Origin of the sequence: Desulfospira joergensenii DSM 10085 (genome assembly GCF_000420085.1) — a bacterium.
In the GTDB taxonomy this organism is placed as follows: Bacteria; Desulfobacterota; Desulfobacteria; order Desulfobacterales; family Desulfobacteraceae; genus Desulfospira; species Desulfospira joergensenii.
In genome coordinates, this window is record NZ_ATUG01000002.1 from 861,580 (window position 1) to 919,250 (window position 57,671).

General features: G+C 51.6%; 40 protein-coding genes. 22 read left to right on the forward strand and 18 right to left on the reverse strand.

Annotation, left to right across the window (positions count from 1 at the left end):
* Positions 1 to 180: 180 nt before the first annotated feature.
* Positions 181 to 516 carry a DUF134 domain-containing protein gene (locus F608_RS0116325; RefSeq protein ID WP_027362829.1) on the reverse strand — a complete coding sequence of 112 codons (336 nt, stop codon included), beginning with the start codon at positions 514 to 516 and terminating at the stop codon, positions 181 to 183.
* A 242-nt stretch (positions 517 to 758) separates the two neighbouring features.
* On the opposite strand from F608_RS0116325, the gene F608_RS0116330 reads away from it, so the two are divergent.
* Positions 759 to 1,355 (forward strand): DUF3750 domain-containing protein, encoded by a 597-nt coding sequence (locus tag F608_RS0116330; RefSeq protein WP_022666723.1) that lies wholly within the window; start codon positions 759 to 761, stop codon positions 1,353 to 1,355.
* Between the two features lie 87 nt (positions 1,356 to 1,442).
* Here F608_RS0116330 and F608_RS0116335 read toward each other — a convergent pair whose 3' ends face one another.
* Positions 1,443 to 2,405, reverse strand: coding sequence for a LysR family transcriptional regulator (locus F608_RS0116335; RefSeq protein ID WP_022666724.1), 963 nt, complete (start codon positions 2,403 to 2,405; stop codon positions 1,443 to 1,445).
* 120 nt (positions 2,406 to 2,525) lie between these two features.
* Between F608_RS0116335 and F608_RS0116340 the strand changes: the two genes are divergently transcribed.
* The 3 genes from F608_RS0116340 (at position 2,526) to F608_RS0116350 (ending at position 5,810) form a co-directional block, all read left to right on the forward strand.
* Complete coding sequence (locus F608_RS0116340; protein ID WP_022666725.1) at positions 2,526 to 3,863, forward strand: NAD(P)/FAD-dependent oxidoreductase; 1,338 nt, start codon at positions 2,526 to 2,528, stop codon at positions 3,861 to 3,863.
* Between the two features lie 87 nt (positions 3,864 to 3,950).
* Positions 3,951 to 4,085 (forward strand): hypothetical protein, encoded by a 135-nt coding sequence (locus F608_RS37165; protein ID WP_022666726.1) that lies wholly within the window; start codon positions 3,951 to 3,953, stop codon positions 4,083 to 4,085.
* 204 nt (positions 4,086 to 4,289) lie between these two features.
* Positions 4,290 to 5,810 (forward strand): MFS transporter, encoded by a 1,521-nt coding sequence (locus tag F608_RS0116350; protein WP_022666727.1) that lies wholly within the window; start codon positions 4,290 to 4,292, stop codon positions 5,808 to 5,810.
* 24 nt (positions 5,811 to 5,834) lie between these two features.
* On the opposite strand, the gene F608_RS0116355 is transcribed toward F608_RS0116350, so the two are convergent.
* The 4 genes from F608_RS0116355 to F608_RS34955 all read right to left on the reverse strand — a co-directional run bounded on the left by F608_RS0116355 (position 5,835) and on the right by F608_RS34955 (position 13,622).
* Positions 5,835 to 7,109: a glycosyltransferase gene (locus F608_RS0116355; RefSeq protein ID WP_022666728.1), complete on the reverse strand. Its 1,275-nt coding sequence runs from the start codon at positions 7,107 to 7,109 to the stop codon at positions 5,835 to 5,837.
* 75 nt (positions 7,110 to 7,184) lie between these two features.
* Positions 7,185 to 7,856, reverse strand: coding sequence for a response regulator (locus tag F608_RS0116360; protein ID WP_022666729.1), 672 nt, complete (start codon positions 7,854 to 7,856; stop codon positions 7,185 to 7,187).
* Positions 7,843 to 10,956, reverse strand: a complete 3,114-nt coding sequence (locus F608_RS34950) for a transporter substrate-binding domain-containing protein (protein WP_051148587.1) — start codon at positions 10,954 to 10,956, stop codon at positions 7,843 to 7,845. The genes F608_RS0116360 and F608_RS34950 overlap by 14 nt, the downstream gene beginning before the upstream one ends.
* 287 nt (positions 10,957 to 11,243) lie before the next feature.
* Positions 11,244 to 13,622 (reverse strand): methyl-accepting chemotaxis protein, encoded by a 2,379-nt coding sequence (locus tag F608_RS34955; RefSeq protein ID WP_022666731.1) that lies wholly within the window; start codon positions 13,620 to 13,622, stop codon positions 11,244 to 11,246.
* A gap of 502 nt (positions 13,623 to 14,124) precedes the next feature.
* Here F608_RS34955 and F608_RS34960 point away from each other — a divergent pair.
* The 9 genes from F608_RS34960 to F608_RS0116420 all read left to right on the forward strand — a co-directional run bounded on the left by F608_RS34960 (position 14,125) and on the right by F608_RS0116420 (position 30,904).
* Positions 14,125 to 15,666 carry a hybrid sensor histidine kinase/response regulator gene (locus F608_RS34960; protein ID WP_051148588.1) on the forward strand — a complete coding sequence of 514 codons (1,542 nt, stop codon included), beginning with the start codon at positions 14,125 to 14,127 and terminating at the stop codon, positions 15,664 to 15,666.
* Positions 15,663 to 18,203 (forward strand): sigma-54-dependent Fis family transcriptional regulator, encoded by a 2,541-nt coding sequence (locus tag F608_RS34965; protein ID WP_051148589.1) that lies wholly within the window; start codon positions 15,663 to 15,665, stop codon positions 18,201 to 18,203. Before F608_RS34960 ends, F608_RS34965 begins: the two co-directional genes overlap by 4 nt.
* Positions 18,204 to 18,496: 293 nt before the next feature.
* Positions 18,497 to 18,925 carry a response regulator gene (locus F608_RS0116390; RefSeq protein ID WP_022666734.1) on the forward strand — a complete coding sequence of 143 codons (429 nt, stop codon included), beginning with the start codon at positions 18,497 to 18,499 and terminating at the stop codon, positions 18,923 to 18,925.
* Positions 18,918 to 21,281: a (Fe-S)-binding protein gene (locus F608_RS34970; protein WP_022666735.1), complete on the forward strand. Its 2,364-nt coding sequence runs from the start codon at positions 18,918 to 18,920 to the stop codon at positions 21,279 to 21,281. The genes F608_RS0116390 and F608_RS34970 overlap by 8 nt, the downstream gene beginning before the upstream one ends.
* Position 21,282: 1 nt before the next feature.
* On the forward strand, positions 21,283 to 24,663 hold the full coding sequence (locus tag F608_RS0116400; protein WP_022666736.1) for an FAD-dependent oxidoreductase: 3,381 nt from the start codon (positions 21,283 to 21,285) through the stop codon (positions 24,661 to 24,663).
* A 49-nt stretch (positions 24,664 to 24,712) separates the two neighbouring features.
* The gene (locus F608_RS0116405) at positions 24,713 to 25,135 is read left to right on the forward strand and encodes a hydrogenase iron-sulfur subunit (RefSeq protein WP_022666737.1); all 423 of its coding nucleotides are present in this window, start codon (positions 24,713 to 24,715) and stop codon (positions 25,133 to 25,135) included.
* A gap of 16 nt (positions 25,136 to 25,151) precedes the next feature.
* Positions 25,152 to 26,306, forward strand: coding sequence for a Coenzyme F420 hydrogenase/dehydrogenase, beta subunit C-terminal domain (locus F608_RS0116410; RefSeq protein ID WP_022666738.1), 1,155 nt, complete (start codon positions 25,152 to 25,154; stop codon positions 26,304 to 26,306).
* 18 nt (positions 26,307 to 26,324) lie between these two features.
* Positions 26,325 to 29,735, forward strand: coding sequence for a response regulator (locus F608_RS0116415; protein ID WP_022666739.1), 3,411 nt, complete (start codon positions 26,325 to 26,327; stop codon positions 29,733 to 29,735).
* A 20-nt stretch (positions 29,736 to 29,755) separates the two neighbouring features.
* Positions 29,756 to 30,904 (forward strand): sensor histidine kinase, encoded by a 1,149-nt coding sequence (locus tag F608_RS0116420; protein ID WP_244154298.1) that lies wholly within the window; start codon positions 29,756 to 29,758, stop codon positions 30,902 to 30,904.
* On the opposite strand, the gene F608_RS32315 is transcribed toward F608_RS0116420, so the two are convergent.
* A complete protein-coding gene (locus F608_RS32315) occupies positions 30,879 to 33,185 on the reverse strand; it encodes a PAS domain S-box protein (RefSeq protein WP_022666740.1) in 2,307 nt (768 codons plus the stop codon). The two genes, F608_RS0116420 and F608_RS32315, sit on opposite strands and share 26 nt — an antisense overlap.
* Before the next feature lie 267 nt (positions 33,186 to 33,452).
* Between F608_RS32315 and F608_RS0116430 the strand changes: the two genes are divergently transcribed.
* Positions 33,453 to 34,094, forward strand: coding sequence for an outer membrane protein (locus F608_RS0116430; RefSeq protein WP_022666741.1), 642 nt, complete (start codon positions 33,453 to 33,455; stop codon positions 34,092 to 34,094).
* Positions 34,095 to 34,263: 169 nt separating this feature from the next.
* Here F608_RS0116430 and yjgA read toward each other — a convergent pair whose 3' ends face one another.
* Together yjgA and F608_RS36580 are read right to left on the reverse strand one after the other, a co-directional pair.
* Entirely contained in the window at positions 34,264 to 34,749 is a 486-nt protein-coding gene (yjgA, locus tag F608_RS0116435) for a ribosome biogenesis factor YjgA (protein WP_022666742.1), read from the reverse strand.
* 315 nt (positions 34,750 to 35,064) lie between these two features.
* Positions 35,065 to 35,253 (reverse strand): hypothetical protein, encoded by a 189-nt coding sequence (locus tag F608_RS36580; protein ID WP_022666744.1) that lies wholly within the window; start codon positions 35,251 to 35,253, stop codon positions 35,065 to 35,067.
* A gap of 594 nt (positions 35,254 to 35,847) precedes the next feature.
* Between F608_RS36580 and F608_RS0116450 the strand changes: the two genes are divergently transcribed.
* From F608_RS0116450 to F608_RS0116470, 5 genes are all read left to right on the forward strand, one after another.
* Positions 35,848 to 36,612, forward strand: a complete 765-nt coding sequence (locus F608_RS0116450) for an FRG domain-containing protein (protein WP_022666745.1) — start codon at positions 35,848 to 35,850, stop codon at positions 36,610 to 36,612.
* 101 nt (positions 36,613 to 36,713) lie between these two features.
* The gene (locus F608_RS0116455) at positions 36,714 to 38,003 is read left to right on the forward strand and encodes a hypothetical protein (RefSeq protein WP_022666746.1); all 1,290 of its coding nucleotides are present in this window, start codon (positions 36,714 to 36,716) and stop codon (positions 38,001 to 38,003) included.
* Positions 38,004 to 38,188: 185 nt separating this feature from the next.
* Complete coding sequence (locus F608_RS0116460) at positions 38,189 to 39,733, forward strand: IS1182 family transposase (protein WP_022666747.1); 1,545 nt, start codon at positions 38,189 to 38,191, stop codon at positions 39,731 to 39,733.
* Between the two features lie 210 nt (positions 39,734 to 39,943).
* Entirely contained in the window at positions 39,944 to 40,468 is a 525-nt protein-coding gene (locus F608_RS0116465) for a hypothetical protein (protein WP_022666748.1), read from the forward strand.
* A 493-nt stretch (positions 40,469 to 40,961) separates the two neighbouring features.
* Positions 40,962 to 41,378, forward strand: coding sequence for a GNAT family N-acetyltransferase (locus F608_RS0116470; RefSeq protein ID WP_022666749.1), 417 nt, complete (start codon positions 40,962 to 40,964; stop codon positions 41,376 to 41,378).
* Positions 41,379 to 41,799: 421 nt separating this feature from the next.
* Here the strand turns inward: F608_RS0116470 and F608_RS0116480 are convergent, their stop codons facing one another.
* Positions 41,800 to 42,711, reverse strand: coding sequence for a proline dehydrogenase family protein (locus tag F608_RS0116480; RefSeq protein ID WP_022666751.1), 912 nt, complete (start codon positions 42,709 to 42,711; stop codon positions 41,800 to 41,802).
* Positions 42,712 to 42,805: 94 nt separating this feature from the next.
* Entirely contained in the window at positions 42,806 to 43,630 is an 825-nt protein-coding gene (locus tag F608_RS0116485) for a methylenetetrahydrofolate reductase (RefSeq protein WP_022666752.1), read from the reverse strand.
* Between the two features lie 187 nt (positions 43,631 to 43,817).
* Between F608_RS0116485 and F608_RS0116490 the strand changes: the two genes are divergently transcribed.
* A complete protein-coding gene (locus F608_RS0116490) occupies positions 43,818 to 45,473 on the forward strand; it encodes an acyl-CoA synthetase (RefSeq protein ID WP_022666753.1) in 1,656 nt (551 codons plus the stop codon).
* Between the two features lie 96 nt (positions 45,474 to 45,569).
* On the opposite strand, the gene F608_RS0116495 is transcribed toward F608_RS0116490, so the two are convergent.
* The 7 genes from F608_RS0116495 to F608_RS0116525 all read right to left on the reverse strand — a co-directional run bounded on the left by F608_RS0116495 (position 45,570) and on the right by F608_RS0116525 (position 53,138).
* The gene (locus tag F608_RS0116495) at positions 45,570 to 46,277 is read right to left on the reverse strand and encodes an ABC transporter ATP-binding protein (protein ID WP_022666754.1); all 708 of its coding nucleotides are present in this window, start codon (positions 46,275 to 46,277) and stop codon (positions 45,570 to 45,572) included.
* Positions 46,270 to 47,064, reverse strand: a complete 795-nt coding sequence (locus F608_RS0116500; protein ID WP_022666755.1) for an ABC transporter ATP-binding protein — start codon at positions 47,062 to 47,064, stop codon at positions 46,270 to 46,272. The genes F608_RS0116495 and F608_RS0116500 overlap by 8 nt, the downstream gene beginning before the upstream one ends.
* Before the next feature lie 3 nt (positions 47,065 to 47,067).
* The gene (gene livM, locus F608_RS0116505; protein WP_022666756.1) at positions 47,068 to 48,270 is read right to left on the reverse strand and encodes a high-affinity branched-chain amino acid ABC transporter permease LivM; all 1,203 of its coding nucleotides are present in this window, start codon (positions 48,268 to 48,270) and stop codon (positions 47,068 to 47,070) included.
* A 23-nt stretch (positions 48,271 to 48,293) separates the two neighbouring features.
* On the reverse strand, positions 48,294 to 49,202 hold the full coding sequence (locus tag F608_RS0116510; protein WP_022666757.1) for a branched-chain amino acid ABC transporter permease: 909 nt from the start codon (positions 49,200 to 49,202) through the stop codon (positions 48,294 to 48,296).
* Positions 49,203 to 49,312: 110 nt separating this feature from the next.
* The gene (locus F608_RS0116515; protein ID WP_022666758.1) at positions 49,313 to 50,425 is read right to left on the reverse strand and encodes a branched-chain amino acid ABC transporter substrate-binding protein; all 1,113 of its coding nucleotides are present in this window, start codon (positions 50,423 to 50,425) and stop codon (positions 49,313 to 49,315) included.
* 177 nt (positions 50,426 to 50,602) lie between these two features.
* Entirely contained in the window at positions 50,603 to 51,979 is a 1,377-nt protein-coding gene (locus F608_RS0116520; protein WP_022666759.1) for a tryptophanase, read from the reverse strand.
* Between the two features lie 16 nt (positions 51,980 to 51,995).
* On the reverse strand, positions 51,996 to 53,138 hold the full coding sequence (locus tag F608_RS0116525) for a MalY/PatB family protein (protein WP_022666760.1): 1,143 nt from the start codon (positions 53,136 to 53,138) through the stop codon (positions 51,996 to 51,998).
* 235 nt (positions 53,139 to 53,373) lie between these two features.
* On the opposite strand from F608_RS0116525, the gene F608_RS34975 reads away from it, so the two are divergent.
* Together F608_RS34975 and F608_RS0116535 are read left to right on the forward strand one after the other, a co-directional pair.
* Complete coding sequence (locus tag F608_RS34975; protein WP_022666761.1) at positions 53,374 to 55,518, forward strand: methyl-accepting chemotaxis protein; 2,145 nt, start codon at positions 53,374 to 53,376, stop codon at positions 55,516 to 55,518.
* A gap of 28 nt (positions 55,519 to 55,546) precedes the next feature.
* Entirely contained in the window at positions 55,547 to 57,328 is a 1,782-nt protein-coding gene (locus F608_RS0116535; protein ID WP_022666762.1) for an aminopeptidase P family protein, read from the forward strand.
* The last annotated feature ends 343 nt before the right edge of the window (positions 57,329 to 57,671 follow it).

The window sequence follows — 57,671 nt, forward strand, 5'->3', positions numbered from 1 at the left end:
TTTGCCTCCCTGGCACTGACCCCGGCCTCCCCGGCCCCGGCCGGTGCCTCCCTGGCATCTTCCGATACCATTGGCACGCCTTCCTCCGCCGGTGCCCTTCCGCGTGGGATCACCTTGGTTGTCGCATTGGCCCTTACCGGTATCCTTTTTTCCTGGCATAAGTTTCACCTCCTTTGATCTTTAAAGCTTTCTGCGGCCTCTGCGCCGCCTTCCTCTGCCCCCGACCTGTTCCCTCATCTCATAGCAGCCTCCCTGGACCGTGAGCCGTTTGGCCTGAACCAGGGATTCGGCGATTTTGAACCGGGCACTTTTCAGTATCCGGCCTACGGTCTGGCGGGATACCTCCATGACCTCGGCAACTCCTGCCTGGTCAAATCCTTCGTGGTCAATGAGCCGGATCACTTCAAATTCCTCCAGGGAGAGAATGATCTCTCCGGTTTCCTCGGCTCCCCGGGGCTGGAACCCCCGGATCCGGGGCCTGGCAGATATGCATCTGGGACGTTTGGGTCTGGGCATGAGCTCTCCTTGTTATGAGCATTTGACCATAATATAGATCCAGTTAAAACCGGTGTCAAGAAAAATAATGATCATTTGATCAAAATAAACTGGATTGAGATCCCCTTCTGGGAATTGCCGGCTTGACGAGCCGGTTATCATTCTTATTGCTATATGTATGGTAAACGAAGCAATTTTCGGTGATCTGCCGATGAATTTCGGCCGGATCACCGGATAGAACAACGGTTCAAGGAGTGACGGGTTTGAAAAAAAACGGAATTTTTTATCCCAAAGAATCCAAATCAAGGATCATTCTTCCGGCTGTCGTATTGATCCTTTTTGGGCTTGCCGGATGCAGTGCAGACAAAGACTGGCGAACTGCGAGTCGTGAACCTGCCGGAATCCTGCCGGACCCGCAGAAGTCCAGTGAAGCGGTACTGGCCGTGCTGGGAGCAGATGCCTGGAGCTGGCGCGGGTGGTTCGCCATCCATACCTGGATCGCTGCCAAGAAAACGGGTGAAAGCGTTTATACGGTCTATGACGTTGTGGGATGGAGGGGGCACCGCGGCAGGCCGGTATTGGGTGTCCGTCAGGACATTCCGGACAGGTACTGGTACGGCAGTCGGCCCGAATTGATCCAGTTGAAAAAAGGAAAAGGTGTGGACGAGTTGATCGATAAGGTTGACAAGGCCGCAAAAACCTATCCATGGAAAACCACGTATAAAGCCTTCCCCGGCCCGAACAGCAACACTTTTACCGCCTGGATCGGACTCCTGGTTCCCGAGCTTGAAATGGACCTTCCGTTCTCAGCCATTGGCAGCGGCTACGCAAAAAAAACAGATTTCCGACCTCAAGAATAATTATCTTGAGATAGACGTTTTACCGGTTGTATGGATCCGCCCGACGATCTTCTGACCAGGTCTGGGTGAAGACCCAGACCTCGGGGCTTATATCCCCAAATAACTCACCCGTTGTGTCCATTCCTGGCGCTGCATATGTTCGTGAAAATGATCGAGAAATATCGTTTCCAATGCCGACATGGATTTTCCCTGCAGGCGCATCATGGAAATTCGATTCATGATCTGAGGTTGATCCGTCGTAATCGGCATGATATCACCGTTGTCGATCAGATCCGCCACCCAATATCCGTCTACAATGCCAAGTCCCATATGACTCTTCAGCCACAGTATGGAGGTGGGCATATTCTGCGCTTTGAATTTAATATTCAAATTGGCCGGAATCCGTTTAAAATGATGCTTGAACCAACTTTTCAGTTCCAACCCGTAATCTTCATATGTTCCATAGCTGCATTTTTTTAGATTTTGATATGAATGATCCCCTTTTAAATGAATATCGTAATATTGTTTTGAGCACGTCAACAGCAGTTCCACCTCAAAGACTGATTTTGCCGTATATGCCGATAAATTGCCGACCAGCTGTCCCTTTTCCGTGGAACTGAAAAGGTCGATAAAGGCCATATCAATTTGTCCGTTAAAGAGCTGTTTCAATAATTCCACCGGGTTCCCGCTGTACAAGGATATTTTTACAGCCGGATATAATTTTTGAAATGCGGTAAAAAAGGGCAGGAAAAAATTACGGCTGAACTCCATGGGGCCGCCGATTTTGATATGCCCCATTGGTTTTTCGTGCCGGTCACAGATATATTTCACACCCACACTGAGATTATCCACAAAAGCCGATACGATTTTAAAGAGCTTATGCGCCCCGTTTGTCGGGATCAGTTTTTTATGCAAACGGATAAAGAGCGGCAACCCGATTTCATTTTCCAGCTTTTGTAAATGCTGGCTGACACCGGACTGGGTCAGGCAGAGTTCCTCTGCCGCCGCCACCACACTCCCGGTTCGGTAAATATGATAAAACACCTTTAATCGATTGAAATCGGGTAGCATTATTTTAACTGATCCTTATCTGTATTTTAAATAATTTTACTAATATTAATGGATCTATATAATTATCTCAAGAAGTAAATTGCAGCACCACCCTAAACAGATTGGTAAAAGGAGAGTAACATGACCCAAAAATACGATGCGATCATCATCGGTGCCGGCGTAATCGGAACCCCCATTGCCTATGAACTTTCCAAACTGGGATACAAAACCCTGACCGTGGACAAACAGCCCGACGCCGGGGAAGGCTCCACCGCCGGCTCATGTGCCATTGTCCGGGCCCACTACTCCACCGAGGACGGGGTGGCCCTGGCCTACGAAGGATTCAAATACTGGCTGGACTGGGAAAACTACCTGGGCAATGTCAAGGATGAAAAAGGTCTTGCCAAATTCATGAATACCGGCTCCATCCTGCTCAAGTCCGAAGGCCATGACTGGCGCAAGGTGAAAAAACATTACGATGCCGTCGGCGTCCAGTACGAAGAATGGGATAACGACACCATCAAGGCAAAAGTTCCCGTGGCAGATGTCCATAAATTCTGGCCGGTGAGACGTCCTGAAGATCCCAAGTTCTATGATGAGCCCACTGAAATGCTCGAGGGCGCCATCTTCTGCCCCGAGGGCGGTTATGTCAATGATCCGGCCCTGTCTGCCCACAATATCATGCGGGCTGCCGAAACCCACGGCGCCGAATTCATATTTAACGCAGAAGTGGTGGATATCAGAAGCGAGAACAACAAGGTCAAGGGCATTACCCTCAAGGACGGGACCCGGATCGATGCCGGTATCGTCGTCAATGTGGGCGGACCCCATTCCTACAAGGTGACCCAGATGGCCAAGGGGGTGTGGGAAGGATGCAACATCAAAACCAAGTCCCTGCGCCACGAAGTGATGTACTGCCCCTCTCCGGACGGGTACGACTACCTCAACGACGGGTACCATATGTCCGACGGGGATGTGGGCTGTTACACCCGTCCCGAGGTCGGCAACATGTTCCTGATCGGTTCCGAAGACCCGGAATGCGACAAGAGGGAAATCGTGGATCCGGATGAATTCTACGCCGGCAGGGGCGGGCACGGCAAGGACAACGTCCTGACCGATGAGCAGTGGAAAGCCCAGTGCTATAGATGGGCCAAACGGGTTCCTTCCCTCCAGGTGCCCAATCAGCCCAAGGGTGTGGTGGATCTCTACGACATCTCCGATGACTGGATCCCCATCTACGACAAGTCCGACATGGACGGGTTCTACCTGGCCATCGGAACCTCGGGCAACCAGTACAAGAACGCCCCGGTTGTGGGTCGGATGATGGCAGAGCTCATCGATGCCTGCGAAAAGGGTCGTGACCATGATAACGATCCTTTCCAGTATGACTTCAAATATCTCACACGGACCATCAACGTTGGTTTTTTCTCCAGAAAAAGAGAAATCAATCAGGATTCCAGCTTTTCCGTTAACGGTTAAGACAGGCGTCTGCCGGCCCGGTACCGGGCCGGCAGCACCCTGGGACTGCACTATATGCAGGCGGCATGGCTGTAAAGGACAATGCATATGGCTAAAGAAACCCACTCAAAAAAAGATCTTACAAAGAAAGACCTCATAAAATTTCTGGAAAAGATAGACTCGGAACGGACAAGACAAAATTTGCAAGAGGATTCTGCTCCGAAGAAAGAACTTGATGATTAAAATCGAAGGTCCGTTCTCCATGGCCTTGGTGTCAGAAATCAGTAGTTGGTGGTCGAAAAAAACATTCCCTCTGCTTGGCTGAAGCTCCAACGGCCGGACTTGAATATTCTATAATGCGGTCTTCCCTTCTGTCCGGGTATTGACGGGGCCTGCTGGTTTGGCTATATCTGCCGGTAAAGTCAATTTAAGCAAAATGGGCCCACTATGACCGACACCTCCCATATCGATAACCGCCAGCGGATCTGGATCATCGGGGCCACTTTGATGGCCCTGTTTCTGGGGGCCATGGATGCACTGGTCATCACTGCGGCCATGCCCTCCATCATCTCCGACCTGGGCGGACTGGACCTATACGCCTGGGTCTATTCGGCCTATTTTCTGGCCCGGGCCGTTTCCCTTCCCGTGTTCGGAAAGCTGGCGGATCTCTACGATACCCGGAAGCTCTTCCTGGTTTCCATCAGCCTGTTTCTGCTTGCCTCGGCCGCAGCCGGAGCATCCCCTTCCATGGCCTTTCTGGTGGCGGCCCGGGTGGTTCAGGGCATCGGGGCAGGGGGCAATTTTGCCCTGGTTTACATCGTGCTTTCCGATGTGGCACTGCCGGGCCGGCGGGCCCGGACCCTCTCCCTTGCCAGCTCCATATGGGGCATCTCCAGCGTGATCGGCCCAAGCCTGGGCGGCTTCATCGTTACCTGGTTTTCCTGGCGGTGGATCTTTTACATCAACGTGCCCCTGGGCATTGTCAGCCTGTTTGTCATCGGCATCTACCTCAGGGAGTTCCGGAAAAAGAACCCCGAAACAAGGCTCGATCTGGTCGGGGCATGCCTGCTGACCGGGTTCATCCTGAGCCTGCTCACCCTTTTTATTTCCGGGGGAAGGACCCATGCCTGGGGGTCAACCTGGTCCCTGTCCATGGCAATTCTGGCCCTGGGGCTGGGAATCGGTTTTATCTTCGCCGAACACAGGGCAGCAGACCCGATTCTGAACCCGAATTTCTTTAAAAGCCGTCTCTTCTCCCTGGGAAACGGGGCCGCCTTTTTTGCCAGCTTTGCCATCTTTGCCCTGTTTGCCTACTCTCCTCTGTTCGTCCAGGGCGCCCTGTCCCGGACCCCCATGGAGACCGGTCTGGCCATGCTCTCCCTGAGTTTGGGCTGGTCCATGGGCTCCCTGGTTCTTGGGCGGGTCATGCACCGTTTCAGCGAAAAACCGGCCGCCCTTGCAGGCGGGGCCATGCTTGTGACCGGAGGCCTCATGACCCTTGGCTTCACGCCTAACACAACCATGACCACCTGTTTTCTGGTCTTCCTGATCATGGGACTCGGCATGGGATTTGTCACCCTGTCCACCCTTTTACTGGTCCAGGGCTCCCTTTCGGACAAGGATCTCGGTGTGTCCACCTCTTCCCACCAGTTCTTCCGGACCCTGGGCGGTACCATCGGGGTGGGGGTCTGCGGAGGCCTTGTCACCACGGGACTGGTGAACCGTCTTGACAGCGCCGTTCAAAGTCTGCCGCCTCAATTGTTTCTCCAGCTCAAACAGAGTACGGAGAACCTTTTCAAACCAGAGTTCCAGGCCCTGCTGACCCCGGATTCCCGGGCCGTCCTGGAAGAGGCCGTGGCAGGGGGGCTTGGATCGGCCTTTTGGGTGGTCGCGGCTGCATCCATCCTCTGCCTGGTCCTGGCCGCCGCCCTTCCTGCCGGGGAAAAAAGGGATTCCCTGGAGAATTGAATAAATGTAGGAAATAATGGGGTTTTAAGCCTTCTGCATCTTTTCAATCATTGCGACGCCATTCTTGATCCCATCTTCATGACGGATTTTCTTCCCGATCTCTTCTGCTTTTTCCCGGATATCAGGATTGGATACTGCATTCCGGATGGCTGCGGCCAGTTTGTCAGCCGTCAGTTTTTTCCGGGGTATCGGCCTGCTGCCCGCCCCTAGAGAGTGAATACATCGTCCCCAAAAGGGCTGGTCTCCGAAAAAAGGTACGATCACAGAGGGCTTTCCCGCCCGCAGCCCGGCTCCGCTAGTTCCTGCACCGCCATGGTGCACGACGGCGGATACGCGGGGAAACAGCCAGTCATGGGGAGCCGTTTCAATTTTGAAGATGGTGTCCGGCAGGGTTTCCAGTTTCAATCCGCCCCAGCCCGTGGCGAGGATGCCCCTCAAACCGCTTTTTTGCAGAGCAGTTATCACGGTTTCTGCCAGCTGATCCGGATTGCGGCCGGCCATGGAGCCGAAACCGATATAGACCGGAGGTTCACCCTTGTCCAGAAAGGCCTGCAGGTCCTGGGGAGGCGTCCACCCGGTTTGTCCATCCAGAAACCAATATCCCGTGACCTGGGCAGTTTCCGGCCAGTCGCCCGGGCGGGGAAGGACAGCCTCGCTATAGGCATGGAGAACCGGGATATCCTGCCCCGTACCGGTCTTTAGAAAATTAAATTTTTTCAATGGCCCCAGGCCGATGTCCCTGCGGAACTCTTTGATATACTTTCCGAGAAAGATCCCGGTCAGGGAGGTGATGATCTGATAGCTCAGGCGATTGTACCATCCACCCAGCTTCAGGTCCGGCAGCGCGAGAAAAGGGCGCTCAGATGTGGGTACAAACATGGGAATCGGGGTTGCCAGGGCGCATCCTATCCCCAGTTTCTCTGCGATATGGGGGGCAGCACCGGCTTTGGGATGGTATAGGATGAAGTCGGGCCTGGCCTTTTCTGCAGCTTCCCAGGTTTCCCGCAGCAGGGCTTTTTGCAGGGACTGGGTCTGTTTGGCCAGTTTTATATTCTGCTTTACCACATCAAAGATATTTGTGGTGTTCTCCAGGAGATCCTTTCCCTGATCCGTATCGACGATCGACAGCAGTCCGTCTCCCAGGTATCCGTATTCAAGTCCATTGGCGGCAACAAATTCCCGGAAGCGTTCGCTCGTGGCAAGGGTCACACGATGTCCGGCATCTTCCAGCCCTTTTCCCAGAGCCACATAGGGCTGGACATCCCCGCGGGATCCATAGGTTGCGATGAATATTCTCATATCTTCTGCATAATAAATAGATTCACAGCCTCTCCGCTCATGATCATTGGCTGTACCTGTGTGCAAGAACCCAGTTTAGTCGGATTTTTTCTTGCCGGCTTTCATTTTTACGTACCAGTCTTCTTTGCCGTATAGCTTATCTGAACATTCAGGGCACATGCCGTGGGTCATGGATGCTTCGGAGTGATTCTCAATATAGGTCTCCAGGTAATTCCAGTTTCCCTGGTCATCCCGGATTTTTTTACAATAGCTGCATATGGGCAGAATCCCTTTAAGGGTCTTTATTTCATCCATTGCCTGTTTCAGTTCCTGGTTCATTTTGGCCAGGTCTTGGTTCTTCTCCTTCAGATCCTTTTGGGATTGATACAGCAGGATATGGGTTTTCACCCGGGTCAGCACTTCTGACTGTTCAAAGGGTTTGGTGATGTAGTCCACTCCGCCGGTTTCAAAGGCAAGGACTTTGTTTTCCGTATCATCCAGGGCGCTTAAGAAGATGACGGGGACATCTTTGATTTGCTCCATCTGTTTGAGCTTGCGGCAGACGGTGAATCCGTCAAGGCCGCCGGGCATCATGATGTCTAGAAGGATGAGATCCGGGACCAGGGTTTCGGCTGCCTGGAGGGCGGTACGGCCGTTGGTGATGGGGCGGACTTTATATCCCTGGGCAGAGAGCATCTGTCTTAATACACTCAGGTTGTTGGGTTCATCGTCTACGATCAAGATATTGGCGAACTCAGGGCTGCTCATTTCTGATGCTCCTTTTTTCGAAAAGTGCCTGCAGGGTTTCGAACTGGTATACTTTGGCACAGGCCGATAACCGGTTCCCCAGTTCAGGATCCGCAGTATGGATTTTTTCGATGGCGGAAAGGGTCATTTCATAGTCAAATGAAAATACAGCCTGCTCCAACCGGGTGGTGATGTCCCCGGGAATCCGATCCAGCAGCACAGGTCCCCACGGTTCCTCTTTTCCCCTTTCTCTGCCTTTGGTCGGCGGTTCCGGGTCTGTCTCTTCCGGAGAGACAAAGGCTGCACCAAGGTGGCGGGTCATTTTTTTTAACACCTCCTGCCGGTCTGCGGGCTTGGCCACAAAATCGTCACACCCCGCTTCCATGCAGGCAATCCGGTCTTCTTCAAAGGCGGATGCGGAGATGCCGATAATTTTCAGGCCGGGGTCTTGCTTTTGCCGGATTCGGCGGGTGGCCGCAAGTCCGTCCATCCCCTCCATCTGAATATCCATCCATACCAGATGGGGCCGCCAGTCATGGATAATCTCAAAGGCTGTTTCTGCACAGGGGGCTCCTTTTACCAAAAAACCGGCTTTGTCCAGGATGGAGGTCAGCAGCATTCTGTTGTTGTCTGAATCATCCACAACCAGAATCCGGTACCGGGGCTGGTCCGGTGCCAGAACCCGGTGATGGTATCGGCCGGCCCTGTCCGTCCCGGGCCCGTCAAACCGGCCGGCCCTGTCTTCTTTTTGGATTTCAATGGTAAAGGAAAAGCCGGAACCCTCACCGGTTTCACTGTCAAGGACGATGGTTCCCCCCATCATTTCCACCAGGGTCTGGCAGATGGACAGGCCCAGACCGGTGCCTCCGGGGGCCTGGCTGTCATGGCCGGCCTGCATAAAGGGTTTGAAAATTTTGTCCCTGTATTCCGGAGCAATCCCCTTTCCCGTATCCCGGACCGCAAAGCAAAGGCTGGATCTGTCCGGGGGGGCGAAAGGAGAACCAGAGGCCACGCTGACGGTAACCCCCCCTTTTTCGGTGTTTTTTATGCCGTTCACAATCAGATTGACCAGGACCTGCCGCAGCCTGGCCTTGTCCGCCCGGATAACCCCGGGCAGGCCCGGTGCAAGGCGGAACTTCAGGTAGAGGCCCTTTTCATCTGCCATGGCCCGGAGCATATCATCGATATGGGCCATGAAATCCGTAAGGCTGAATACGGATGCTTTGAGTACAATCCGGCCGGCCTCTATCTTTGACATGTCCAGGATATCGCTGATCAGGGAAAGCAGGTGTTCTCCGCTGCTGTTTATGATTCTCAGGTTTTCTTTCTGGGTCGGGTCCAGGCCCTTGTCGTCCGCCATGATCTGTGAAAATCCCAGGATGGCGTTCAGCGGGGTCCTCAGTTCATGGCTCATATTGGCAAGGAAGATGCTTTTGGACCTGTTGGCCGCTTCGGCCTGGTCCCTAGCCGCTTCAAGGTCATTGGCCATCCGCCTCAGGCGGCGGTTCCAATAAAGAACCAGCAGCAGAAACACAAGGCCTCCGCTTCCGAGTTTCCACATCATTGAATAATCCGGCTGATATTCAAAGGTGACACTGGCCCATTTGCTGTATATATTGTTTTGTTCTTCTGTGGAAATGCCGGCCATGGCCTTTTGCAGCAGGTCCCGCAGTACCGGGTTCTCTTTGCTGCACCCCAGGGCCACCTCCAGGTGATACGGGGTTCCGCCCGACACTTTCAGGGTGGTAAATCCCTCCCGTCCAATCACGTGTCCGGCGGCTGCCAGGCTGCCCACAAAGGCAAAGGCCTCCTTTCCCGCCACGGCCAGGAGTCCGTCTTTGACCCGGTTAACCTTTAAAATCCGGATGCCGGGATGGGCCGATGAAAGCTGTCCATGAAAGGGCCTGCCGGTCACCACGGCCACGGTTTTATTTTCTAAAAATGCCGGACTGCTGACATAGGGCACATCTTCACGGGTCACAATCACGATGGGAAAGCTCAGATAGGGATCGGTAAAGATCAGTCCTTTTCGATCCTGTCCGGCCGGAAAAATCCCGGTGAGAAAATCGATTTGACCGGCCTGGACCGCCCGGGGTACATCGGACCAGTTTTCCGAAGCCACAGGCTCCACTTTCACCCCCAGCTTTTGGCCGACGATCTCAAGGTAGTCCTCTGCCATGCCGCTCATCTTATTGTTCCGGTTCAAATATGTGACCGGTGGCCAATCCGGATCAAAGCCCATCCGAAGTACGGGATGGGAGGCCAGAAACGAACGCTCCGATTCGTTGAGCACCAGGGTTCCGGGCTGTTTGTTGAATTCCAGCCACTTGAGGTGAAGGGCCTGTTTTTCCCCCTGGGTGATGGCATCCATGCCCCTCTGGATGATCTGCAAAAGCATGGGCCAGTCTTTTCGGATCCCGATATAGAGCAGGGGCGATTCCACCCGGCCCCCAAGATCGGTCTCTCCTGCAATTTTCAGATTCGGCACCAGATGCCGGTTAATGACAAAATTGGTCTCTGCCATGGATCCGAGATAGGCGTCTGCCCTGCCGTAGGAGACCTGCCGGAGTCCTTCTGCCGCACTTTCCACCTCTAGGACCTCAATTCCGGGGTAATGGGCCTTTACCTGTTCCGTGCTGGCAAATCCTTTGATGCCCGTCAGGATTCGTCCCTTGAGGGTTTCAATGCTGCTGATGTCCTGCCTGTCCTGATGGATGACCAGGATATAGGGGGTATCGATATAAGACGTTGTAAAAAGAAAATGTTTTTTTCTTTCTTCGGTTTTCCAGATGGCCGGAAAAACATCTATCCGGCGCTGGATTCCCATATTCAATAGTTCGTCCCAGCGAAAACCGTTGATATACTCCAGCTTCAACCCGGTTTTTTCGGCGATGATATTCAACAGGTCAATGGAATATCCCTTTGCTTTGCCGTCTTCAGCGTAGTCAAAGGGTGTCCAGTCCATTTCGTTTGCCACCCGGACCATTGGGTGCTCTTTGATAAACACCTTTTCAGCCTCGGTGAGATTGATCTGTGCCGCAGCGCCTGAAAAGGGGAAGATCAATAAAAACCAGGCAATGATGATCATTGCTTTTAAATGATCTGTCGAGTGGCGCTGCATGGGTCGGTTAATCCTCCATCGGCGGTTAAAAAGGTATCATCTCACCTTCTCTGGAAAACTGCAAGCCGGTATGGATCATAGACCCGGGCGGGCCCTGTTTTTATAGCCGTTTTCAAAATAAAATCCCGGTTACCGTCCCGAGGAGCAAAGATTACCTGCTCATTCAATCACCGGGCAAAGTTTCAAAACAGGGTCGTCCTTCCCAAGAAGGACGACCCCGTGCCGTTGCCTCTCTTTTCGCTAAACCGGTTGAGAACCGCAACCATATGACCCTTTTCGGGTCGAAATTAAATCTTAAACCGTCCGACCAATTCGCTGAGATTTACGGCCAGTTGAGACAGGCCTTCTGCGCTATCTTTAACCCTGCTGCTGCCGGAGTTGATCTGGGCTGCGGCCTCGCTGACTTCGGCAATCTCACTGGTCACACTGAGGGCTGCCGTATTGGCCTGGTTTACATTCCCGTTGACTTCTTCAACTCCCTGGGCCGCCTGGCTGACACTATTGGCTATTTCAAGGGTGGAGGAGGATTGCTCTTCCATTGCGGCAGCAACCCCGCTGACAATCTCATCAATCTCATTGATCACACCCACAACGGTTTCAATCACGTTTACGGATTCTGCCGTTGTGGCCTGAACATTGGCAATCTTGGTATTGATTTCACTGGTAGCCTGGGCTGTCTGCTGGGCAAGCTCTTTTATTTCACCGGCCACAACGGCAAATCCTTTCCCGGCCTCTCCTGCCCGGGCCGCTTCAATGGTGGCATTCAGAGCCAGCAAGTTTGTCTGTTCAGATATATCGGCTATGGTTTCTGTTACCTTGTTGATCTCAGCCGCAGCCTTTCCAAGATCATCAACCTTTGATAACACTTCCTTTGCCTTGGATACCGCATTTTGGGTGGTCGTATTTCCCCGGGTCATATTATCTGTGATTTCCTGGATGGTCGCCCGCATCTCTTCAATGGCCGCAACAATGGTTTGAATATTTGCGGTGGTCTGCTCGGATGCCGCTGCCACATCGGTCATGTTTGTACTCATCTCCTCGGCGGCAGATGCAACGCGGGTGGATCTGTTCGCCGTCTGATCCGAATTTGAAGCAATCTGTTTGGAGACGGAAGATAATTGATCGGATGATCCTGAAAGGGTATCGACGCCGGATGAAATTTCCCGGATCATGGACTGGAGTTTCTCAATAAAGAGATTGATCCACTGGGCCAGTTCTCCCACTTCATCCTTGGAAGCTACATTCAGGCGCTTTGTTAAATCCCCTTCCCCTTCTGCAATATCCTTGATCATTTCATTGGTTTCCCGGATGGGGTTCAGGATGGAACGTACAAGAAAAAACGCCAGAGCCATGCCAAATACAGCCCCTGAAATGACAAACACAAGAATAATGGAGTTGGCGGTTTTCTCTGTAGACGTCATGTTTTGACTGATCCCGGAAGAAACCTGCTGCATCTTTGTCATCCCGTCCTTGAGACTTTTTGTCGCAGCACTCGAGCTGAACTGGGCCTTTTCCATGTTATCGGAATAGGATTCCCAGCTTTTCATATAGGCTTCGGCTGCTTCTTTGATCCCGGGTGTTGCCTTTTCGGCAGCAATGATCTCCGAGAGAAAGTCCAGGGTTTGCTGACTTCCGGCATTAAACATCATGTGATAGAGGCTGGCCAGTCTGGCGTGAATCATTGTTTTTTCCAAGGTGTTCAATTGTTCGATACCTTTGAAACCCTGGGAAACAATCTTGTTCATTTCCTGGCTGGCCTTGTCGATATCCTCCAGATAAATACCGGCACATATGATCATATCCCAGGGCTTAAAATACCGGGCCATGGTTACCTTGGGAAAGAGAGAGTCTCCTTTTCCCGGCTTTGTCCAATAGTACTCCGTTGTGGAAGACCCTTTTTCCAGGGCGTTTTTAACAAGTTCAACCATAAAGGTTTTTCCGGTTTTTTTGTCTTGTATTTTGCTGAAATCCATGCCTTCCAGTTCTGCTTTGGCACCGTGGGCAATAAGGGTATAATTTTTCTGGACCACGAAAAAATAATTATCCCCGTTAAAATGCAGATTTCGAATTGTCTCCAAAGTTTCTTTTCTGGTTTTTCCCGCAGAATGATTGAACTTTATGACATTAAGGCCGAGTTCCAGTATGTCGCTTACATTTTTATACGAATAATCCTTAAGGAATTTTTCACTGGCCGACATGATCCCATGGTGGATTTCGGTGCTTTCCGATTCAATATTCCGGCCGAAAATTTCGCTCATCTCAGCCGAAAATTTTTTAAGATTTTCCAACAGAGCCTTGTTGTTCTCGTGGGTGTCTTTCAGCCCGGACAAGAGTTTGTCATAGGCCTGTATGTTTTGTTCAAGGTTGTCAAAGGTGGCTGAATCCACACTTGACTCTCCCAGGGTCTTCATCTCCTGACTTACCGAATTAAAAGTTTCACGGATCGCGGTATAATCGTCAAGGTTGCCGGTCCGCCTGTATTTTTCCTGGTGAATTAAAATATTTTCCATGCCTTTTTCGATTCCCAGAACTTTCGAATGAAGGTGGACCACCGTCATTACCCTGTTCAAAGAATAAAAGCCTGTAATGCCTACAATCACAGCAATGGAAAGAATGGCGCCCACTCCTCCGATCAATTTTGTTCTGATTCGCAAATTTTTAAACATACCCTTTCCCCATTTATTGACCCCTTTTTTCGATTTCTTCCCGGTTTCCTTTGGATTTCATTTCCCCCGGATTCTACTTCAGGCGATTCGGAATTGTCTGTAATTTTAATTCATCCTAAGTTCTGCCGGATACAGCAATCAAATTCACATTCATTCCCCTCTTCCCCTGTCAGCTCTCCTCTTTACAGATCAAAAATGAAAATCTCCCAGGAGCACTTGCAGGGTGCTGTATTAATTGCTTTATAAGTAAAAGTCAAATGGTTTATGGCGTTTGGTTTCAATGATCCGGGGTTCCAGGAATCCTCATAACGTTTAATATTTATCGCCGATTTTTTCCCCTGTCCGCGGCTTTTTCCCTGGTCTGCGGAAAAATCGAGTACAAAATCAAAGGGATATCGAGTGGTTTTACATTCCATGGAAAAAGTGGTAGGGAATCAGTTGAGAGGCCTGCTCTGCCCTGCCGAGTCAAAGCGGAAAAAACCTGAGCCCGGGGATATGGATCATGAAAGATGGACCTGCCTGGAAAATCGTTTTAATTGATGATGAAGAAGATATCAGGGATGTGGTATCCATTGTCCTTGAAGATCAGGGATTTTCTGTGGCAGCCGCGGAAAACGGCGAAAAAGGCCTTGCCCTGTGCCGGACCCTGTCTCCCCAGATCGTGATCACGGACATCCGGATGCCGGGCATGGACGGTATCCAGGTGCTTCAGACTCTTAAAGAAGAAATTGAGGATATCGAGGTCATCGTGGTGACGGCCTTCGGGGAAATTGAGATCGCAGTCCGGGCCCTTCAGCTGGATGCATCGGATTTCATCACCAAGCCCATTGACGAAGGAGCCCTTTTTGTGGCCCTGGACCGGGCCCAAAAAAGATATACCTCACAAAAAGCCCTCAAGGACTATACCGGTTTCCTGGAAAGGGAAAAGGCAAAGACCGCCGAGGAATTGATCCGGATCTATTCTTTTCAGAAGAATCTCATTGAAAATTCCATGGACGGCATCCTGGCATGCAATGAGACGGGTCAGGTGGTCACCTTTAACCGGCAGATGGAAAAGATGCTGGGGTATAAAAAAGAGGAGATCAAGGGCCGGCGTTTTTTTCCGGAACTCTTTGAGGAAAATGGGGATCAGGCCCTGAAAAAGGCCATGGCCGGGCCTGAATTCGGAGGAGAGAACCGGCTTTTTTTATACGAAACCCTGCTGAAAACCAAGGCCGGCAGAACCATCCCGGTCCAGGTGTCGGCCGCAGTTCTGGAGGAGAGGGAGGAAGAAAGAGGCTGGGTGTGTTTTTTCCGGGATCTGCGGCAGATCCGGAAACTGGAACGGGAGCTTTCAGACCAGGCCGGTATCCTCCACCAGGATAAGATGATGTCCCTGGGCCGGCTTTCCGCCAGTGTGGTCCATGAAATCAACAATCCCCTGTTCGGGGTTCTTAACTATGTGCGGCTCATGATCCGGATCCTGAACCGGGGCCCCCTTGAATCCGGCGACGCTGAAAAGTTCATGCGGTATCTTGCCCTTGTCGAAAAAGAGACGGAGCGGTGCTCCACCATTATTTCAAGCCTTTTGAAATTTTCCCGGAAATCAGAGCCCCGGTTCGGGGAAGTTGACCTGAACGGATTGCTGGACAAGTGCATCCTGCTCAGCCGGCATAAACTTGAACTGAGCGGGATCGAGCAGGTTTCCCGGATAGACGAGGGGCTTCCCGTGATCCAGGGGGATTCAAACCAGCTCCAGCAGTGCCTGATCAACCTGATATTCAACGCAGTGGACGCCATGCCCCGGGGCGGCACCCTGACCCTGTCCTGCTCCCATGATCCCCGGGAGAAAAGGGTGAATCTCGGGGTCCGGGATACCGGGGCCGGGATTAAAAAAGAGGACCTGCCCCATATCTTTGAACCCTTTTTTACCACCAAAAAGGAAGGATACGGCGTGGGCCTGGGGCTTTCAACGGTTTCCGGGATTATCGAGCATCACAGGGGGAGTGTTTCGGTGGAAAGCCGGCCCGGCCATACCCTCTTTACCATCGGGTTGCCGGTATGATTGAGAAAAAGGCCATTCAATCCATTGACTGGAAGATCCTTGTCATCGATGATGAGGAGGATATCCGCCAGGTGATTTCCATTGTGCTTTCCGATGCAGGGTTTGAGGTTTCAACGGCCAGCGACGGTGAGACCGGTATCCAAATCGCCGGGGAGTGGTCTCCCCAGATCGTTCTGACAGACATCCGGATGCCCAAAATGGACGGGATCCAGGTGCTGGAAATTTTAAAAAAAGAGTGTCCGGATACAGAGGTGATCGTCCTGACCGCCTTTGGAGAGATGGAACAGGCGGTCCGGGCCCTGGATCTGGATGCCTCGGATTATATTACCAAGCCGGTGAGCGACGATGTGCTTTTCATCGCTTTGAAACGGGCCCAGCACCGGTATCTGTCCCGGCGGCAGAGCCGGGCCTATGAATTGGAAAATAGTGCCAAAAAACTCCAAAAGGGGGTTTCCTCCGGCAGCACCGGTACGGTCGCCCGGGACCTTGTCCAGGGGGCCATTGACGGAGCCCTGGCCTGTGATGAAAATGAAACCATCATCTCCATAAATCATATTATGGCCCGGATGCTGGGACGGTCCGAACAGGAGATCGTCAACCGGATGCAGCTGGCCGATATATTTTCCCCGGACCGGAAACAGAAACTGGAAAAGGTTTTGTATCACAAGGATTACGGTTGGGAAAAGAGGATCTCCCTCCATGAAACCAGCATCCTGGACCCCTCCGGTAACAGCATCCCGGTACAGATGTCCGTGAGCCTTTTAACGGACAACGGGAATAAACTGGGGATGATCTGTTTTTTCCGGGACCTGAGAAAGCAGATGATTCTCTGTGATCAATGGGTGGAGATGCTGGATCAGATCAATATCGGCGCCTTTACCATTGATGCCGGCCGGCATATCACGGCCTTTAATGCCAGTGTCCAGGCCATGACCGGCCTCAAGGAGTCTGATGTGCTGGGCAAGGACTGCCGGGAGGTCTTTTCCAATATCCACTGCCATGCCAGGTGCCCCTTTCATGTGGAGAGTGAACAGGGAGATGATGAGCTCTGTGTGGAAATCAGGGACCAGGAAGATGCAAAGCATCTGATCACCCGTCTTTCAACCCCCCTTTACGGTCCGGGAAACAGGGTTACGGGCTGCGTGACCATTCTCCAGGACCATGCCGCCCTGGCAGATTTGATCAACCGGGTCAACACCAAGGAACGAAGTCTGAAGACGGTATTGGACAACCTGGATATCGGTATATTCACCGTGAACCGGGGCGGGTATACCACTTTTTTCAATACAGCCGCAGAACTGATCTCCGGATACAACCGCCGCCAGGTTCTGGGAAGGCCCTGTTCGGTTATTTTCGGGGAGGCCAACACCACTGAACCGGAGCGGTTAAGGGAATCCATGACCCTGGGGGAATCCAGGGTTAATAACGAGGCTGAGATCGTCACCCCCCAGGGGGAAATCGTCCCTGTACGGGCAAATTATATCCCCCTGCACAGCGACCAGGGAAAGATCATCGGCTGCATCGCCACCCTCCAGGACCTGACCCTGTCCCATCAGTATAAGCAGGTGGTCAACAACCGGTATACCTTTCATTCCATGATCGGTAAAGATCCCCTGATGCAGAAGATATTCAAGACCGTTGAGGTGGTGGCCAAAACCGATGCCACCATTCTGATAGAGGGGGATACCGGTACCGGAAAAGACCTTCTGGCAAAGATCGTCCATTCGGCCAGCAAGCGGGCTGATAAACCCCTGGTCAAGGTCAATTGCGCGGCTCTGCCGGAAAACCTCCTGGAGTCGGAGCTTTTCGGCTATGTCAAAGGCGCTTTTACCGGGGCGGACAGGGACAAGCCCGGCCGGTTCCAGGAGGCAGACCAGGGAACCATTTTTTTGGATGAAATCGGTGACCTTCCCCTCTCCCTCCAGGCCAAATTCCTCCGGGTCCTGGAGGACAAGGAGTTCTATCCCCTGGGCAGCCGGAAGACCCGGAAAGTGGATGTCCGCATCATCTCGGCCACCAACCAGGGTTTGGAAAACCAGGTAAAGGCCCGTCGATTCCGTCAGGATCTCTTTTACCGCCTCAACGTCATGCATCTGGAACTGCCTCCCCTGAACCAAAGAAGGGACGATATCCCCTTGATCATCCGCCATATCTTAAGAAAACTCTGCAGCGCCAGGGCCATCCCCTCCCATGAGATTTCAAAGACGGCCATGCACATGCTCTTGAATTACGATTATCCCGGCAATGTAAGGGAACTTCAGAATATTCTGGAACATGCCCTGATCGTATGCCAGGAAAACATCATCGAACCGGACCACCTCCCCCTCTCCCTGCAGAACCGGTTTCAACGGACCTCTGATGAAAAGGCCGGTGAGACCGTGCCCCGGTCCAGGGATCTGAATTCCGGGGACCGGGAGGCGATTTTAAAGATGCTGCGACGGTACGGCTGGCATAAGACCAAAACTGCCAAAGCCCTGGGCATGGACCGGACCACGCTCTGGCGGAAGATGAAAGCCCTGGGCATTCAACCCCGGTAAAATCCCCTGCCGATAATTTTCGCAACAAATGTTGCATGGATCGATTTTGATGCGTAATTTTAATTTTATTATTATTATTTCAAATAGTTGAAATAATATTTATCTCCACATATGTTGCATGATTTGCAACATATCGTTTGAACCCACCCTTCTCTTTCAAAATAGTTTTCGTATAACAAATTGATATAATAGAATAATCCGTATTTTTCGTCGGATGGTATACTTAGTGCAATTATCTTAGCCGGACAGAAGAACGGACGTACCGGGGATGAACACGGATCAAGGGGAGCACATTGGTTAAGAAGGAAAAAAGGCCCAAGATACTGGTGGTGGACGATGATCCGGATATGCGGATTTTTTTTTCAGCCCTTCTCAAAACCGGCGGGTTTCACCCCATTGTTGCCGGAAACGGAAAAGAGGGACTGGACAAGGTCAAGAAAGAAAATCCCGCCTTCATCATCATTGACGTGCCCATGCCGGACAACGGCGGCATGCAGATGTACCGGTGTCTGAAGCAGGATAAAACCCTTTGCTGCATCCCCGTCATCATGGTGTCCACCATTGACCAGCAGACCTTCACCCACTACCAGAAGACAAAGGGAGTCCGCCTGGGTCATGATATCAGCGGTCCGGAAGCCTTCCTGGAAAAGCCGCCGGAAGCGGCAGAGGTCCTCGACCTGATAAGGGAAACCCTGACAAGGAGTATGTCCCCAAATGGATAAAATCTCAAAAAATCAAGAACAGACCGATCAAGACCGGATCAGTCCATTATTGGCAAAGCCTTTAAACGGCGTCGATCCGGATTTTCACCGGGAAATCTCCCGGTTCGGGGCACAGGATATGGAGATCTGCATGCAGTGCGGGAACTGCAGTGCATCCTGCCCCCTGTCCCAGGGGGATGACACCTTCCCGAGAAAAGTATACCGCTACATTCAACTGGGGTTAAAGGACAAGCTCCTGGCCTCCCCGGTGCCCTGGCTCTGCTATTATTGCGGGGAGTGCAATAAGGACTGCCCCAGGGGGGCGGAACCGGCGGAAACCATGATGGCTGCCCGGCGCTGGCTGACCAGCCAGTACGACTGGACAGGACTTGCAAAGCGGCTCTACCTTTCCGAGGCATGGGAAATGGGTGCCTTAGGGCTGCTGGCCCTGGGGATTATTCTGCTCTTTGTCTTTTTCCACGGTCCCATTATCACGGACCGGGTGGCGGTCAATACCTTTGCCCCGGTCATGTGGATCGAGATCGGGGATCTGACCATGGCCGCTGTTTTGACCCTTTTTCTGCTTTCCAATGCATTCAGGATGTACCGGTTTATCATGGCAGGCACAAAGATACCGATCCATCTCTATTTTACAGAGGCAAAATCCTTTTTGATTCACTTTGCCACCCAGAAACGGTGGAGAAAATGCGGTGAGGACAAAACCCGGTGGGTCAAGCATTTTATCCTGGTGACGGGATATATGACCATGATGACCCTGATCATCGTTTTCATCCGCTGGTTCCAGGTGGATGACAGCTCCTGGCATTTCTCCAGTCTTTTCGGCTACTATGCCACAGGGGTCCTGCTCTATCTGACCGTGGACATGTTCATGAGCCGCCTGAAAAAGAAAGAGGATCTTCACCGGTTTTCCCAGTCCACGGACTGGCTTTTCCTGGTGCTTCTCTTTTTCACCACCCTGACCGGGATCCTCATGCACCTGGTCCGGCTGGCCGGCTGGCCCATGGGCACCTATGTCATGTACGTCATCCACCTTGCCATTGCCGTGCCCATGCTGGTCATTGAGGTGCCCTTTGGGAAGTGGTCCCATCTCTTTTACCGGCCCCTGGCCATCTTTCTCACCCGGGTCCGGGAAAAGGCCGACCGGGAAAGCCCGGTCAAAGCAGAGACCGTGGAAAAGGCCCTGGATCAGACCTTTATGGAGTGCATGCAGTGCGGCACCTGTTCCGGGGTCTGTCCCTTGGGCCGGATTCTTTCCTTCAGCCCCAGAAATATCCTGCGCCGCATTACCCGGGACACGGCCACCCTGGAGACCGTTGACCGCCCGGCCTGGCAGTGCCTGACCTGTGCCGCATGCACAAGCGCCTGCCCCAGGGGAATCGATATCATTGAGGTCATGAAGACTGTCCGCCAGTTCACCCTCAAGGAAAAGGGTCGGCCGGAACATGCAGAACCGGTGCTGAACAGTCTCCGCCGGCAGGGAAATCCCTGGAACGGTTCATCGGAAGGGCGTATGGCCTGGGCGGGAGATCTGGACATCCCGGCCTTTAAACCGGGACTTGAGTATTGTCTTTTCTCCTGCTGCACCACAGCCTATGCCAGGGGCGGGGGGCCGGCGGATAAAACCGCCGAGGCCGCCCGCATGCTGGTCCGGCTCCTGGCAGGCACCGGCATTTCCCTGGGCACCCTGGGGGCGGACCAGGTCTGCTGCGGTGATCCGGCATCGGCCCTGGGAGATGAGTCCCTGTTCTCGGAACTGAAGAAAAAGAACAGCCGCCTGTTTTTAAACAACAGGGTTGAAAAGATTCTGACCCTTTCCCCCCACTGCTTTCATACGCTTGGCCGTTTTTATCCCCAGCTAAAGGGCAGGGTGGCCATTGAGCATTATGTTGAACTTCTTGACCGGCTCATCACAGCCAAACGGATTCTTCCCTTCCGGGAACTGGACCGGGTCGTCACCTATCACGATCCCTGCTACCTGGGACGGCACAGCGGGATCTTCGAACCCCCCCGCAGGATTTTAAAGGCGATCCCGGGGCTCACCCTGGTCGAGATGCCCGGCAACCGGGAAAAAAGCATGTGCTGCGGGGGCGGGGGAGGCAATGCCTTTGTCTCCTGTCCCCGGGAGGAATCCCTCGGAATTCAGCGGGTGGGGGAGGCATTGGCATCCGGGGCGGATATTCTGGCCACGGCGTGTCCCTTCTGCATCCGCATGCTCAATGATGCCGTTCAGGAACTTCAGGCCGGCAATCTTCTGGAGGTCATGGATGTGGCCCAGCTCCTATATAAGTCCGCAGGAATCAAACCGGGTATAAAAGCCACTGCAGAAACCAAGGCAGTGATGCATCAGGAGGACTAAGATGGCTGAGAGAATCGGATTTTATATTTGCCACTGCGGGATCAATATCGCATACCGTGTCAGGGTGGAGGAGGTGGCCCAGTATATCTCCACCCTGCCCAATGTGAAGGTTTCCCGGGATTATCTTTTCATGTGTTCCGATCCGGGCCAAGAGCTTATTGAAAAAGATATCAAGGCCCATGATCTGACCCGGGTCATTGTGGCATCCTGCTCCCCGAGGATGCACGAGAAAACCTTCCGCCAGGCCTGTCAGAGGGCCGGGCTCAATCCTTTTAAGGCCTTTCACATGGTCAGCGTCCGGGAACAGGTCTCCTGGGTGACCGAAGACGAGGACGAGGCCACCCAAAAGGCAAAGATCCTGGCTAGTGCCGGGGTGGCCCGGGTGATCCACCAGCAGGCCCTTACCCCGGCCACCTTTCCGGTCTGTACCAATACCCTGGTGGTGGGGGGGGGGATCGCCGGTATGCAGGCTTCCCTCGACATTGCCAGCGCCGGGTTCACGGCCTTTCTGGTGGAGCGGCAGCCCACCATCGGCGGCCATATGCTCCAGTATGACAAGACCTTTCCCACATTGGACTGTGCCGCCTGCATCGGCACCCCCAAGATGGTGTCCGTGGGCCAGGAGCCCAATATCGAACTGCTGTCCCATAGTGAAATTGTTGATGTCAGCGGTTTCATCGGCAATTTCAAGGTAGAGGTCAATAAAAAGGCCCGGCACGTGGAAGACAACTGCACCGGATGCGGGGAGTGTGAAAAGGTCTGCCCGGTGACCATGGCCAATGAATGGGATGTGGGAACCAAACTTCGGAAGGCCATATACCGGCCCTTTCCCCAGGCCGTGCCCATTACCTATTGCATTGACAAATTTGACCGGGCCCCCTGCGTCAATACCTGCCCGGCCGGCACCAATGTCCAGGGATACGTGGCCCTGGTTAAGGTGGGGGAGTATGAGAAAGCCCTGAAGCTGATCATGGAAAAAATCCCTTTGCCCGGCACCCTGGGCCGGGTCTGCCCGGCCCCCTGCGAGACGGCCTGCCGCAGGGCCGATGTGGACAGCCCGGTGGCCATCCGGGAACTGAAACGCTTTGCCGCAGACCAGGTGGATCATGGGACTCTTTCCATCCCGGATATTGAGGAGAAATCCCAGAAGATCGCCATTGTGGGATCCGGCCCCGCCGGACTGACCGCGGCCTATTACCTGCGCCTGAAGGGATACCAGATCACCCTCTTTGAAGCCCTGGATCACCTGGGCGGCATGCTCCGGGTGGGGATCCCGGATTACCGCCTGCCCCAGGAGATCCTGGACAGGGAAATCGGCTATATCCTCAGGCACGGCATTGAGGTGAGGACCGGCAGGCGACTGGGTTTGGATTTTAGCCTGGACGACCTTGAGACCGAGGGCTTCTCCGCCGTTTTCCTGGGTCCGGGCGCCCACCTCTCCCTGCAATTGCAGATCCCCGGGGAAGAGAACAGCACCGGGGTTGTGGATGCCGTTGAGCTGCTGCACCGGATCAACCTGGGGGAACGGACCGCCCCGGGCACCCGGGCCGCAGTCATCGGCGGGGGCAATGTGGCCATTGATGCGGCAAGGTCTGTGAAGCGCCTGGGTGCTGAAAAGGTGGTGGTGGTCTACCGGAGATCGGAACAGGAAATGCCGGCCTATGAAGAAGAGATAGAGGGGGCCAGGGAGGAAGACATTGAGTTTTTATTTCTGACCGCCCCTGTGGCTGTCCAGGCGGAAAACGGCAAGGTGACAGGACTTGAATGCATTGAAACGGAACTGGGGCCGGCCGATGAGAGCGGCCGAAGGAGGCCGGTTCCCAAGGAAGGATCCGAGTTTGTCATCTCCTGTGATACGGTGATTCCGGCCATCGGCCAGAAAATCGATACGGTTTTTGCAGACAAGGCCCCCGGTCTGGAGCTCACCGCCGGAAACCGGGTCCGGGTCAATCCCATCACCTTTCAGACCAGCCTGCCCCATGTGTTTGCGGCCGGGGATGCCGTGACAGGACCCGCCACGGTCATTGAAGCCGTGGCCGCTGGCCATAAGGCCGTGGCCTCCATTGAATGCTTTCTGGAAGGCCGGGACATTGAGGCATTGGAAGAAGAAGCGTACCAGGCCCCGGCTCCGGGAAATGAGTGGAAAAAGATCCCGGATAAAACCGAGGCCGTTCCCAGGGCGGTTGCCGACCTTCTGGATCCGATCCAGCGGGCCGTCACCTTTGACGAGGTGGATCAGAACTTTAACGAGGCCGCTGCCCAAACCGAGGCTGCCCGGTGCGTCGACTGCGGAGGGTGCTGCGAATGCCGGCTCTGCGTGGACGCCTGTGAGGCAAAGGCCGTGAACCATGAAATGAGGGATGTCACCGAGACCATAGAGGTGGGGTCCATTATCGTGGCCACGGGGTTTGATCCCCTGGATCCCTCTCCCATGGAACAGTACGGGTACGGAAGGCTGGCCAATGTCTTTACCAATCTGGAGTTTGAACGCCTCTCCAATGCCACGGGCCCCACCTCCGGGAAGCTGCTCAAACGGGACCCCCATGACCGGCTCAAGTTCACGGAGCCGCCCAAAAGCGTTGCCATTCTTCACTGCATCGGCAGCCGGGACATCAACTTCCATGAGTACTGCTCAAGAACCTGCTGCATGTATGCCCTCAAGTATGCCCATCTGCTCAAGGACAAATGCGGCCATGATACCCAGGTGTACAACTTCTACATCGACATGCGCTGTTTCGGCAAAGGGTATGAAGAATTTTATCAGCGGGTCCAGGGCGAGGGTGTCCGCATGATCCGAGGCAAGGCCGCAAGGGTGGAGGAGAACAACGGCATGCTCCAGGTCTTTGCCGAGGACACCCTCTCCGGCAGCATGGTGAATATATCCGTTGAAATGGTCATCCTGTGTACGGCAATGGAACCCAGGGCCGATGTCAATTCCGTGGCCCGCACCTTTGGCATTGCCACCGGCGGCGACGGTTTCTTCCTGGAACAGCATCCCAAGCTGGAACCGGTGTCCACCGCTTCCGCCGGGGTCTTCCTGGCCGGTGCCTGCCAGGGGCCCAAGGATATCCCGGATACGGTGGCCCAGGCAAAGGGGGCTGCGGCCGAAGCCCTGGCCCTGAGCAGCAAGGGAGAGGTTTCCGTGGCACCCATGATCTCCTTTATCGATCCGGATGTCTGCGTGGGATGCCAGATCTGCATCGGGCTGTGCCCCTATTCGGCCATTGAGTTTAATGACCGGCTCCAGGTCAGCGAGGTCAACGAGGCGGTATGCAAGGGTTGCGGGTCCTGCTCGGGCTATTGCCCCAGCGGCGCGGCCAAGGTAAAGCATTTTACGGATAAACAGGTGTTTTCTGAAATTGACGGACTGCTGGCCGGGTAAGGGACAGCAGGAGATCTTTTAATCTGGAATCCCCAGGGGAGGTAGGATCATGGAAGAGTTCGAACCCACGATTATCGCGTTTTTTTGTAATTGGTGCACCTATACGGCGGCGGACCTGGCAGGCACCTCCCGTCTGTCCTATCCGCCCAATATCAAGATCGTGAGGATGATGTGTACAGGCATGGTGGATCCCAAGTACATTATAAAAGCCCTTCTCCAGGGGGCGGACGGCGTTCTGGTGAGCGGATGCCACCCCGGGGACTGCCATTATATCAACGGGAACTTCAAGGCCAGGCGAAGGATCAAACTATTGAAGGCGGTTCTTGATCCGTTCGGCCTGGAAAAGGAACGGGTCCGGCTCACCTGGATCGGGGCCAGCGACGGCCACAAGCTGTCCGAGACCATCAACGAGATGGTGGCCCAGGTCAAGGCCCTGGGGCCCATAGAAACCAAAAAGACCATGGTCATTTAACCTTTGGAGGATTGACATGCCGGTTTATTCAAATATCGAGGTAAAGGACAGGGACCTTGGGGCGGCTCTGAAAAATTTTCTGAAAAGCCTGCTTGAATCGGATGCCGTGGACGCATTGCTCGTCCCCTGGCATCTTCCCCAGGATCACCATATCATGCCCACCCTGATAACGGATCCAAAAAGCCTGGACGGGGCAGACCTCCTTTCCCCCTGTTTTCCCTTAAACGGAGCCAAACTTGCCTCCAGGCTGACCAAAAGGCCGTCGGGCAAGAAGCTGGGCCTGGTGATGCGGCCCTGTGAAATCCGTGCCTTTGTTGAACTGGTCAAGCTGAAACAAGGATCCCTGGACGAGGTGGTGATCATCGGTACGGACTGCCTGGGTGCATTTACCAATGCCGATTTCGAAAAATTTTCAGCCAATGTACCGGAAAACTCCAGCCAGGTGTTTTATGAGGGGATGCTCAATAATAAAACAGAAGGATTTCAAGGACTTGAACCGGCCCCTGCCTGCACGGCCTGCGAACATCCGATTCCTGAAAATGCAGATATCATCCTTGGGCTGTACGGAACAGACCCCGCCACCGGGGTGGCTGTTGAAGCGGCAACACCCAAGGGGGAAACATTGTTCCAGACCCTTGGCCTGAAAACCGGATCCCAGCCCCCGGGACGGAGCCAGGCGATTGAGGCATTGGTTTCAGACCGGATCAGACTCCGGGATGAAATGTTTGAAAGGGTTGGTGAACAGACCGGCAGCATTGAAAAACTCTCCCGATATCTTTCCGGCTGCGTCAACTGCTACAACTGCCGGGTGGCCTGCCCGGTCTGCTATTGCAAGGAATGCGTATTTGTCACGGATGTATTTGACCATGATCCCTTTCAATACCTGCAATGGGCGGGAAACCGGGGCAAGCTGAAAATGCCGTCGGACACGGATTTTTTCCATCTTACCCGAATGGCCCATATCGGCCTGACCTGCGTGGGATGCGGCCAGTGCTCCAATGCCTGCCCCAATGATATCCCGCTCATGGAACTTTTCAGAAGCGTTGCCCACAGAAGCCAGGAAGCATTTAACTACCAGGCCGGCCGGCGGATGGATGAGCCCATTCCCTTTTCAATATTTGAAAACAAGGAATATGAGGATGTGGTGGGACTTGCATCAAACGAGTCGTAATTTCAGGAGGAGATCACCATGAGGAAAAAAATCGGAACCGCCATGGTCCTGGGGGCCGGGATCAGCGGAATTCGCACCGCCCTTGATCTGGCTGAATTCGGGTACCGGGTCACCCTTGTGGACAAGGCGCCCCATATGGGCGGGATCTTAAGCCAGCTGGACTACCAGTTTCCCAATGACGGATGCGGCATGTGCAAGATGCTTCCCCTGGTGGACCGGGATGCCGCTTCCAATTTCTGCCTGCGCAGGGGTCTTTTCCATGAAAATATCGACATTGTCCTGGGCGCGACCCTTAAATCCCTTGCCGGGGAACCGGGAAATTTTGAGGTTGTCCTGGAGCAGAAGCCCACAGGGGTGGATCCTGATCTATGCATCGGCTGCGAAGCCTGCACCCAGGTCTGCCCGGTGGAGGTGGCGGACAGCTTCAATTTAGGGCTTGCCAGCCGAAAGGCCATTTACCTGCCCGTTCCCCACAATATTCCCAACACCTATGCCATTGATTTTCCCAATTGCACCCGGTGCGGGGAGTGTGTTCAGGCCTGTCCCACGGGAGCCATTCGCCTTCCCGAAGAAAGACGGAAAAATTTTCATATCCTGGTGGTGGACGACGAACTGATTGTCCGGGACTCCCTAAAAGAGTGGCTGGCAGACGAAGGCTTTTCCGTGGACATGGCCGAGTCAGGAGAGAAGGCCCTTGGGATGCTTGGGGAAAAGGAATTTCATCTCATGCTCACGGACATTAAAATGCCGGGCATGGACGGGGTGGAGCTTTTAAAAGAGGCAAGGGGTCTGTATCCGGACCTGACCATTGTCATGATGACCGCATATGCCACGGTGGAAACAGCGGTTTCCGCCATGAAGCAGGGAGCCCTGGACTACCTGTTAAAGCCCTTTGACCCCCAGACATTCACTCCCAGGATCCTGGAGATCTACCAGACCCTTGACGTGGTGGAGGAAAAGGAACTGAGGGTCAACGCCCTGGTGTTGAGTACGGGCACCCAGTACTTTGACCCCAAAGACTCCACAAATACCTTTGGATACGGAGTTTACCCGGACGTGGTCACGGCAAGGGAATTTGAACGTATCCTGAGCGGTACCGGCCCCAGCCAGGGACAATTGCTGCGCCAGTCAGACCAGAAGGAAGTAAAAAAAATTGCCTGGTTCCAATGCGTGGGGTCCAGGGATCTTCAGACGGATTCGGATTTCTGTTCCTCGGTCTGCTGCATGCATGCCCTTAAGGAGGCCCGCCTGGTCAAGGAAAAATTCGGCCCGGACGTGGAAACCACTATTTTCTATATGGATCTGAGGACCTTTGGAAAGTCCTTTTTTCAATACCAGCAGGAAGCGCAGATGGATTACGGCATTCAATTTGAAAAAAGCCGGGTCCATTCCGTGATTGAAAACCGGGAAAAGGGCGGCCTCCAGGTCCGGTACCTGGACCCGGCCGGCCGGCGTCAAGAGGCCCGGTACGATATGATCGTGCTGTCCACCGGGCAGCGACCTTCTGCCGGTACGGCCCGTCTGGCCGATATCGCCGGACTTTCCCTTAATCCCTGGGGGTTTCTGGAGTCCCTGCCCTTTTCCGGGGGGCGGTCCAATGTCGAGGGGATATTCCTGGGTGGATCCGCCACCGGCCTGAAGGACATCGGGGAATCTGTGATTGAGGCAGGTTCTGCCGCCCTTTGTGCCTCCCGGTTTATCCATTCTTCAGGGGGCAGCCTGTCAGAGGAAAGCGAAGCCCTGCCAGTTTACAGGAATGTGGCCCGGGAGCTGCCCCGGATTCTGGTCATGGCCTGTACCTGCGGAGGCGAAAAATGCCCGGACCCGGCCGCTCTGGAAAAGGAACTGACCACAGATCCGGCAGTCAAGGAAGTGGTGTTCCTGGACAAGGCCTGCACCCGACAGGGCTGGGAAGAACTTATATCCGTGGCTGTGGAAAGTGATGCCAACCGCATCCTCATCGGGGCCTGTCTTCCCTATGCCTTTACCTCCAAGGTCAAGGACCTTGCCGTGAAAAAAGGACTCCACCCCGGCCTCATTGATCTGGTGGATATCCGTTCCCCTGGTTCTTCCGGGCCGGATGAATCCCGTCCGGACCTGAAGACGGCTGAAATCCTGAAAACCGGGTTTTCCCGGCTCAAACGCCTGGATCCGCCGGACCCGCCCGTGGCATCCTCCGTTCAAAAGGCCCTGGTTGTGGGTGGTGGTATCGGCGGCATGACCGCCGCCCTGGCCGTCGCCGACCACGGGTTTGAAGTGGATCTTATTGAAAAGGAGGCCGCCCTGGGGGGCAATCTGACCTGGCTTCAGAAGACCATTGACGGCCAGGATATCCCCTTGCTTTTGGAACAGACCCTGGAAAAAATTGAAAATCATCCCCGGATCAGCGTTCATCCCCATACCCTGGTGGCTGACTCTCTGGGCTGTGCCGGTCATTTCATTACCACCCTGGAGGGCAGGGAGGACAAGAGTCTGACGACCCTCACCCACGGGGCCGTCATCCTGGCAACCGGGGGAAAAGCGCCTTCCACCAACTCGTTTGCATACGGGCAGGGTCCCGGGATCCTTACCCATAAGGAATTGGAGCAGGGCCTTGCCGAGGGAAGCCTCAAGCCCGAAGAGATCTCCTCCGTGGTCATGATCCAATGTGTGGATTCAAGGGATGCGGAGACAAAAAACTATTGCAGCCGTATCTGCTGCACTTCCACATTGAAACACGCCCTGGACCTGAAAGAGGCAAACCCGGATATGGCCGTCTATGTGTTTTACAGGGACATGATGGCCTATGGATTTTTTGAGACCTATTATACCCGGGCAAGACAGGCCGGGGTCCTCTTTATCCGGTATGATCCGGACCGCCGGCCCGAGGTTTCGGCAGATCCTTCCCAGGTGGTGGTGAAGGCCTTTGAACCTGTCATCGGCCGGGATATTGAGATCAGTGCAGACCTGCTGGTGCTGGCCACGGGCGTATCCCCAGTGCTGCCGGAAAACCTGGTGAAAAGTTTCGGGGCCGGGATAGATTCATTTGGATTTTTCGAGGCAGCCGAGTCCAAATGGCGGCCCGTGGACTCCCTCAAGGAAGGGGTGTTTGCCTGCGGTCTCTGCCATTCCCCCAGGAATATTGCGGAAACCGTTGCCAGCGCTCAGAGTGCGGCCCAGCGGGCACTGCGCCTTCTGGGGGACTCCAGGATCCGTACCGGATCCCTGGTCTCCCGGGTGCGTCACAGCCTGTGCAGTCTCTGCCAGCGCTGCATCGACACCTGCCCCTACGGGGCCCGGACCCTGGATCCCGACGGCAGGCAGATAAACGTCAACCCGGTCATGTGCCAGGGATGCGGGGACTGTGCCACGGTCTGCCCCAACAATGCCTCGGTTCTGGCCGGGTTCAAGGATGAGCAGGTCTTTGATCTGATGGATTCCTTTTTTTAGGCAAAAAGAGAGAAAACCCCATGGAACAGAAAAGAATGACCGCACAGGATTTAAATCAGATCCTCATCGTGGATGATGAAGAAGATATCCGGGATGTGCTTGCCATTTCCCTGGCCGACATGGGGTATGAGGTCCTGGAGGCGGAAAACGGCGAAGCGGCCATGGCCCTGTTCCGGGAAAAAAATCCCATGATCGTGCTCACGGATATCAAGATGCCGGGAATGGACGGCATTGAGATCCTGAAAAAGATCAAATCTGAAAATCCCTATGCCCAGGTGATCATGATCACAGGACACGGGGACACGGATATCGCCATCAGGAGCCTCAAGCATGAAGCCATTGATTTCATCACAAAGCCCATCAGCGGTCAGGCCCTGGAGATCTCCCTGAAACGGGCCAGGGAAAAGATCATCACCCGCCGGCAGCTGAACGCCTACACGGAAAGCCTGGAGGAGTTGATCCGGGAAAAGACCATGCTCCAGGACAACCTGGCAAACCTGGGGGTGATGATCGGGTCCATCTCCCACAGTGTAAAGGGACTGCTTACCAAACTGGACGGCGCCCTTTACCTGATCGACTCGGCCCTGAAAAAAGAGGATCCGGATCAGCTGGCAGACGGTATGGACATCCTCAAACAGACCATTGACCGGATCAAAAAGATGATCTTTGATATCCTCTACTATTCAAAGGAACGGGAATTAAAGATCGAATCCATTGACCTGGTAAAATTTGCCAATGATGTGGCAGATACCTGTGAACCCAAGGCCGCACCCAATAAAGTCCGGATCGAACGGGACTTTGAAGATGGGGCCGGCAGGTTCAAAGCAGACCCTGAACACATGCGGGCAGCCCTGATCAATATCCTTGACAATGCCGTGGATGCCTGCATAGAGGACAGATCGGAAAAGGATCATTCCATAGAGTTCCGGGCGGCCAAGGACAAGGAAGAGATCGTCTTTGAGATCCGGGACAACGGCATTGGTATGGATCCCGAGACCCGGGAAAAGGTCTTTAACCTGTTTTTTTCATCCAAGCAGAACAAGGGAACCGGGTTCGGCCTTTTTATCACCAAGAATATCATCCGGCAGCACGGAGGCAGTATCCATTTAAAATCCGCAAAGGGCAAGGGCACCTGCATCCATATCAGGGTCCCCCTCTGTCCTGCCTGAAAAGTCCGTTCTCCTTTCTGGAAAAGGGGAAACGGATGGTAAAGCAGGTCCCTCTGGTTTCAGTATCCATGGAGACTCCGATATCGCCCTTGCACTCCTTGATAATTCCGTAGCTGATGGAAAGCCCGATTCCTGTACCCTTTCCCACTTCCTTGGTGGTGAAAAAGGGCTCGAATATCTTTTCCCGGATGGCGTCACTGATTCCGATGCCCGTATCAATCACTTTTACGATTACATGTTCTTTTCCTGCCAGGGTCTGGAGGATGATTTTTTCATTATCTATTTTTCCGCCAATTTTTTGGTTCTTTTCCTCGATGGCATCCCTTGCATTGACCAGAAGATTGATGAACACCTGTTCCAGGCGGCCCGGATCCGCCGTGACTTCCGGGATGTTTTCCATTACCTGCCAGACCACCTCAATTCCCCTCACCTTGAGCTGCTGGCTGAAGATGTCATGGGCCCTTTTTAAAATCTCGTTCACGTTGACCGGTTCAAAGTTGATGTCGGATTTCCGGGCAAAATGACGCATGTGCTCGATGATCTTTGAGGCCCGGTCCACATTGGTGTTGATCTTTGACAAAAGCTTTTGGTGGATTTCTTCTTCGAGTTTTTCCTCCTGCCGGATTTTTTTCAGGATAAAATCACTGGCCGTCTTGATCACGGAAAGGGGCTGGTTCAGCTCATGGGCAATGCCCGTGGACATCTCCCCCAGGGTGGCCATTTTCCCGGCCTGGATCAGGTCCTGCTCAGTTTCCAGCCGTTTGGTGATGTCGCTGGTGGTGACCAGCAGTACTTTTTTATCGCTGAACTCCGAAGGGGATATCCAGATATCCACAAACAGGGTTTTTCCCTCTTTGTTTTTCTGTCTGACCTGGTTTAAGATCGACGAGGTCTTTATCAGCCGTTTCATCTGGTCTTTTTCTTCTTCCATGAAAAAGTCTGTAAGGGATCTTCCAAGGATCTCCTCTTTTTGAAATCCGTAGACAGACTCCACACTCTGGTTACAGTCGATCAAGTCCAGGGAGTCTTTATCCAGGACAAAAACCGGATTGGGGATGTTGTTGAATATGGACTGGTATTTTTTCTCGGAAGCCTCCAGCTGTTTTTCCAGCTTTTTTCTCTGGGTGATGTTCAGGCTCATTTCAATGGCGGACACCACTTCGCCTTTGGCGTTTTTGATGGGAGAGGTGATAAAGATCCAATAATGCCGGGTACCGTCTTTTCCAATGCCCGATTCTTCCCCGGAATGGGACTTTCCGTCCTGGAAAGTCTTTTCAACCGGGCAGTTGTCACATTTTAGGTCCCTTCCCTTGTAGGCCTGAAAACAGTGGGAGCCGGGTTGGGGATCAAAACTCTCCAGAAACTGCCGGTTGTACCGCAGCAATTTGAAATTTCTGTCCTGGACACTGATCATGCAGGGGGCATCGTCAAAAAGGGTTCTGTACTCATCCCGCTGGGCATGGAGTTCGTTCTGGTGGATGCGGATCTGGCGGCCCATACTGTTTATGGCTTCGGCCAGCTGCCCCAGTTCATCTTTCTGGCCCAGGTCGACCTCGTTTTCAAATTCTCCTCCGGCAATGCGGACCGTGCCCTGGATCAGTTTCTGGATGGGAACGTGGATAAACCGGTGGACAAAGAGAAAGATGATGATGGACATGACCAGAAATCCCATTATTGCCAGGCTGATGATGCCGTTCTTTGCATTCTTGATGGCTTTATCCGGTATTTCAAGGGAAACCACCACATCCAGGGCACCCAGTATCTTCTTGTTCGGGGGATGAAAATGACAGCTTTCAGTGGAACATCCCGGTTCATTGTAAATGGGGGTGATAATCCCCAGGAGGCGGTAGCCTTCGGTCGATCTGAAAATCCGGATCCTCTGCTCCAGGTCGAGATGGATCAGGGGAGGATCGGTTCTATGGCAGATATCGCAGGCCTCGTCTTTGATCAGGGTCTGTTTATGCTTCTCCATGGGAATATTGGAAAAGGTGATTTCCCCGGCTTTATTGTAGATGTGGATCTTTTCAATGGCCTGCTGCTTTCCGATATTCTGAATGATCTGGGTGATGTCGTCCCTGGAGTTGAGGGTCATGGCATAGTGGGTTCCCAGCCGGATGGTTTCCGTGAGCCGGTTGGTATCCGTGATGATATGCTTCATCAGCTTCTGGTTCTGAAAGTTGATGTTGAAATAGGCCCAGGCGGCAATGATCAGCAACAGGGGAAAGCCGATGAATATAATCAGTTTGGAAACGATATTCATGCGAAGTATTGCCTTTCCCATTGCCCGGTCCTGTCACTTGAAAGTGGTAAAATGGCGAAACCTTTATTCATAACTATAACAAATTTTATGATATTTGGACAATTCAGAATCAAATTTTTATCCTTGCTGCCATAAACTTCGGCCGGGTGCAACCAAAGGGCTGGGACTGTAAAATCGCATCAGGCGTAACGACAAGCGAAAGTTTTTATTGACAATGATCCGCATTCTATTTAATTTTGCCAATCGGTATTGCAGCGCTGATAATCCAGACTTGAAAGGAGAATAAAGATGATTCGAAAATTGATTTTGACGATTGCAATGGCTTTATGTGTGATGATGACGATGGGGACCGCGACGGCAGGCGAGGGATATTATCTTGGTGTCCAGAGCGGAATGACCTGGGTGGAAGATACAAATACCTCCGGGACGTCGGGAGAAATGGATTCCGGCTACGCTGTCGGCATTACCGGTGGGTATGATTTCGGGATGTTCCGTGTGGAAGCTGAGGGGAGCTACCGGGAAAATGATATTGATAAGATTGTGATTTTTGGAAATCCCACCACCTGCGGTGGGGATATCAGTTCAACATCGCTGATGTTCAACGGGTACGTTGAGTTTGAAAACAAAACACAGATCACACCCTATGTCGGGGCCGGCCTCGGTATTAACCGCATTGAGCATAAGGGCTATGCAAAATACGGGGGAGGCACCACGGTCAATTTTGACACCAGTGAAACCGTCTTTGCCTGGTCAGTGACGGCCGGGCTGGCCTGGAATCTGTCCGACACCCTTGCCCTGGATCTTTCCTACAGATATCTGACCTCACAGGACGTGGATACGGCCGGGACCTCCAACTGGGGATTCACCAGCCGGGGACAGATTGACTATGAAGTGCAGAATATCCTGATCGGGCTGCGCTGGTATTTTTAAACAACCCCATTCGCACAAAAAAAGCCCTGATCCGATTTTCCGGACAGAGTGAAGAATAAGGCCGGGTTTAGAACCTCCCGGTCTTTTTTTTATGAAAGGAGCAGGAATTTTTAGGCTTCGGATTCAGTCTGCAAGATCAATCCATGCCCGGCGAAAAGAGATAAACGGTTTATTTTAAATTCATTGCCGCCATGATGAGTTGTTCAAGGGTCTGTCTGGATTTGGATGCTCCGGCCTCTTTTTTGATGTTTCTCAGCAGCTGCCTCAGTCTCTGGCGCTCAAGCCCCGGGAATTCATTCAATACTGTTTCCATCTCCGCCTGATCATCGGCCAGCAGCCTGTCTATCCGCATCTGGATCTCTTTTTTTATGTCAAATTCAACGGGAACACCGGTTTCAGCCTGCAGCAGGGCCAGGCGGACGGACTCCGGATTTACATCCCGCATCAGGACGCCGATGAACTGCCGGTGCCGCCGGCCGGCAACATTGGACGTAATGGATTTTCCCTCTATAAGGGCGGTCCTGAGTTTTTCCGGAATTTTAATCCGCTTCAATTGCTGGACAGACAATTTGGAAAGTTCCAGTCCGAGCCTTTGAAGCTCTTCTGCCTCTTTTTTCTTCTCTGTCCTGCTTTTATGCTGAATCTCGTCTTCCATGGTTTCTGTCCGCCGCTGATAAGGACCTGAATCATCAGGTTGAAAATCAAACTTTTATACGCGATGCCCCTTATCCTTGTCAATAGAACCGGAAAGGAGGCCGGCCTGGGCAGGGCGCAACTCCGCAGGATTCCCGATTCCTGCAGCCTCTTTTATGCTGTTCCGGAAAAGGAGAAAACTGGCCTTGGTTCAGACAAATCTTTTTTTCAGCTCCATTGATCCAAGAATTGCCGGCTGAAACAGTTTGGGCATAACCGTTCTCCCATAATGGTTCGCGAATGGAGTTTCTTATTTCAGGAACGGCGGGGTACCGGTTTATTTTTTTAGAACCGGGGGAAGATATTCCACCCAGGTTCCCTTGTCATTTCGACGATCATCACCACTTCTGCAATCCGGATCAGATCGTTTTTCAATTCCGGTATATTTCGATGTGTTGAGTCTGCGGCGATCCACACCGGAACGTCTTTCTTCCTGGACTCGACGTTCTTTCTTTTTTCCCACCATCATACCCTCCTTCATCATAATCGGGGTATCTTTTAGGAAGTGCTATCAGAAATATAGGATTAAACCCGGCCCTGTCAAATATGTAAATAGATTAAACTCGGCCCTGAATTTTGCTCAAAATATTTGAGCCGGATGATGTCTGTGATCATTTCAGATCCTCAAGAATTGTGCTTCGAATAAAAATAATACTTAACTGTCAGATTTAAAACCGACTAACCAATAACGAAAGAAGTCAACGACGGTTTAATCGAGGGGCCGAGTCACCAAAGATAGACAAAGTGCTCAGTATTTTTTATCCGAATTCCCAGTGCACTTATACCATTAGTGCGCATCTGGGAAGGTGGGTATATTTTAAGAGTCTCTATAGATCAGGTCGATTCAGTCTATGTTCATGTTTCTGGTTGCATTTTTTTATCCAGAGTGATTATTTCAGTCTAAGTGATAATACGCTCTCAATAAAGGATCTTCCTTTTCAGTCGTTTATCACCCAGATTTTCATGATATGCGGTTATTATCTTGGAATGATATGCGCCATCCGCATATCAGGCAGCTAAACGAAATCGTTCAATTACTTGTTAGTTTCAGGAAGCAATCATGATAGATTTTGGGAAAGCATATAATTTAGCAGACATTATAGAGGCTGCTCATGAGGCTGAGCGAAAGTTTGAAGCCCAAGTTTGGTTCAGAGGACAATCTGAATATAAATGGCAGTTGAAGCCAAGTGTACATAGAAGGCATCCGATCCTTGAAGCTCAGTTTCTTCACCATTTTCGTCTCCGAGCTCCTTCAATGGCGACCTGTCCAAACCATGAAGATCACATTTCATGGTTGCCTTTAATGCAACATTATGGTCTCCCTACTCGCCTGTTAGATTGGACAGAATCTGCCATGATAGCTGCCTATTTTGGTCTTCCTAAAATAGAAAAAGGTATAGATGGTGCCATATACATGCTTGCGCCTGGTAAACTGAATCAAAATAGCATCGGAGACATTATCCCTTTTTTAGTAGATGAGCGCGTTAAAAAATATATTAAAGATGCATTTACCGGAGAAAGTAATCCAGACAATAATCAAACAATATCTGTCCTGGCTCCTCGTACAGATAAACGAATGGCTGTCCAGCTTGGCAATTATACAATTCACGGAACTCGGGAACCTCTTGAAGACAACCCAATGTCATCTACATTTTTAGGCAAAATAATTATCCCCCATTCAGCACGGGATAAAATAAAATCAGATTTGTCAGTTGCAGGCATACGCCGTTCAAACTTATTCCCGGATCTTGAAAATCTCGCTAAAGAAGTTTCAGAAATTATTGCCTTTGGCCCTAATGGAGAAGATTTGGATGCAAAAAAATAAAAACTAACATTGCTGTTGCAGTGGACGGCTCGTTATAAATCAATGATACAAAATCGTAAAAAAAACGAGGGCTACATTAAATCATGGTAAAGGTTAAGAAAATGAAAATAGCCGCTTATGGTTTTGAGATAAAGGGTTTTCAGATACCTGATGGTCATATTATTGAAAATGATAAAACGAAAGTAAGCTTTCTCCCTATAAGTACTGAAGAAACTCTTGATTCATATACTGGTGTCATCCTTCCAAGTGGCATTTTTGAATCATTTGAAGAACGATCAAGCTATATAGATGGCAGGTATGTAAATGTACATTGCAAACGCGACACCCTATTACAAAGAGAACGTGAAATTATTAATTTGGTTAATAAAGGCGGCTGGATATGTTGTTTGGTCGATAGCATAGTTGATGAAGTGCCTAACGGAGGTTACAGTAAAAAAAGCTGTGACGACACGGATATGGTCAAAAAACTCCTAAATTCATTTGATATCAAAAGGAGTGTTTTTAAAGGTACTGCACTTGTAAAATCTACGAATGACGCTTTTAAGAAATATATTGACAGATATGGTGTCGCAAAAACTATCCTAAAAATACCCTATAGAGAAAATTATGATAAAAAAATTTTGGCCAAATCAGGCGAGGCTATCGTCGGGATAGATCTTCTTGGTAACTTTCTTTTTCTTCCATTCCATACAACAAATTATTCACAAAAAAACTGTGAAGAATTACTTCTGGAGCTTATCAGTGCGATATCAGATTATTTGCAAAAACGAATTCAGGAAATTCCTGAGTGGGTGAGTGAATTTGAATTTCAGGAAGAGGATAGGCTAAAGGAAAAAATTAATTCACTTATGAAAGATATTACAAACATCCAGAAGGAATTAAAGCAGTACAGAAATTATAAAGGAATACTAACACAGTCAGGAGACACATTAAAAGATACCGTTGTCGATTTGCTCAGATCATTTTTTGCTCTCAACGTTACTGATGTTGAAGATTTTAAAGAAGATGCAATGATAAGAGACAACGAAGGAAAAGCAATTGTCATAGTGGAGATCAAGGGGACAAAAGGTGGAATTAAAAGAAAGTATATCAACCAATTAGATTCAAACAGAGAAAGAGCAGGCCTTGATCCGTCAACTCCTGGATTGCTCATCATTAATGATCAAATGAGCGTGGAAAATGTTTCTGAAAGAAGAGAAACATCTGTGGCTGAAGAGCAAGTAAATCACTCTAAAAACATGAATGTAATATTATTAAGAACCGTTGACCTCCTTTTTGTTGTTCGCAAATTTGAAAATATTGAGAACAAAAGAGATGAATTTCTTAAATTATGCTCGGAGGGAGGGGGCCGTCTTACTTTCGACGATGAATCATCAATGATTCTAAAATAGTACTTGTTTAATTCTGGGAAAAATACCTAAGTAAAACTCAACAAGCCAAATGCACACGGACAAGCCGGTGATTTGGAAAGTTGAAGCTGTAGAAAAAGGTTGAAAACACTGGAGATTCTTATCGTTTTGTGCTAGATTTTTCTTTAAAACAAATAGAAAAACCGCAGACCAAACAAGAGTAAAAAATGGCCAAATATAAAGACTATTCATACGATCAAGGTGTTTTCCTTCCGGTCTATTTTGACAGACAGATCCTTCCGGGCACATTCGAATATACCCTCAGTCATTTGATTGACAATGAACTGGATTTGAGTGTTTTCGACAAACGGTATAAAAACGATGATACCGGGGCTCCTGCCTATGATACCAGGATCCTTTTAAAAATAATTCTTTATGCTTATTCAAGGGGGATCACATCCAGCCGGAAAATCTCCCAATGCTGCGAAGAAAACATTATCTTCATGGCCCTGTCCGCTCATACAAGACCTCATTTCACGACCATCGCTGATTTTGTTTCCAGCCAGGATGAAGAGGCTGTCGCTCTGTTTCAAGAAATCATCCTTATCTGCGATGAGATGAACCTGATCGGCAGGGAAATGTTTGCTGTGGACGGCTGTAAGCTGCCTTCCAATGCCTCAAAGGAATGGAGCGGCACCAAGGCCGATTTTAAGAAAAAAGCCCTTAAACTTGAAAAAGCCATAGAACATATCATTGAAAAGCACCGGCAAATCGATGACATTGAAGAGAAAAACAATATCATCGAGTCCGATGCAAAGTATATGGCAACGCTTCAAAAGCAGATTAAAAAGATCCGTGAATGGGTAAACGACAATGATGATAAACCGGGTGCCGGTGGCAAACCCATAAAGTCCAACATCACTGATAACGATTCTGCCAAAATGAAATCATCAAAGGGTTATATCCAGGGATACAACGGCCTGGCCATGGTGGACAGCAAACATCAAGTGATTGTGGGTGCCGAAGCCTATGGAAAAGGGCCAGAACAGGATTTGTTGAAACCGATGATTGAATCCACAAAGGGCAATCTGGAAGATAGTGTTTTTGAAAAGACCCTTTTGACAGCAGACAGCGGATTTCACACCAAGGACAATATGGATATGCTGGCTAAAGAAGGGATTGACGCCTATGTGGCCGATAACCGGTTCCGCAAACGAGATCCCCGGTTTAAAGATAATGACCGCTACAAAGAAAGGCATCGTAAAGAGATCGCAGGAAAACGGAAAAAATCCCAATTGTATTCAAAAGAAGACTTCTATTTTGATCCTGATTTTAAATTTTGCATGTGTCCGGCCGGAAAGCGGCTTTACCGAAGTGGCAGAGGTTTCGATACCCAGGGCAATTTTGTAACGCGATTCAAGGCGCCTAAATCCGCTTGCGGCCCTTGTAAGCTCAGATCAAAATGCCTTCGTCATCCAGACAGATCTCCCAAGAGATCGGTGGCATATTTTCATAGCGGGACAAAGAACAAAGATGCCCCGGACACAGCCACGGAAAGGATGAAACAAAAAATCGACTCCGCCTTGGGTCGGATGATTTATTCCAAGCGGCTCGGGACAGTAGAACCGGTGTTTGGCCATATTCGGCATACGATAAAGTTGGACAGGTTCACTATGAGAGGGAAAATCAAGGTTAATTGTCAATGGCTGCTGTTCTGCGCTTTGCATAATTTGAAAAAGATACATCGGTATGGTTCGATCCCAGCCACATAAAGGAAGGGCATGGGGGAACAGATCTCTCTTTATCAGAGGCTGATATTGCGGTCTTAAGAGACAGTTACAATAGCGTAATCGATTTTAACGACAGAATTAACATAGAATAATAAAAAACAAGAGGCTGAGAATAATTTCATAGCGGCAAATGACTACCGCCTAAAAATGACTTATTCTACAGACTCGTTAGGCGGATGCAGAACTGAGATTATGGAAAACGAAGAGAAAATTTATCAGCGCATTGGTGAATTCGCAGTGTCATTTCAATGGATAGAAAACAAGCTTCGTGAAATCGGATGGTTTATTATTGATCCAGAGCGGAAAGAATGGCCTCCTACGCAGTTACGTAACTTAAGCAACTATGACTTGGTAAATAAGGTCCATTCTCTTTTCATTGAGGCGTTGCCCAAATGCAATTTAGATTCAGAAATAGAGTTAGACTTTAAGGGCTCATTTGATGCATGTGTTAAAAGTCTTCATGAGTTAAGGAAAAATAGAAATAGAATACTCCACTCTGCGTTTATCGAGTTAAAGGCTGGTGGCGAAGTGCAAGCGATTCTCAGGTCTGACCCAAAGCTTGAGGTAGATGGGGAAACTGGAGAGTTAGTTTTCAATCAAGAGTACTTAGAGCCAGGTTCATTTGATCGAGAAATGCGACAAATGGCAGAGATTTCAATCTTTTTAAACCGTGCTAATCTCCAGTTAATACACAGATACCCAAATGGTGGCACCTAACAAACAGCGCAAGCGAGACAAATTTTCCGTTGCGCTGGGCGTTATGAAAGATCGGCAGTTTTAAAAATTGTAAGGAATCGGAAACCCCACACTCTGTCTATCAGTCAACCCTTTTATAAAAGTGAGCACTTCTGGCTATAGTCCTGCCTTTTGAGATTTCAATAAAGGGAGTGGACTTTCCCTGTACTTCCGCTTTTTTTTAAATCTTCAAATCAGCGAGCAATATTACGTGTATCCTGGGGTTTTCGATTCCTACCGATTTAAATTTTTTAGTAGACCACACTAATGGTATTTTTCCGGATATCTTTCGGTTGATTGTCGGAAAGCAATAACAGAAGTAGCCAGCGACACGAATCACAGGTGTTATGGTGGTGAAATAATAAAATGTTCAGGTGAGTATCAGTTTTTTCTTGATCGTGATTTCCAAATTGGTGGACATTATGCTGAATCATTCCGTATAAGATTCACAATAAAACATTCAATGGGGATGAAAATGGATATAATCTATAGCGAAAAACCGAATCAAGACGATAGAAACTATCTTGATGACAAACTGATGGGATTTAATGGGGATAAAATCAAAGGTTATGCTTTTAACAACTTTCTGTACAAGGTCACGGACGATTCTGGTTCAATAATTGCTGGTATAGATTGTATTTTTGGCGGTGGATGGCTTGAAGTAATCAGTTTGTGGGTGTCAGATAATCATAGGGGAAAAAATATTGGAGAAAAATTGTTGTTGAAAGCCGAGAAAATGGCAATTAAAAGAGGTTGTCATAGCTCATACCTTTACACTTACAGTTTTCAAGCTCCAGAATTCTATCAGAACTATGGATACGAAATCTTTGGCGTTTTAGATAATTATTACGAATGTCATTCCAAAATCTATTTGAAAAAGAAGCTGGGTTGATTCGATTTAATCGAATTATTTGATGTAGAGCGTGTTTCAAAATTGTTTATCATTAATTAAAAAAATCATTGAGTTTACAGCCAAAGAATCAAGATTATGCCCTGTACAATTTTCTAGGATTCCTGGCCGGAAGACCGTTGACTTCATGGTATCATCTCTCGTAAAAATGATCTTGAAAATAGCGTTCAATTACAAAAGAAATGTTAAGAGCTTTCTAAAATTTAACAAAAATTGCATAATTTTTAACAATCGAAATGGTCCACAATTCGAAATGGATCTGCAAGTCCGGACTGATTTTATGGTATCCGGGAATGAGGGTAGAAAGTAGGGTGGGAAAGGCCGCGGAAGGGACGGATCTATATGCGTCCCCTCCGCGACAGAGTAGGGTCTTTGGTTCCTAAATAAGGTTCAGCCGGGGAAATTATCCCTTCTGAAAAAAAGCCTTGACCACATGGCTGACCATATTGGGGTTTTCCTTGAGGCGCCGGGTGGAGTATCCGAACCAGTGCTTTCCGTAGGGCACGTATACCCGGACCCGGTGGCCCTGCCTTACCAGTTTCCTGCGCTGTTTCGGGGTAACGCCGTAGAGCATCTGGAACTCGTACCGTTCCCTGGGCAGGTCGTATTTTTTGATCAGGTCAAGGGCTCCCTGGATCACGGGCTTGTCATGGGTGGCAATGGCCGCATAAACCCCGTTTTTCATCATGAATTCAAGATCTTCAAGGTAGTGGGTGTTGATTTCATGGTAGTCCTGATAGGCGATTTCCGGGGGTTCCACATAAATCCCCTTGCACAGCCTGAAGTTCAGGTCAATGGTGTCGGTTTTCAGGTCGAGCATGGACTCCATGTCCGAAAGGGTCCGCCTGAGATAGGCCTGGAGCACCAGCCCGATATTGTCGGGAAACTCTTGTTTGATTCTCCGGAACAGCTTGATGGACATGTCCACACAGGGGGAGTCTTCCATGTCGATACGGATGAAATTGTTGAATGAGGCTGCGGTTGCCACGATTTCCCGGATATATTCATAGCAGATTTCCTCATCCAGGAGCAGGCCGAACATGGTGGGTTTGACCGAGTAGTTCCCGTGGATGTCCTGGTTTTCAATTTCCCGGATCAGATGGATGTACTCGTCCCGGTTGACCTTTGCCTGGTCCATGTTTTCAATGAACTCGCCCAGGATGTCGATGGTGACCATGGTCTGTTCCCGGTTCAGGGCCCGGGACGCGGCAACAGCGTCTTCCACGGACTCTCCGGCAATATAAGTTTTCGAAACCTGCCATACCAGTTTCTCCGGCATGTGGGGCAGGATCCGGCTGATGATTTTGCTTATCATGATCTCTCCATGTATTCAGTTTTTCAATGGTTAAACCATTACAGGAATAATCCTGTTTTGTCAAGAAAAATGTCCCCCGTTCCAGGGGGGATTTTCAGGAATTCAGGATCTGGTTTAAAATTTCAAACCGGTCAAAGGGAGGCATGATACAGGCCCCGGAAAACAGGGCCCGGGAAAGCTCCAGCATCTCCCGGGCCTGGGCAACCCCGTGGGCCAGGGGATCTTCCGCCCTCTCCATCTCCTCCCGTAAATTTTCAGGCACAACAATGCCGGATACCTTCTCGTGGAGGAACCGGGCATGGCGGGGGGAGAGCAAGGGGAGAATTCCCATGAGAACCGGGATGTCCAGATGGGCCGTTCCTTCACGGATCTTCCGGGCGGTTTTTTCATCGTAGACGGGCTGGGTCACGATGAACCGGCATCCGGCCTCGGCTTTTTTCTCCAGACGTTGAATTTCACGGTCAAGACCGTTGACCTCGGGTCTGTAATCCAGGACCCCTCCGGTGCAAAAACCGGCTTCCCCGGCCATGGACATGAGCTGGAACACGTTCACATCGGCCACAAAGGATGCGGGTTCCAAAGATTTTTTGCCCGAAGGGTCTCCGGTGACGCAGATGACGGCTTCTATTCCCAGGGCCCGGGCTCCGGCAAGTTCGCTGAGAAGTCCCAGCCGGTTATGGTCCCTGACGGTCAGGTGGAGGATGGCCGGTTTGCCCGTGGCCTCCCGGACCAGCCGGGAAAAGACCATGGCCGACATCCTGGGCCTGGCCACGGGGTTGGATGCCACGCTGAAGGCGTGGAAGGGGAGATCGGCCACTTTCCTGATTTTATGTAAAAGGTCCCTGGAATCATGGCCGGCCGGGGGCACCACCTCAATGGTGATGAGAAAGTCGTTTTTCGAAGCAAAGGGAAAAGGCATGATCCGTTCTCCTGATCTGATGGACGTATAAAAGAAAATAATACCCGGAAAGAAGAAAGGCAAATAAATCTTGTGTTTATTTCAGGGCCGCCCGGATAATTAATCTTTGATTAAGGGGTTTTCTTATTGTATCCTGCATTTCATATCCCGGTGTATTTGACATGAAACTGCGAAAGGAGATCAAGCGATGAGCCAAGAGACTGGTAACACCCTATCGGCAGAGGACAGATCAAAGTACAGCACCCTGAACAAAGAGAATATTGATTTTCTCATGGAGCGGTATAACCGGGTGAACCGGTTGGTGATCGGAGATATGATCCGGCGCAGTGCCTACCATTACCCGGACAAGAAAGCCCTGATCTTCGGTGAGAAAGTTCTGACCTATGCTGAGCTGGAGGCTGAGAGCAACCGGGTGGCCAATGCGCTCACCGACCTTGGGGTCAAAAAATACGACCGGGTGGCGATCCTGGCCCACAACACCGTCCACCATGTCCTGACCTGGCTGGGATGCTGCAAGATCGGTGCGGTCTATCTGGCCATCAATTACCTGTTAAAGGGAAAGGACGTGACCTATTGCATTGATCACTCCGAAAGTAAGGTCTTTATCGTGGAAGATGCATTGTACGGACTGGTGGACCAGGTGCTCGGCGATATGAGATCTGTTCAGGATTTCCTCTGGTCCGACGATGTGGAAGGCAAGGCACCTCCGGAGGACCGGTTTACAGATTTTCAATCCTGGTACAAGACCTTTCCCGCAACTGAACCCGATGTGATGCTTCGGATAGAGGATCCCTGTCAGATGACCTATACCAGCGGGACCGAATCCCTGCCCAAGGGAGTCATCATCAGCAATCAGGCCCTCATTGCCCAGTATATGGGCGCCGTCATCGACGGGTGTTACAGCAGTGACGACGTCAATGTCAATGCCCTTCCCATCTACCACTGCGCCCAGCGGGATGTCTTTATGAACCCTGTGTTCTGGCTGGGGGGAACCAATATCCTCATGGCTCCGGAAATCGATAAGATCCTCAAGACCATTGACCAATACCGGGCATCCATGTTTTTTGCCCCGCCCACGGTCTGGATCGGACTTTTAAGGCATCCGGACTTTGATAAGTATGACCTTTCCTGTCTGAAGAAATGCTATTACGGGGCCTCCATCATGCCGGTGGAGGTATTAAAGGAGATCCTGGAACGCCTCCCCGGTGCCGGGGTTTACAATTATTACGGCCAGACCGAGCTTGCGCCCTACCACACCATTTTAAAGGCAAAAGATGCCGTGGACAAGCTGGGGTCGGCAGGAATGGGCGGGCTGAACATGGAGACCCGGCTGGAAAATCATCTTGGCCGGGCCGTGACCACCCCGGGGGATCCCGGCGAGATCTGCGGCAGGGGACCCCATGCCATGACCATGTACTTTAAAGAGCCGGAAAAGACCGAAGAAGCCATGAAAGGCGGCTGGTTCCATTCCGGAGACATCGGAATCGCCGATCCGGACCGGTATATCTCCGTGGTGGACCGGAAAAAGGACATGATCAAGACCGGCGGGGAAAACGTATCCACCCGGGAAGTGGAAGAGGCCGTATACCTGGACAAACGGGTGGAGGAGGTCGCGGTCATCGGCCTGAACCACCCCAAATGGGTGGAAGCCGTGGCCGCGGTGGTGGTTCCCCGGAAAGGGGAGACCGTTTCCGAGGAAGAGATCATTTCCCTTTGCCGGGAACACCTTGCCCCGTTCAAGGTGCCCAAAAAGGTGATCCTGGTGGATGCCCTTCCCAAAACTCCCACGGGAAAGATCCTGAAGCGGAATATGCGGGAGGAGTATAAGAAAATCTTCTCCTGATCTTCACCCTCCCCGGATGCGGGAAAGGATTTGATAAAAGAAAAGCCGGCAGGAGTTCCCTCCGGCCGGCTTTTGCCTCTTGTATATGACAGGGACCTACATGCCCAGGTAGGCTTTTTTCACGGCTTCGTCGGCCAGAAGATTGGCTCCGGTATCGGTCATGGTGATGGTCCCGGTTTCCATGACATAGCCCCGGTCGGCCACCTTAAGGGCCAGGTTGGCGTTCTGTTCCACCAGAAAAATGGTGACCCCGTCTTCCTTGTTAACCTTGCGGATGATGTCAAAGATCTGCTTGACGATGATGGGGGCCAGACCCAGGGAGGGCTCGTCCAGGAGAAGGAGCTTGGGCTTGCTCATGATGGCCCGGGAGATGGCCAGCATCTGCTGTTCTCCTCCGCTCAGGGTACCTCCCTGCTGGTTCCGCCGCTCGGCAAGAATGGGGAAAAGCTCAAATACATGGTTAAGATCCTGTTTGATTTGGGTTTTGTCCTTGCGCAGAAAGGTCCCCATGTCCAGGTTCTCCGTGACCGTGAGATAGGGAAAAATCCTCCGTCCTTCAGGAACCTGGCTGATGCCTAAGGCCGCAATTTTATCCGGGGGCAGGCCCGTGATGTCCCGGCCCTGGAATTCAATGGTGCCGCTGGCAGGCGGGACAATTCCGCAGAGGGTCATGAGGGTGGTGGATTTGCCGGCGCCGTTGGCGCCGATAAGGGTGATGATCTCCCCCTCTTTTACATCCATGTCGATATTTTTAAGGGCCTGGATATTCCCGTAAAAGGTCTGTATGTTTCTGAGTTTAAGCATCGATGTCCTCTCCCAGGTAAGCTTTGATCACCACCGGATTGTTTCTGATGTCTTCAGGGGTTCCCTCTCCGATTTTCTTGCCGTAGTCCACCACAAAGATATTTTCGGAAAGGCTCATGACCAGTTTCATGTCATGCTCGATGAGAAGGATGCTGATCTTTTCCTCGTCCCGGATCTTAAGGATGAGTTCGTCCAGCTGCTGGGTTTCCTTGGGGTTCATACCGGCGGCCGGTTCGTCCAGGAGCAGGAGAAAGGGATCCGTGGCCAGGGCCCTGGCGATCTCCAGGCGGCGCTGGGCACCATAGGGGAGGTTCAGGGCCAGTTCGTCCACATAGGCTTCAAGACCGATTTTCTCCAGAATCCTGTAGCTTTTATCCACGATGAACTGCTCTTCTTCCCTTGTCCGGGTCCCGCGGAAAAGGGCTCCCAGGATTCCCTCCCGGGTCACGGGGTGGCAGCCGATCATGACGTTTTCCAGCACGGTCATGGAGGAAAAGAGCCGGATATTCTGAAAGGTCCTGGCAAGTCCCTTCCGGGTCACCAGGTTGGGTTTCAGGCCGTTGATCCGCTTGGTCGAGCCCTCTGTCCCGTCGGGGCGGATCAGCACATCCCCCTTGGTGGGGGTGTATATTCCGGTGATGCAGTTAAAGAAGGTGGTTTTGCCCGCACCATTGGGGCCGATCAAGGCGGCGATCTCCCCTTTGTTAATGGTGAGGTTGAGGGTGTCAATGGCCTTCAGCCCTCCGAATTTCATGGTCAGGTTATTTACTTCTAGTATCGGTTTCATGGTTTAGTTATGGTTCGCCTTAAACTTATAGGTTTTTCTCACATTTTCAATCATGCCGCCGGGTTTGAACACCATCATCAGGACCAGGACGGCCCCGAAGCAGATCATCCTGAATTCGGAAAAGGCCCGGAGATACTCGGGCAGCAGGATCAGCAGCAAGGCACCTGAAATGACACCGGTGATGGATCCCATGCCCCCCAGGACAACGGTGCACAGGATGATGACCGATTCCCAGATGGTAAAACTGGCCGGGTTGATAAAGGTTGTTTTTGCGGCAAAGACCACCCCGCCCATGCCTGCCCAGGTTGCGCCCAGGGCAAAGGCCCTGAGTTTGGTCTTGGCCTTGTCGATTCCCATGGACTGGCAGGCGATTTCATCGTCCTTAAGGGCGATCCAGGCCCTGCCGATCCTGGAGTTTTCCAGCCGGTTGATAAAGAAGATGGTGAAGATGACCAGGCCCACGATGATATAGAAAAGATAAACCGTGCTGGCCTGGAGGGACATGTCAAGACCGAAAAAGCCTGGCTTGGGAATATTGGCAATTCCGGCAGGGCCGTTAGAAAATTCGCTCCAGTTTTCCAGCACCAGCCGGATGATCTCCCCGAACCCCAGGGTGACAATGGCCAGGTAATCCCCCCGCAGGCGGAGTACGGGATAGCCCAGGAGGATGCCGAAAATGGCTGAAAGGATACCGCCAAGGGGCAGCGCCAGCCAGAAGGAAAGTCCGTAGTGGGCGTTGAGCAGGGCATAGGAATACGCCCCCACGGCAAAAAAGGCCACATAGCCCAGGTCCAGGAGTCCGGCAAGGCCGATGACGATATTGAGGCCCAGGCCCAGCATGACATAGATCAGGGCCGATATCATGATGTTGGTCTGGTACATGGAAAAGAGATGGGGAAAGATCAGGGTTGCGATGCCCAGAACCGCCCATAGGGCAGCCATCCGTTTTTTGTCGGCAAAGATGCGCTGGAAAAGGGCGGGTTTATCTGATTTTTCCTTTTTACCCCCCTGCTCCTTTTTTCTGAGCAGATACCGCCATAGAAAGGAGAGAATAAAGAATGCCACACCGATAAAGAGCATGTTCCACCACCGCCACTCAATGGTTTTGGTGACCGTGTTGACCCGGATCACCATCAGGGGAAAGGTAAGAAACATGAACCAGATGGCGGCCAGGCTTGATTTTTTACACTCGTCTGCAAAATTCATAATAAAATATCTTTTTTACACAATTAAACTTTTTGGGTTTCAGATCTTCCAAGGATTCCGGAGGGCCTGAAAATCAGGATCAGAACCAGGAACAAAAAGGCAAACACGTCTTCATAGTCACTGGAGATATATCCCGTGAAAAAGCTCTCGGTCCAGCCCAGGACCAGAGAGCCGAGAACCGCACCGGGGATGCTTCCGATGCCCCCCAGAACTGCGGCTACAAAGGCCTTGATTCCTGCAATAAAGCCCATGTAAAAGTTGATCTGTCCGATGTGGGATGCGATGAGCAATCCGCCGATGGCGGCCGTGGCCGAACCCAGGACAAAGGTTATGGATATGATCCGGTTGACGTTGATGCCCAGAAGGGCTGCCATGGTGCTGTCCTGGGAGGTGGCCCGCATGGCCTTGCCCACTGTGGTGAACTTGATCAGAAAGGTCAGCAGAATCATGACGATGACCGTGGTGATCAGGATGACCAGCTCCGGAGAGGTGATAATATGGGAATAGGGTTCCCAGAATTCAAAATCCGGAATCAGGCTGGGAAAAGGCAGAAAATCCGAGGTCTGGGCCAGCAGGACATAGTTCTGCAGAAAAAGGGACATGCCGATGGCCGAAATCAGGGCGGACAGCCGGGGAGCGTTCCGAAGGGGTTTGTAGGCGATCTTTTCCATGGTGTATCCGTAACAGCAGGAATAAAGAATGGCCGCACTGGCAGCGATGATGACCACGGCCAGCTGGGGAAGCCCCGTCATGGTCAAAACGCTGGACACGATCAGCCCGGTAAAGGCCCCGATCATGTATATTTCTCCATGGGCAAAATTGATCAGCTGGATGATTCCGTAGACCATGGTATATCCCAGCGCTATCAGGGCATAGATGCTGCCCCGGGTCAATCCCCCTAAAAAAAGTTCTAAAAAAAAATCAAACTCCATATCAACCTGCTTTAAGTAATAGGGTCAGGGAAGGATCTTCCGCTGACAAAAAACAGGGGCAGGTGTATTGCCTGCCCCTTATGATTCTTATCGCACCTGTAAAGGCGTGCTTATTGTTGTTCTACGAATTTGCCGTCGGCAACCTTGTAAACCGCAAAGCCGATACCGGTTGCATCCCCGTTTTGGTCAAAGCTGATTTTTCCCAAAGGCGTTTCCACATATTCGGTTTTCAGGGCCTTCACAACGGCGTCGTAATCGGTTGAACCTGCTTTTTCAATGGCATTGAGAAGGGCCAGGGCCGCTGAATAGGCAGCATCAAAAAAGGCACCCGGATCAGCTCCGTATTCTTTCTGATGTTCTTCCTTTGCCATCTTGGCCATGGGGTTGGAGGAGATATCCATGGGACCTGTGGCATAAACACCCTCGGCATATTTTCCGGCCACCTTGATAAAGGTGTCGTCTTTTACACCGTCGGCACCCATGAACACAGTTTTCATTTTTTTCTTGCGCATCAGGGTGACGATTTTGGAAGCCTCGGGATGGTAGCCGCCCCAGACAACCAGTTCCGGTTTTTTACGACGGACCTTTGTTACGATGGCGGAATAGTCAACCGCGCCCGGGGTGACGCCTTCAAACAGGACAACCTCTACTCCTGCATCCTTAAAGTAATTTCTGGCCAGTTCCGCCTGGCCTTTGCCGTAGTCCCCCTTGTCGTGGAGGATGGCAACGGTTTTCACCTTCAGGACTTCAGTGGCAAACTTGACCTGGAGCTGGGCCTGCTTGGCATCATGGGGAATGGTTCTGAAAAAGTTGGGATATTCGCCGGACAGGGTCAGGTCAGGGTTGGTTGCCGACGGAGACATGGCAACGATTTTTGCATCTTTGTAAAATCCCAGGGCCGCCTTGGTGGCGCCGGAGCAGATATGTCCGAGAACAACATCGGCACCTTCTGAAACCAGTTTGGTGGCTGTATTGCCCGCCACTTCAGGTTTGCACACATCGTCTTCAATCAAGAGTTCGACCTGTTTGCCCAGGACACCGCCCTTGGCGTTGATTTTTTTGACCACCAGTTCTGCTGCCTTGACAGACGGAATGCCGTAAGAGGCGAGATCGCCGCTGTGGGCCCCGGCCACACCCAGTTTAATGGTGTCGGCAAACCCCGGTGCTGCGAAAACCATCATGGACAAGACTGCAACAGCAAAAATACCAAAAATTTTTTTCATGCTTTACTCCCCTTTTTAAAATTAAATCAGTTGAATCAAATCCCGTCCAACCGCTAAATTCAGTTGAATTAACTTTTTTTCAACCACTATAGTATTAACAACCCAGTAAAATTAATTTGATAAAAAATCGAATAAATATAAGAAGAAAGCGGCTCAGAGTCAAGGAAAAATAGAGGATCAGGAGGCCAGTTTTTCAAAATGACAGGTGAAATGTCTGAGAAAAGGGGACTGGTAGGTAATCCTGTACCCCGGAATTTTCCCCCTGTTTTTCCACACCTCTTCAATGATCTCCCCAAGATAGTCAAAATGGCTCTGGGTGTACACCCTCCTGGGAAAAGCCAGTCTGACCAGTTCAAGGGGAGCCGGGTGTTCCCGTCCCTGGTCGTCAAAACGGCCGAACATGACACTGCCCAGTTCCACTCCCCTGACCCCGCCTTCCAGGTAGAGGGCGTTAATCACGCCGATGCCGGGATAGTGGAGAACCGGCAGGTCGGGGAGCATTTTCCTGGCGTCAAGGAACACGGCATGGCCGCCGGCCGGCCGGACAATGGGGACCCCCATATCAACGAGTTTTTGGCTCAGGTAGCGGACCGTGGCCTGTCTATAGACCTGGTAATCGTACTCAAGGGCCTCCATGAGGCCCACGGAAATGGCCTCAAGGTCCCGGCCGGCCAGTCCTCCGTATGTGGGAAACCCCTCCCGGATGATGAGAAGGTTTTTAAACTTTTCCGCCCATTCGTCGTTATTACAGATGAGGAATCCGCCGATATTAGCCAGCCCGTCCTTTTTGCAGCTCATGGTGGCCCCGTCGGCAAGGGAGAACATCTCCCGGGATATCTCCAATAAACTTTTTCCGGCATACCCCTTTTCCCTTTCATGGATAAAATAGGCATTTTCCGCGAACCGGCAGGCATCGATGATCAGGGGGATGGCGTGCCGGTCCAGGACCTCCTTGACCGCCCGGATATTGGCCATGGAAACGGGCTGGCCTCCCCCGGAGTTGTTGGTCACCGTGATCATGGCAAAGGGGATTCGCTCCCTGCCGTACCCGGCAATGCACTGCTCCAGCTTTTCAATATCCATATTCCCCTTGAACGGGGACTGGTCTGCCGTGTCCAGGCCCTGTTCACAGAGCAGGTTCTCGGCGATGCCGCCCACATATTCAATATTGGCCCTTGTGGTATCAAAGTGGGAGTTGTTGGGAATGACATCTCCTTTTTTGATCAGGGTCTGGGTCAGAATGGCCTCGGCGGCCCGTCCCTGGTGGGTGGGCAGCACATGACGGATTCCGGTGATGCTTTGGACCGTGGATTCAAAATGCTTCCAGGACCTGGATCCGGCATAGGACTCATCCCCGAGCATCATGGCGGCCCACTGCCGGGTGGACATGGCCCCGGTTCCCGAGTCCGTGAGCAGGTCAATGCAGCAGTCTTCGGCATCCAGGAGAAACACGTTTTCATGGGCCTTTTCCAGGGCCTTTTCCCTTTCCTTCCGGGAAATGATCTTGATGGGCTCCGTGGTTTTGATGCGGAAAGGCTCGATGATGGTCTTCATTCAGACCTCCTCATTTTTAGATGGTTTTCAATGCCCTTTCCATCCGGTTTAATCCCTCTACAAGGGTTGACCGGGGGCAGCCGAAGTTGAGCCGGACAAATCCCTCTTTGCCGAAGAATTTTCCGTCGGAAAGGCCCACGCCGTTGTCTTCAAAAAATTTTACCGGGTCATCCAGACCGGTATCTCTGACATCGATCCAGGCAAGATAGGTGGCCTTAACGGGGTTGATGCGGCAGCCCGGCATTTGGCCCACCCTTTCCATGACCATGTCCCGGTTTCCCCTCAGATATGCAATCAATTGTTCCAGCCAGTCGTCGCACTCTTCATAAGCCGCCCGGGCAGCGGCAAACCCCATGAGGTTTACATCCGGTACAAGACCCTTGAGGGCCGACCGGAACCTGTCCCTTAAAATTGGATCTTCAATCACCACAAAGGAGCAGCCGAGTCCTGGGATGTTAAAGGTCTTGGAAGGGGCCATGAGGGTGACGGTCCTTGCCCCGGCCTCCGGAGAGACCGATGCCGTGGGAATATGAACGTTTTCAGGGTCCAGGACAAAGTCACTGTGGATTTCATCGGAGCAGAGGATGACTTTGTATTGGGTGCACAGTTCCGTAAGTTCCAGGATCTCTTCCCGGGTGAAAAGGGTGGAGCAGGGGTTGTAGGGACTGCAGAATAAAAACAGGGCCGCCCCCTCTTGAAAGGTGCGTTCAAGCCCCGGGAAATCGAGGGTAGACCTGTTTTGGATCTCCGTCATGGGCAGGGTGACCAGGTCTTTGCCGCAGGAATCAGATACGGAGAGAAAAGGCGGATAGATCGGGGTGGTGGTGACGATTCTCTCCTGACGGGTTCCAAAGGCCCTGCATGCTCCGTTCAGGGCGGAGACCACACCCGGAGTCCATAGGATGGATTCCGGTTCAACCTGCCAGCCGTACAGCCGCATAAGCCTTTTTGTGACGATTCCGGATAAGGTATCCGGCACATGGGTATAGCCCAGTATCCCGTGGGAGATCACCTGCTCAAGAGCCTTCAGGACGGGGGGGGGTGCTTTGAAATCCATGTCCGCCACCCACATGGGCAGGATGTCTCTGTCCTGGTATTTTCCCCACTTCATGGAGTGGGTATTGTTCCGGTCAATGATTTCGTCAAAATTGTAGTTCATGGTGAGTTCCTTTTCAGCTGGAGTCGAAGACAGCATGGGATGGATGAGTTGGTATACTGGCCCCTGGCCAGGGAATGAAAGAGTATTGCAAAAAATGGATTGAATATCAATCCAATGTTTTGTTAGTCTGGCATGAGTTGGGCATGATTTCCAAAAATTGCGTTGTAAGTGTCGAGATAAAATAGTATTTTTTAAAGGGGTAGAGGATCAATCCAAGAAAAAGGTAAAAAATAGTATGAGCCTATTTTCGCTAAAACTAAAGCAGAAGTTTCTGGGGGTCATTGTTCTGGTCGTTCTGATCGTTATGGTGGTGTCTTCCCTGGTGGTTTCCTATGTCACCTATAAACAGAATATCCATTCAGCCAACGACTCCGTTGCCAAGGGCCTTGCCATGGTCAAACTGAAAATTTCGGAACTGGAGGAAGATCTGATCCGGAAAACCGACCAGATGAATTCCTTGTTCAAGGTCAACGAAAACCTGAAGTTCCTGGCAGATTTCAAAAAAGAGTACGATCTGGGAATGACGGAACCCGCTTTTGTGGAGCTGGCCACCGCTCTTTTCACCACCGCTTCTTCCAATCATATCCAGAAGATGGCGGTCTACGACTCTGCCGGAGAGCTGGCCGCCTTTTTTCAGCAGCAAAAGGACGGCAAACTCCTGGTGGGATATTATTACGTTAACCCTGAAAAAGCATTTAAATATACCCTTGTGGAGAGTAACGTAGACCTGAAAAAAAGCGACTGGGAATCGGGAACCTCTGTTGCAAACCTGGAATTTCAGGTCTCCCGTTCCGGCATGATGGAGGCAAAAGACCTCAAGGAAGGCAGTTCCAAAGCGTCCATCATCAGGGAAGGCAGCCGCCTGGCCTTGGCCATTCTGGCTCCGGTGATGATGGAGGATTACAACAAGGAAACCGACAAGATGGAACCCAGGGTATTCGGATTCGCCGTTGTTTTAAAGTCCCTTGACCAGGCCTTTGTGGAGCAGACTTCCAAATTGACGGGCATGGGGGTGAACCTGTTTGCCGGAGACAAGTTTTCCCTGGGAACCGTTCCTGTAAACAAAAATCTCAACGAAGATACCTTTGGAAAATCCGGACAGGGGGAATGGAGCCTGGAAGGACAGGAACCCCTGCTGGGGACGATTCAGATTGGCCAGGAAAGTTATCTTGAGGGCCTGATACCGATTTTTGAGAACAATTCTCCTGCCGGAGCCATCATGCTGCTGACTTCAAACCGGACCGTAACAGACAACACCCTCCAGGTTTTTTATACCCTGGTGATTGTTTTTCTCTGCTGTATTGTTCTGATCATTCCTCTGGCCCTTTTCTTTGCCGGAACCCTGGTGAAATCCATTCTCAAGGTGACCTTCACCCTCAAGGACGTGGCAGAGGGGGAGGGGGACCTGACCAAACGGATCGAAATCCGGTCAAAGGATGAAATCGGGGAACTGGCCCAGTGGTTTAATCTTTTTATAGAAAGACTCCAGACCATGATATCCGATATCTCAAAGAGCCTGGAAGTCCTGTCCGGATCTGTACGGGAGGCCAAGGAGGAGTCCGGCCAGATTTCCCGGCAGTCCGGCGGAATGGTTGAGATTACCCAGAAAGTCACCTCTGCCACCGGCAGGATGAGTTCCGAAGTATCTTCCATTGCCGGCGTCATGGGCGAGGCTGCCGACAACCTGGACATCGTGGCCTCTTCCACCGAAGAGATGACGGCCACCATCAACGAGATTGCCAGGAACGCGGAAACGGCAAGGTCCATGAGCCTTGAAACGGGTCAAAGCATAGAGTCTGCCTCGGACAGGGTGAACCAGCTGGGCAAAGAGGCCGGCGAAATCGACGCCTTTACCGAGCTGATCAACGAGATCTCGGAACAGACCAACCTCCTTGCCCTCAATGCCACCATTGAAGCGGCCCGGGCCGGGGAAGCCGGCAAGGGGTTTGCCGTGGTGGCCGGGGAGATAAAGGAACTGGCCCGGCAGACCGCATCCGCCACCCAGGATATCAAGGAAAAGATAGAGAATATCAAATTGTCCTCGGGCTCCACCCAGGAGGAGATGACCCGGATAGCCAAGAGTTTCGGGGAGATGAACGACCTGGTAAACGATATTGCCTCGGCCATTGAAGAACAGTCGGTCACCACCAAGGAGATCGCAGACAATACCTCAACCGTTGCATCGGGCATCAGCAACGTTAACTCCACCATCGCCAATTTTGACGGACTGACCACGGATATTGCCGGAGACATGGAAAATGTGAACCGGGTCAGCGACGAGATGTCCGGGCATTGCCGCAATATTAACGGCGGTGCAGAAAAAATGACGTTTCAGACAGGGAAACTGGCAGACCTGGTCAAGAAGTTTGTCATTGAATAATGAAATTCAGCAATTGAAGAGGAATTGAATGGCTTTGACCGCAGATGATAAGCTGGGAAAAGTGCGGGAATTGATGACGACCCATGAAATCGCCGCCCTGGTGATTACCAGTTCCGATCCCCATCAGAGTGAATATCTGGCAGGCCACTGGCAGGCAAGGCAGTGGCTGAGCGGGTTCACCGGATCGGCAGGGACCGTCCTGGTGACCCCGGATCAGGCCCTGCTGTGGACGGATTTCAGGTATTGGATCCAGGCCCGGGCCCAGATCCGGGATTCCGAATTCCGGCTGGTCAAGCTCGGGGAGCCGGATGTCCCCCAGGTGGAGCAATGGCTTTTTGAAAATCTGGACCCGGGGGACCGGGTGGCCATGGATGGAAATGTGGTTTCCCTGGCCCAGATCCGGAAAGTTAAAAAAAAACTGGATGCCGGTAATATCCGGCTGGTAACGGATCTGGATCTGATCCGGGACGCCTGGCCGGACCGGCCCCTGCCGCCGAAAACCCGGGCCTGGGACTTTTCAACGGTCTATGCCGGAAAATCAAGGCAGGACAAGCTCGGGGAGATCCGAAAGGCCATGGCCGGATACGGAGCGGACCGGCATCTGATGACCGCCCTGGACGATATTGCCTGGACCTATAATCTCAGGGGAGAGGATATCCGGTCAAACCCGGTGAATCTGGCCTTTTCCATCATCGGTCCTGAAGAGGCTCTCCTGTTCATGGACCCGGCCAAGGTGGACAAGGATCTCGCGGCCCAACTGGCCGGGGAGGGGATTGATCTTCGTCCCTATGGAGATGTGGCCGGGGCCCTGAAGGGGATCCCGGACGGTCAGGGGATCTTGCTCGACCCTGAAAATACGGCCTTTTCCCTTTTTAATGCCGTGAATTCCAATTGCCGGATTATTGAAAAAACCGGACCGGCCCAGGAACTCAAGGCAATAAAAAATGAGATCGAAATCCGCCATACCCGGGAAACAGCGGTCAAGGACGGGTTGGCCGTGACCAATTTTCTGTTCTGGCTGGAACATTGGGACGGCCCGGTAAGCGAAATTTCTGCAGCGGAAAAACTCCGTGAATTCCGGCAGGAACAGCCTGATTTTCAGGATATCAGTTTTTCATCCATCATGGCCCAGGGAGAACACTCCGCCATCTGCCACTATTCAGCGGACAAAGAGAGTGATGTCCCTGTCACGGATAAGGGGATGTTTCTTACGGATTCCGGGGGAAATTATCTTACCGGCACCACGGACATCACCCGGACCCTCCATATGGGCACCCCTTCGGCCCGGGAAATCCAGGATTATACCCTGGTTCTCAAGGGCCATATTTCCGTGGCAACGGCTCTGTTTCCCCGGGGGACAAAGGGGTTTCAGATCGATACCCTGGCCCGCCAGTTTCTCTGGAAGCAGGGCATGAACTTCGGCCACGGCACCGGCCACGGGGTCGGATTTTTTCTCTCCGTCCACGAGGGTCCGGCAAGGATCAGCCCCCATCCCGTGGATGTGGAGCTCAAACCGGGCATGGTGCTGACCAATGAGCCCGGCCTTTACCGGGAGGGCCAATACGGGATCCGCCTCGAAAACATGGTCCTGGTCCGGGATTCCCATGAGACCGAGTTCGGCAGGTTTCTCAAATTCGAAAATCTGACCCTCTGCCATTTTGAGGCAAAGCTCATGGATAAGGAACGGCTCACCCGGGAGGAGATTGACTGGGTGAACATCTACCATGAAAATGTATATGAAAAATTAAGTCCCGGATTACAACCGGAAGTCAGGGAGTGGCTGAAGGGCAAGACCCTGAAAATAAATTAGATTTTAGAATCTGGATTTGCGGATGGCCTTTCAGGCCGCTATTTTTATAGCTGTTCTCAAAACAAAATTTCAATTACCGCCGGGAGGAGCAACGCTTTTGCGCTCATTCTCGAAAATCATCCATGATTTTCTCCGAGGAGGGATCCCTTCTCCTGCAGCGTCCTGCCGCCCGAAGGGATCCAATCCGCGAAAACCTTCACTCCTCCCTATCCTGCAACAGGGTCCAAATATAAGATAAAAATAAAGGAATTTGAGAACATCTATAGATTGGTGTCCGGCAGGGCATCCTTCAATCTAAAATCATCCTTCAAAAATCAAAAGTCTCCCTTGCGGAGGCCAGGGA

Excerpts from the sequence above, each read along its gene's own strand:
- F608_RS0116325 (WP_027362829.1), bottom strand. The coding sequence starts at position 516 with ATGCCCAGACCCAAACGTCCCAGATGCATATCTGCCAGGCCCCGGATC.
- F608_RS0116335 (WP_022666724.1), bottom strand. The coding sequence starts at position 2,405 with ATGCTACCCGATTTCAATCGATTAAAGGTGTTTTATCATATTTACCGA.
- F608_RS0116340 (WP_022666725.1), top strand. The coding sequence starts at position 2,526 with ATGACCCAAAAATACGATGCGATCATCATCGGTGCCGGCGTAATCGGA.
- F608_RS37165 (WP_022666726.1), top strand. The coding sequence starts at position 3,951 with ATGGCTAAAGAAACCCACTCAAAAAAAGATCTTACAAAGAAAGACCTC.
- F608_RS0116350 (WP_022666727.1), top strand. The coding sequence starts at position 4,290 with ATGACCGACACCTCCCATATCGATAACCGCCAGCGGATCTGGATCATC.
- F608_RS0116355 (WP_022666728.1), bottom strand. The coding sequence starts at position 7,109 with ATGAGAATATTCATCGCAACCTATGGATCCCGCGGGGATGTCCAGCCC.
- F608_RS0116360 (WP_022666729.1), bottom strand. The coding sequence starts at position 7,856 with ATGAGCAGCCCTGAGTTCGCCAATATCTTGATCGTAGACGATGAACCC.
- F608_RS34950 (WP_051148587.1), bottom strand. The coding sequence starts at position 10,956 with ATGCAGCGCCACTCGACAGATCATTTAAAAGCAATGATCATCATTGCC.
- F608_RS34955 (WP_022666731.1), bottom strand. The coding sequence starts at position 13,622 with ATGTTTAAAAATTTGCGAATCAGAACAAAATTGATCGGAGGAGTGGGC.
- F608_RS34960 (WP_051148588.1), top strand. The coding sequence starts at position 14,125 with ATGAAAGATGGACCTGCCTGGAAAATCGTTTTAATTGATGATGAAGAA.
- F608_RS34965 (WP_051148589.1), top strand. The coding sequence starts at position 15,663 with ATGATTGAGAAAAAGGCCATTCAATCCATTGACTGGAAGATCCTTGTC.
- F608_RS34970 (WP_022666735.1), top strand. The coding sequence starts at position 18,918 with ATGGATAAAATCTCAAAAAATCAAGAACAGACCGATCAAGACCGGATC.
- F608_RS0116400 (WP_022666736.1), top strand. The coding sequence starts at position 21,283 with ATGGCTGAGAGAATCGGATTTTATATTTGCCACTGCGGGATCAATATC.
- F608_RS0116405 (WP_022666737.1), top strand. The coding sequence starts at position 24,713 with ATGGAAGAGTTCGAACCCACGATTATCGCGTTTTTTTGTAATTGGTGC.
- F608_RS0116410 (WP_022666738.1), top strand. The coding sequence starts at position 25,152 with ATGCCGGTTTATTCAAATATCGAGGTAAAGGACAGGGACCTTGGGGCG.
- F608_RS0116415 (WP_022666739.1), top strand. The coding sequence starts at position 26,325 with ATGAGGAAAAAAATCGGAACCGCCATGGTCCTGGGGGCCGGGATCAGC.
- F608_RS0116420 (WP_244154298.1), top strand. The coding sequence starts at position 29,756 with ATGGAACAGAAAAGAATGACCGCACAGGATTTAAATCAGATCCTCATC.
- F608_RS32315 (WP_022666740.1), bottom strand. The coding sequence starts at position 33,185 with ATGGGAAAGGCAATACTTCGCATGAATATCGTTTCCAAACTGATTATA.
- F608_RS0116430 (WP_022666741.1), top strand. The coding sequence starts at position 33,453 with ATGATTCGAAAATTGATTTTGACGATTGCAATGGCTTTATGTGTGATG.
- yjgA (WP_022666742.1), bottom strand. The coding sequence starts at position 34,749 with ATGGAAGACGAGATTCAGCATAAAAGCAGGACAGAGAAGAAAAAAGAG.
- F608_RS36580 (WP_022666744.1), bottom strand. The coding sequence starts at position 35,253 with ATGGTGGGAAAAAAGAAAGAACGTCGAGTCCAGGAAGAAAGACGTTCC.
- F608_RS0116450 (WP_022666745.1), top strand. The coding sequence starts at position 35,848 with ATGATAGATTTTGGGAAAGCATATAATTTAGCAGACATTATAGAGGCT.
- F608_RS0116455 (WP_022666746.1), top strand. The coding sequence starts at position 36,714 with ATGAAAATAGCCGCTTATGGTTTTGAGATAAAGGGTTTTCAGATACCT.
- F608_RS0116460 (WP_022666747.1), top strand. The coding sequence starts at position 38,189 with ATGGCCAAATATAAAGACTATTCATACGATCAAGGTGTTTTCCTTCCG.
- F608_RS0116465 (WP_022666748.1), top strand. The coding sequence starts at position 39,944 with ATGGAAAACGAAGAGAAAATTTATCAGCGCATTGGTGAATTCGCAGTG.
- F608_RS0116470 (WP_022666749.1), top strand. The coding sequence starts at position 40,962 with ATGGATATAATCTATAGCGAAAAACCGAATCAAGACGATAGAAACTAT.
- F608_RS0116480 (WP_022666751.1), bottom strand. The coding sequence starts at position 42,711 with ATGATAAGCAAAATCATCAGCCGGATCCTGCCCCACATGCCGGAGAAA.
- F608_RS0116485 (WP_022666752.1), bottom strand. The coding sequence starts at position 43,630 with ATGCCTTTTCCCTTTGCTTCGAAAAACGACTTTCTCATCACCATTGAG.
- F608_RS0116490 (WP_022666753.1), top strand. The coding sequence starts at position 43,818 with ATGAGCCAAGAGACTGGTAACACCCTATCGGCAGAGGACAGATCAAAG.
- F608_RS0116495 (WP_022666754.1), bottom strand. The coding sequence starts at position 46,277 with ATGCTTAAACTCAGAAACATACAGACCTTTTACGGGAATATCCAGGCC.
- F608_RS0116500 (WP_022666755.1), bottom strand. The coding sequence starts at position 47,064 with ATGAAACCGATACTAGAAGTAAATAACCTGACCATGAAATTCGGAGGG.
- livM (WP_022666756.1), bottom strand. The coding sequence starts at position 48,270 with ATGAATTTTGCAGACGAGTGTAAAAAATCAAGCCTGGCCGCCATCTGG.
- F608_RS0116510 (WP_022666757.1), bottom strand. The coding sequence starts at position 49,202 with ATGGAGTTTGATTTTTTTTTAGAACTTTTTTTAGGGGGATTGACCCGG.
- F608_RS0116515 (WP_022666758.1), bottom strand. The coding sequence starts at position 50,425 with ATGAAAAAAATTTTTGGTATTTTTGCTGTTGCAGTCTTGTCCATGATG.
- F608_RS0116520 (WP_022666759.1), bottom strand. The coding sequence starts at position 51,979 with ATGAAGACCATCATCGAGCCTTTCCGCATCAAAACCACGGAGCCCATC.
- F608_RS0116525 (WP_022666760.1), bottom strand. The coding sequence starts at position 53,138 with ATGAACTACAATTTTGACGAAATCATTGACCGGAACAATACCCACTCC.
- F608_RS34975 (WP_022666761.1), top strand. The coding sequence starts at position 53,374 with ATGAGCCTATTTTCGCTAAAACTAAAGCAGAAGTTTCTGGGGGTCATT.
- F608_RS0116535 (WP_022666762.1), top strand. The coding sequence starts at position 55,547 with ATGGCTTTGACCGCAGATGATAAGCTGGGAAAAGTGCGGGAATTGATG.